This window comes from Stenotrophomonas terrae, from assembly GCF_039674165.1.
In the GTDB taxonomy this organism is placed as follows: domain Bacteria; phylum Pseudomonadota; class Gammaproteobacteria; order Xanthomonadales; family Xanthomonadaceae; genus Stenotrophomonas; species Stenotrophomonas terrae_A.
Genome location: NZ_JBDJMY010000028.1, coordinates 1 through 56273, shown reverse-complemented (window position 1 = coordinate 56273; position 56273 = coordinate 1). Strand labels below are relative to the sequence as shown.

Below are 56273 nucleotides of genomic sequence, written 5' to 3'. Positions count from 1 at the left end.
TCGGCAGAAGCTTTCCCGGTGGTGCCAAAAAGCGCCCCTCACCCCAACCCCTCTCCCGCAAGCGAGAGAGGGGCTGAACCTGCAGTTGCAGGCGGCGCTCGCGCTCGCAGATTTCTGGCCCCTCTACCGCGCGCGGGAGAGGGGTTGGGGTGAGGGCAAGCTCTTGATTTCCCCAAAAAAGAAAACGGGCCCTTTCGGGCCCGTTCTCCAAAACAAAAACCTAACGCTTTAAGCGCCGTGCGCAGCCAACTGGCCCAAACGCTGCACCGCAACCGACACAGTCGGGTAGTCCAGCGTCTTCTGTTCGGCCAACTCGGCCAGCATCGCCAGGGTGAAACGCAGGCCGCTGTCATCACGGCCCAACCACGCAGCCACCTTGGCCTCAGCGGTCGCGCCCTTCATCGCCAGCACCTGGCCAGCCAATGCACGCTGATGTGCAGCCAGCTCGTCGCGCAACACGCCACGGGCAACCGCATGCCAACGGCCGTTGACCTCCAGCGCGTCGATCTGCTCGAACAGCCACGGCATCTGCAGGGCTTCGCCCAGGCGGAAGTGGACCTTGGAGACGTCCACCGGCTTGAGCTTGCGCGGACGCGCCAGTTCAATGATGTCGAACGCCGGTTCCAGGAACTGCAGCTCGGACAACTGCTGTGCCAGCGCCGCCGGCAAGCCCTTCTCCTTCCACGCCACAACGCTGGCCTCGTAGGCCGGGCGCTGCGAATCAGGCAGCACGCCCGATGCAACGCGGATGTCGTTGAACGGACCCTGATAACGGTCCACCGCGGCAGTGATGCCCGGCATCGCGCCCGGACGGGTCAGCAGCCAACGCACGAACGAGCGCTGCAGCTTCCAGATCACTTCCAACGCATCCACCTGCACTGCTTCCGGCAAGGTGCCATCGAGTGCATCGATCTGCGTCCACAGTGCACGCGCATCCAGCGTTTCACGGCTGATGGTGTAGGCCTTGGCAACCTCGGCCACGGTACGGCCGGTGTCTTCCTGCATGCGCATCAGGAAGGTGGCGCCCATGCGATTGATGGTCTGGTTGGTCACGGCCGTGGCGATGATTTCGCGCTTCAGGCGGTGACGGTCCATCGCATCGGCGTACTTCTTCTGCAGCGGCTGCGGGAAGTAACGCAGCAGTTCCTTGGACAGGTACGGGTCTTCCGGGATGTCCGACTCCAGCAGCTGCTGGAAGGCGACGATCTTGGAGTACGACAGCAGTACCGCCAGCTCCGGACGGGTCAGGCCCTGGCCACGCAGCTTGCGCGCCGACAGCTCGGCGTCGGACGGCAGGAACTCGATCTGGCGATCCAGCAGGCCCTGCTTCTCCAGCGTGCGGATGAAGTGCTGCTTGGAGCCCAGACGCTTGCTGCTCATCCGCTCCATCAGGCTCAGCGCCTGGTTCTGACGGTAGTTGTCCATCAGCACCAGCTCGCCGACCTCGTCGGTCATCGAGGCCAGCAGCTTGTTGCGCTGGTCCACTGTGAGCTTCTTGGCGCGGACAACATCGTTGAGCAGGATCTTGATGTTGACTTCGTGGTCGGAGGTATCCACACCGGCCGAGTTGTCGATGAAGTCGGTGTTGAGCAGCACGCCTACCTGCGCGGCCTCGATGCGGCCGAGCTGGGTCATGCCCAGGTTGCCGCCCTCGCCCACGATCTTGCAGCGCAGCTCGCCACCGTTGACGCGCAGGCCGTTGTTGGCGCGGTCGCCGACATCGGCATGGGTCTCGCCCGCCGACTTGACGTAGGTACCGATGCCGCCGTTCCACAGCAGGTCAACCGGTGCCTTCAGCGCGGCATTGATCAGGTCGGTCGGGTTCATCGCCTTGATGCTGGCGTCGATGCCCAGTGCCTCACGCACTTCCGGGGTGATCTCGATCGACTTGAGCGAACGCGGGTAGATGCCGCCGCCCTTGCTGATCAGCTTGCTGTCGTAGTCTGCCCAGCTAGAACGCGGCACCTTGAACATGCGCGCGCGTTCCTTGAACGAGCTGGCAGCGGTCGGGTTCGGGTCGAGGAAGATGTGGCGGTGATCGAATGCGCAGACCAGGCGGATCTTCTCGGACAGCAGCATGCCGTTGCCGAACACGTCGCCGGACATATCGCCAACACCGACCACGGTGAAATCCTGCTTCTGGCAGTCACGGCCCAGCGCACGGAAGTGGCGCTTGACCGACTCCCACGCACCACGCGCGGTGATGCCCATCCCCTTGTGGTCGTAACCGACCGAGCCACCGGAAGCGAACGCATCGTCCAGCCAGAAACCGTGCGCACGGGCGATGCCGTTGGCGGTGTCGGAGAACGTGGCGGTGCCCTTGTCGGCAGCAACGACCAGGTACGGATCGTCCATGTCATGACGCACCACGCCCTGCGGCGGCACGATCTTGTTGTTGACGATGTTGTCGGTGATGTCGAGCAGGCCGTTGATGAAGCGCTTGTAGCAGGCCACGCCCTCGGCGAACCATGCGTCGCGATCCACCGACGGGTCCGGCAGCTGCTTGGCGAAGAAGCCGCCCTTGGAGCCGACCGGCACGATCACGGTGTTCTTCACCATCTGCGCCTTGACCAGGCCCAGCACCTCGGTGCGGAAGTCTTCGCGACGGTCCGACCAGCGCAGGCCACCACGGGCTACCGGGCCGAAGCGCAGGTGGGTACCTTCCACGCGCGGTCCGCACACGAAGATTTCGCGGTACGGGCGCGGCTTGGGCAGGTCCGGCACCTTGGCGGCGTCGAACTTGAAGCTGATGTAGTCGGCCGGGCCGCCATCGGCGCGCACGCCGTCCTTGCGCACCATGTAATAGCTGGTGCGCAGGGTGGCTTCGATCACGCCGATGAAGCTGCGCAGGATGCGGTCTTCGTCCAGGCTGGAAACGCCGTCGAGCAGCTTGACCAGCACTTCGTGCACCAACGCCATGCGCGCGGCACGGTCGCTCTTGCGCGCCTTGACCACGCCGTCGAGCAGCTTGAGGGTGGTGGCATCGTCACCGGCCAGCTGCTTGAACTGGGCCAGCTGTGCATCCAGCACCGCCTTGTCGGCCGACGGGGTCGGCTCGAAGCGGGCTTCGAACAGTTCCACGATCAGGCGCGCCAGCAGCGGGTAACGATTGAAGGTGCCTTCCACATAAGTCTGCGAGAACGGCACGCCGATCTGCAGCAGGTACTTGCAGTAGCCGCGCAGCATCGACACCTGGCGCCAATCCAGACCGGCGCCCAGCACCAGACGGTTGAAGCCATCGTTCTCGGCATCGCCGTGCCAGGTACGAGCGAATGCATCGCTGAAGGCGGCATTGGCGCTGGCCGGGTCGATCGCACCGATGGTGGATTCAACCTCGAAGTCCTGCACGTAGACCGGCGCTTCATCGACCATCAGCTTGTACGGGCGCTCGGCGATTACGCGCAGGCCCATGTTTTCCATCATCGGCAGCACGTCCGACAGTGGAATGTCTTCCAGCTGGCGGTACAGCTTCAGGCGCAGACCATCGACGCCATCGCGACGGATGGCCTGCAGGCTCAGACGCAGATCGTCCGGGCCGGTCAATGCGTCCAGCTGGGCGACGTCGGCCGCAGCGATTTCAGCGCTGGAGTCTTCGATGTAACCGGCCGGCAGGGCCTTGCCGATACGCGAGGCGATGCGCAGGCCTTCGCCTTCGCCATGGCTGTTGACCAGCGCTTCGCGCAGATCGTCCTGCCAGTTGCGCAGCACGTGGGCCAGGCGCTTTTCCATGCCCTCCACGTCCAGCTCCAGGCTCTGCCCGGCCTTGGGGCGCACGATCAGGTGCACCTGGGCCAGCGGCGAGTCGCCCAGCACTACGCTGGAATCGACGTATTCGCCCTGCAGCGCATCCTTCAACATGCTTTCAACGCGCAGACGCACGTCGGTGTTGAAGCGCTCGCGCGGCAGGAACACCAGTGCCGAGATGAAGCGACTGAACTTGTCACGGCGCAGGAACAGGCGGCTGCGCACGCGCTCCTGCAGGCCAAGCACGCCCATGGCGGTGCGGAACAGTTCGTCCTCGCTGGACTGGAACAGTTCTTCGCGCGGCAGCGACTCCAGGATATGACGCAGTGCCTTGCCGCTGTGGCTGGACAGGCTCAGGCCCGAACGTGCCATCACGTTTTCATAGCGCTGGCGCACCAGCGGGATTTCCCACGGGCGGCGGTTGTAAGCGCTGGAGGTGAACAGGCCGAGGAAGCGCTGCTCGCCGATGATCTTGCCCTTGGCGTCGAATTCCAGCACGCCGATGTAGTCCATGTAGCCGCCGCGGTGGATATGCGAGCGGGCATTGGTCTTGGTCAGGATCAGCGCGTCATGCAGGCTGCTGGTGGCGTTCAGGCCTTCGGCGGCGAGCCCCTTGACCGGGCGTGCCACCATCGTGTCCTTGCCGCGCATCAGGCCCAGCCCGGTGCCGTTCTGGGCGACCAGCACTTCTTCCTTGCCCTTCTTCTCTACCTTGTACTCGCGGTAGCCGAAGAAGGTGAAATGGTTGTCGGCGGCCCAGCGCAGGAACTCCTGCGCCTCGGCACGCGATTCCTTGCTGACCGGCAGCGAACGCTTGCCCAGGTCATCGGCCAGTGCCAGCGCCTTGTCGGTCATCGGCTGCCAGTCATTGACGATGGCGCGCACGTCGTCCACCGCAGCGGTGACTCGCTTGGCGATCGCGTCCAGCGCGTCGGCCGGCTGGCGATCAATCTCCAGCAACATCACCGACTCCAGCGCACCATTGCCAACGCCGCTGAGCTTGCCGGCCTTGTCGCGCGCGATATTGATCACCGGGTGGCCCAGCACGTGCACGCCGACGCCCTGCTCGGCCAGTGCCAGTGTCACCGTATCCACCAGGAACGGCATGTCGTCGTTGACGATCTGCAGCACGGTATGTGCCGATTCCCAACCGTCAGTCTTCAGCGTGGGATTGAACACACGCACATTGGCCTTGCCCGGCTTGCGGCTGCGGGCGAACTCGAGCATGCCGGCGGCCAGCACCGCCCAGTCGTCGGCCGAGTGCAGCTTGAACTCGTCGGCTTCCATGCGCTTGTAGAACGCCGTAGCAAATGCCACTGCCTGCGCCTGCGCGGCTGCAGCGGGATAACGCTTCCGCAAGGCTGCAAATACCGGTTCTAGCGAGAGGCCGGCGTCTGCGATGTTCTGCTTTACAGCCGGTTTGGATTTCGTCTTTACGGACTTGGCAGCACTGTTTTGCGATTTCATGGCAGAGCTTTGGGTGTTGCTCGGTTGGAGAAACCGCGATTGTATCGCTGGTAACAAAAAGAACCTTGCTGCAGGGCCGCATTATCTGCAGCGCAATCCGGGCAGAAACGACAGCGACAGCCCCGTATCTGGTGATAGCGATGCCGCAAGAATGTCCGCCACCTGAATCTCGTTTGCTCACCAACAGGAGTGAAAGACGAATTACGTTGCGGTGTTTCTGAACTGGACGGTATAGTCCACCGCTTATGCCAAACCCTTCTACCAGCCCCGCGCCAATCGACGCGCGTGATGAGCGCGTGTTCGAAGCGGTGCGGGAACTCTTGGCCGAACAGGGAATACGCCTGAGTATGGATGCCGTCGCGGCAGCGGCAGGCTGTTCCAAGCAGACGCTCTACAGCCGCTATGGCTGCAAACGCGAGCTGTTGCGCCAGGCCATGCAGCTGCATGTCTCCAACGCCACCGCCGCACTGGTGGTTGACGAAGACAAAGCCCTGCGCCAGGTCCTGCTCGATTTCGCCGTGGGCTATCTCGAAAACCGCAACAAACCCGCTGCCCGCCGCACCGCCCAGCTGATCGGCGCCAGCGCGCATGAGTTCCGCGACGAAGCGCAATATATGTACCTGGGCAGCAGTGAGGCATTGCGCAACCATGTAGCTGAATGGATGCACACCGAAATTCTCCGCGGCCGTTTGGACCATGACGACCCGCATTTCATGGCCGAGCTGTTAATAAGCATGATTGCTGGCCAGGATTTTGAACGACAGCGATTCCACGCCCCCCACCGCGACGACCCACACAACCGTCTCTGCTGGGCCGAATTTGCCGTTGACGGCTTCCTGCGTGCTTTTGCGCCGGCGCACCAAGCCACCACGGCCTCAAATAAAAACAACACCCGGAGTTTCTCCTGATGACCGCCCCACTCCGTCTTCTCGCTCTCACCTGTGCAGCGACATTGAGCCTTGCCGCCTGCAAAAAGCCGCAGGAGCAAGCTGCTCCGCCTCCGCAGGAGGTCGGCGTGGTGGACGCCAAACCGCAGACCCTGCCCTTGCAGCGTGAGCTGGTTGGCCGGCTGTCGCCGTTCCGCTCGGCCGACGTCCGCGCCCGCGTGGCCGGCGTGCTGCAGAAGCGCGTCTACGAAGAAGGCAGCACGGTCAAGGAAGGTCAGGTGCTGTTCCTGATCGACCCGGCGCCGCTGCAGGCCTCGCTGGCGTCTGCCGAAGGTGCGCTGGCAGCGGCCCGCGCCACCTACGTCAACGCCCGCGCCACCGCCACCCGCGCGCGCTCGCTGGCACCGCAGAGCTATGTCTCCAAGTCCGACCTGGACAGCGCCGAAGCCGCCGAACGCTCCTCGGCCGCCGCCGTGCAGCAGGCCGAAGCCGCTGTCACCGCTGCGCGCATCAATCTGGGCTATGCGCGGGTCACCTCGCCCATCGCCGGCCAGGCGGGCAAGCAGCAGGTCACCGAAGGTGCTCTGGTTGGCCAGGGCGATGTGACCCTGCTGACCACGGTTGATCAGATCGATCCGCTGTATGTGAACTTCTCGATGACCGCCGACGAACTGAGCCAGCTGCGTGCAGCCCAGGACAAGGGCGCGGTGGCACTGGCCGGCGACGGCAAGACCACGGTGCAGGTCAACCTGCCCGATGGCAGCGCCTACGGCCACGAAGGCAGCCTGGATTTCTCTTCGACCACGGTGGATCCGGCGACCGGCACGGTATCGCTACGTGCGCAGCTGCCCAACCCGGACCACATCCTTCTGCCGGGCTCGTTCGTCAGCTTCAAGGCCAACCTGGGCGAGCGCCACAACGCCTTCCTGGTGCCGCAGCAGGCCGTGCAGCGTGATACCCAGGGCGGCTACGTGCTGATCGTGGGCAAGGACGGCAAGGTCGCGCGCAAGAACATCAGCCTGGACAACCAGCAGGGTGCCAACTGGCTGGTTTCTTCCGGCCTGGCCGCCGGCGACCAGATCATTGTTTCCGGCATCCAGAAGGTCAAGGAAGGCGCCCCGGCCGTTGCCAAACCCTGGCAGCCCGACGCCGCCAAGCCCGCCGCTGGCGCGCCGGCCGCTGCCCCGGCAAAGAAAGAGTAACGGGACTCCACCATGCCTAAATTTTTCATCGAGCATCCCGTCTTCGCCTGGGTGGTGGCGATCCTGATCTCGCTTGGCGGCGTGATCTCGATCCTCAACCTGGGTATCGAGTCCTATCCGAGCGTGGCGCCACCGCAGGTGACCGTCACCGCCAACTACCCGGGCGCCAGTGCGTCCACCGCGGAAAAATCGGTCACCCAGGTGATCGAGCAGCAGCTGACCGGCATCGACAACCTGATGTATTTCAGCTCGTCGTCGTCATCGAACGGACGGGTCACCATCACCCTGACCTTCGACAGCGGCACCAATGCCGACATCGCCCAGGTGCAGGTGCAGAACAAGGTATCGCTGGCAACCCCGCGACTGCCTTCGGAAGTAACCAAGCAGGGCGTGGTGGTGGCCAAGGCCAACGCCGGCTTCCTGATGGCCGTGGGCGTGCGCTCGGATGACGGCAACGTCGACCGTGACGCGCTCAACGACATTGTCGGTGCGCGCGTGCTGGAGCAGATCTCGCGTGTTCCCGGCGTCGGCAGCACCCAGCAGTTCGGTTCCGAATACGCCATGCGCGTATGGCTGAACCCGGAAAAGCTGCAGGGCTACCACCTGTCGGCAACCGATGTTTACAACGCAATCGGCACCCAGAACCTGCAGTTCGCGGCAGGTTCGGTGGGCGGCGACCCGGCACCCAATGGCCAGGCCTTCACCGCAACCGTTGCCGCCGAAGGGCGCTACAGCAGCCCGGAAGAGTTCGAGAACACCATCCTGCGGGCCAACAGTGACGGCAGCGTGGTCAAGCTCAAGGACGTCGCCAAGGTTTCCTTCGGTGCGACCAACTACGGCTTTGACACCAAGTACAACGGCAAGCCGGTGGCTGTGTTCGCCATCCAGCTGCTGCCCGGCGCCAACGCCCTGGACGTGTCCGAGGCGGTGCGCGCAAAGATGGACGAGCTGGCACCGAGCTTCCCGCCCGGCGTGAGCTGGTTCACCCCCTACGACAGCACCACCTTCGTCACCATCTCGATCGAGGAAGTGATCCACACCCTGGTCGAGGCCATCATCCTGGTGTTCCTGGTGATGTTGATCTTCCTGCAGAACTTCCGCGCGACGATCATCCCCACCCTGGTCATCCCGGTGGCCCTGCTCGGCACCTTCATGGGCATGCTGGCGATCGGCTTCACCATCAACCAGCTGACCCTGTTCGCGATGGTGCTGGCGATCGGCATCGTGGTCGATGACGCCATCGTCGTCATCGAAAACGTCGAACGCATCATGAGCGAGGAGAAGCTCGACCCGAAGCCGGCCACGCAGAAAGCAATGAGCCAGATCACTGGCGCCGTGGTGGCAATCACCGTGGTGCTGGCTGCAGTGTTCATTCCCTCTGCCCTGCAGCCAGGTGCATCCGGCGAGATCTACAAGCAGTTCGCGCTGACCATCGCCATGGCGATGGCGTTCTCGGCCCTGCTGGCGCTGACCTTCACCCCGGCGCTGTGTGCGGCCTTCCTCAAGCCCACCCACAACGAGCATCCGAACTGGGTCTACCGCACCTTCAACAAGTACTACGGCAAGCTGGAAAAGAGCTATGTCGGCACCGTCGGCGGTGTCATCCGGCACGCCCCGCGCTGGTTGATGGTATTCGCGCTGCTGCTGGTGCTGTGTGGCTTCCTGTTCACCCGCTTGCCGGGCAGCTTCCTGCCGGAAGAAGACCAGGGCTATGCGCTGGCCATCGTGCAGTTGCCGCCGGGTGCCACCAAGACCCGCACCACCGCTGTGTTCGACCAGCTGCTCGGCACCTTGCAGCAGGAAGATGCGTTTGAAGGCCTGATGCAGATCACCGGTTTCAGCTTCATCGGTTCCGGTGAAAACGTGGGTATGGCCTTCGTCCGCCTCAAGGATTGGAGCGAACGCAAGGAAACCGCGCCTGAGTTCATCCAGAAAATGAACCAGAAGGCCTACAGCATCAAGGACGCGCAGATCTTCTTCGTCAACCTGCCGACCGTGCAGGGCCTGGGCCAGTTCGGTGGTTTCGACATGTGGCTGCAGGACCGTACCGGCGCCGGCCAGGAGGCGTTGATGAACGCCCGCAACACCCTGCTGGGTGCGGCCGGGCAGGACAAGGCCTTGGTCGGCGTACGCCCCAATACGCTGGAAAACTCGCCGCAGCTGCAGCTCAAGGTGGACCGCGTGCAGGCCCAGGCCATGGGCGTATCGGTCAATGACGTCTATACCGCCATCCAGATGATGCTGGCACCGGTCTACGTCAACGACTTCTTCTATGGTGGCCGCATCAAGCGCGTCAACATGCAGGCCGACGCCGCCTACCGCACCGGTCCGGAATCGCTGAACAGCTATTTTGTGCCGAGCTCGCTGAGCAAGGACGCCACCGGCCAGCCGGCGATGATTCCGCTCAGCTCGGTGGTCAAGTCGGAGTGGATCTATGCCCCGCCGGCACTGAACCGCTACAACGGCTACTCGGCGGTCAACATCGTCGGCGCACCGGCTCCGGGCAGCAGTTCCGGCCAGGCCATGTCGACCATGGAACGACTGGTACGTGACGACCTGCCGGCCGGCTTCGGCTATGACTGGTCGGGCATGTCCTACCAGGAAATCCTGGCCGGCAACGCGGCGACGCTGCTGATGGTGTTGTCGATCGTGGTGGTGTTCCTGTGTCTTGCAGCGCTGTATGAAAGCTGGTCGATCCCGGTCTCGGTGCTGCTGGTGGTGCCGATCGGCATCCTCGGCGCGGTGGTGTTCTCGCTGCTGCGTGGCCTGCCGAACGATCTGTATTTCAAGATCGGCATGGTGACGGTGATTGGTCTGGCGGCGAAGAACGCGATCCTGATCGTGGAGTTCGCGGTCGAGCAGCGTGCAGCCGGCAAGACCCTGCGCGAGGCGACCATCGAAGCGGCACATCTGCGTTTCCGCCCGATCCTGATGACCTCGTTTGCGTTCATCCTCGGCGTGCTGCCGATGGCCATCTCCAGCGGTGCCGGCGCCAATGCACGCCACTCGCTGGGTACCGGCGTGATCGGCGGCATGTTGTTCGCCACCGTGATCGGCGTGCTGCTGATCCCGCTGTTCTTCGTCAGCGTGCGGCGCATGCTCGGTGACAAGCTGGACGAGCAGTCCAAGGAGTACATCGAACAGCACAAGGTACGCGCGGTGCAGGAAGACCGCTGATACGAAAAGCCCCGGCAATGCCGGGGCTTTTTTTTGCACTTGTAGTGCCGCGCCAATCGAGGGAGAAGCGTTACCCGTGGTGCCTCGGGCCATCCAGGCGCGGCACTGCCGTGTGCTTAGCGCACGCCGGTTTCGTTGCGGGCGATGACCAGACGCTGGATCTCCGACGTGCCTTCATAGATCTCGGTGATCTTGGCATCGCGGAAATAACGCTCCAGCGGCATTTCCTTGGAATAGCCCATGCCACCGTGGATCTGCACCGCCTGGTGGGCAATCCACATCGCCGCCTCCGAAGCGGTCAACTTGGCTACCGCTGCCTCGGTGGAGAAGCGCTTGCCCTGCGACTTCAACCAAGCCGCGCGCAAGGTCAGCAGCATGGCTGCGTCCAGCTTGCATTTCATGTCGGCGATCTTGGCCTGGATCATCTGGAAGCTGCCGATCGGCGCACCAAACGATTTGCGGTCCTTCACATAGGCAAGCGAGGCTTCATAGGCGGCACGGGCAATGCCCACCGCCTGCGACGCGATGCCGATGCGGCCCGAATCCAACAGGCTCATCGCGATCTTGAAGCCCTCGCCTTCGTTGCCGATCACGTCTTCGGCAGCGGCAACATAGTCCTGGAACTCGATCTCGCAGGTTGCCGAAGCACGCACGCCGAGCTTGGGCTCAGTCTTGCCGCGGCCGAAGCCCGACTTGTGGGTATCGATCATGAACGCAGTGATGCCGCGCGAGCGCTTGTCCGGGTCGGTCATCGCAAACAACACGATGTAACGCGCCACCGGGCCCGAGGTGATCCAGCTCTTCTGGCCGTTGATCACAAACGAACCATCGGCCTGCTTGACCGCGCGGCAACGCATGGCAGTGGCGTCCGAACCGGACTGCGACTCCGTCAACGCGAACGCACCGATCTCGCTGCCTTCGGCAATCGCACGCACGTAGATCTGCTTCTGCGCCTCGGTGCCATAACCCAGCACCGCGTTGCAGAACAGCGAATTGTTCACCGACATGATGGTGGCATGGGCTGCATCGGCCGCAGAAACCTCGATGATCGCCAGCACGCTGGAGATGGGGTCCATACCCGAGCCGCCGTATTCCACCGGCACTTCGATGCCCATCAGGCCGTTCTCGCCGAGCAGGCGGATGTTCTCCAGCGGGTACTCACCGGTGGCGTCGAAGTGCTCGGCACTGGGGGCGATCTTTTCTTTGGCGATACGGCGTGCGACGTCCTGCAGCATCAGCTGCTCGTCGGAAAAACTGAAGTCCACTACACCCCTCCCAGGGTTTATCAAGTTGCGATTGTAACCATCGCAACCCCGTTCAGCCTATGCATCTTCTTGACCGGAACCGGCAATACAACGAAAATATCTCTATATCGCGATAGGTAGATATTTATGGATCTGGAAGACTGGTCAACCCGTCTGAAAGTGTTCGCCGATGCGACGCGCGTGCGTCTGTTGACGCTGCTTGAGCAGGAAGAACTGACTGTGGCCGAGCTGTCGGCCATCACCACGCTGGCACAGCCACGCGTGTCCACCCATCTGGCCCGGCTCAAGGAAGCCGGCCTGGTGCGCGACCGCCGCGCCGGCGTCTCGGCGTACTACCGCTTTGACGAAGCCGCACTGGATTCGGCGCAGCGCGCATTGTGGCATGCCCTCAGCAGTGGCAGCGACGACCCGCTGCTGCGCCAGGATGCCGAGCGTGTACCGGCGGTGCTGGCCATGCGTGCGGCCGACCAGAACTGGGCGGACAGCGTCGCCGGCGACATGGAGCGCCATTATTCGCCCGGCCGCACCTGGGAAGCGATGGCACGCAGCGCCCTGCCGCTGCTGGAAACCGGTGATGTGCTGGACATCGCCTCCGGCGACGGCGTGTTGGCCGAGCTGCTGGCCCCGCACGCAAAGCGTTATGTCTGCATCGACACCAGTGCCCGCGTCGTCGCCGCCGCCAGCGAGCGCCTGCGCAAGCTGCCCAATGTCGAGGTGCTGGAAGGCGACATGCACAAGCTGCCGTTCGCCGATGGCAGCTTCGACCTGGTGGTGCTGATGCACGCCCTCACCTACTCCAGCCAGCCGGCCAAGGCCGTGGCTGAATGCGCCCGCGTGCTGCGCCCGCAAGGCCGGCTGATGCTGTGCAGCCTGGCCCGCCATGAGCACAAGGCTGCGGTGGAAGCCTACGGCCACGTCAATCTCGGTTTCACCGGCAAGGAGCTGCGCAAGTTCGTGGAAAAGGCCGGGCTGGAAGTATCCAGTCTGGAGACCGTCACCCGCGAAAAGCGCCCGCCGCACTTCGAAGTGATCTCGCTGATCGCGCACCAATCCTGACACGAGCACCCGGCCCGCCCTATGCAAGCCCTCCCCTGGCTCCACCCCGATCGCGTCCACAAACTGCTCGATGCCCTGGCCCAGCGCATCCTGATCATCGATGGTGCGATGGGGACAATGATCCAGCGCCATCGCCTGGAGGAAGGCGACTATCGCGGCGAGCGTTTTGCCGAGGGCTTCGACAGCCAGCATGTCCATGGCGCCGGCTGCGGGCACGACCTGAAGGGCAACAACGATCTATTGCTGCTGACCAAGCCTGACGTGATCGCCGGCATCCATACCGCCTACCTTGAAGCCGGTGCGGATCTGCTGGAAACCAATACCTTCAACGCTACCTCGGTCAGCCAGGCCGACTATCACCTGGAACACCTGGTGTATGAGTTGAACAAGGCTGGTGCCCAGGTTGCGCGCCAGTGCTGTGATGCCATCGAAGCGACCAACCCGGCCAAGCCGCGCTTCGTGATCGGCGTGCTCGGCCCGACCAGCCGCACCGCCTCGATCAGCCCCGACGTCAACGACCCCGGCTTCCGCAACACCAGTTTCGACGCATTGCGCGCGACCTACCGCGAAGCCATCGAAGGCCTGATCGACGGCGGCGCCGACACCCTGATGGTGGAAACCATCTTCGACACGCTCAATGCCAAGGCCGCGCTGTTCGCCATCGAGGAAGTATTCGATGCGCGCGGCGGCCGCCTGCCGATCATGATCTCCGGCACCATCACCGATGCCTCCGGCCGCACCTTGTCCGGGCAGACCGCCGAAGCCTTCTACGCGTCGGTCTCGCACGGCCAGCCGCTGTCGATCGGCTTCAACTGCGCGCTCGGTGCCACCGACATGCGCCCGCATGTGGAAACGCTGGCGCAGATCTCCAGCGGCTATGTCAGCGCGCATCCGAATGCCGGCCTGCCCAATGCCTTCGGCGAGTACGACGAGACGCCCGAGGAAATGGCCACCACGCTCAAGGAGTTCGCCCAGTCCGGCCTGCTGAACCTGGTAGGCGGTTGCTGCGGCACCTCGCCCGACCATATCCGCGCCATCGCCGAGGCTGTCGCCGGGCTGCCGCCGCGCAGGCTGCCGCTGGCTGCAGACAAAGCTGCTTGAGGAACACGCGATGAAGAAGATTCTTCTGGTCGGTGCCAGTGGCACCCTGGGTTCGGCGGTTGCGCAGCATCTGCGGCAACAGCATCAGGTCATCACCGCGTCTCGCTCGGATCCGCTGCACAGCGTTGATCTTGGCAGCGACGACAGCGTGAGCGCGCTGCTGCAGGCCGTCGGCCCGCTCGATGCCATTGTCGCCACCACCGGCAGTGTCCACTTCGGGCCGCTGACGCAGATGAGCCCTGCACAGTTCGCCCAGGGCCTGCAGGACAAACTGCTGGGCCAGGTGCGCTTGGCATTGCTGGGCCAACACCACCTGCGTGACGGCGGCAGCATCACCTTGACCACCGGCATCCTGACGGAGCAGCCGATCGCGCAGGGCGCCAGCGCCAGCAGCGTCAACGCCGCCATCGAAGGTTTCGTACACGCTGCCGCGCTGGAACTGCCGCGCGGCCTGCGCATCAACGCGGTAAGCCCCAGCGTGCTGACTGAAGCGCTGGACGCCTATGGCGACTTCTTCCCCGGCTTTGAACCGGTCTCCGCCGCCCGCGCCGCACTGGCTTACCAGCGCAGCATCGACGGTATCGCCAATGGACAGGTTTTCAAGGTCTGGTAATGAGCAACGACACCGCAACCCACTACACCCGCCTGTCGGGCCTGGAACCACTGGTCATCACCCCTGACCTGTTGTTCATCAATGTTGGTGAGCGCACCAACGTCACCGGCAGCGCGCAGTTCCGCAAACTGGTCAAGGAAGAACGTTACGAAGAAGCGGTGGAAGTCGCCCGCCAGCAGGTTGCCAGCGGTGCACAGATCCTCGACGTCAACATGGACGAGGGCCTGATCGATTCCGAGAAGGCGATGGCGCGGTTCCTCAACCTGATCATGTCCGAGCCGGATATCGCCCGCATTCCGGTGATGGTCGATTCGTCCAAGTGGAGCGTGATCGAAGCCGGCCTGAAATGCCTGCAGGGCAAGAGCGTGGTCAACTCGATCTCGCTGAAGGAAGGCGAAGCCGCGTTCCTGGAACACGCCCGGCTGGTGCGCCGTTATGGTGCCGCGGCGGTGGTGATGGCCTTCGACGAAGTCGGCCAGGCCGATACCTGCGAGCGCAAGGTCGAGATCTGCACGCGCGCCTACCGCATCCTCACCGAGCAGGTGGGCTTCCCGCCGGAAGACATCATCTTCGACCCCAACATCTTTGCCGTGGCCACCGGCATCGAGGAACACGACAACTACGCGGTGGACTTCATTGAAGCCACCCGCATCATCAAGCGCACCCTGCCGCACTGCCATGTGTCCGGCGGCGTATCGAACGTTTCGTTCTCGTTCCGTGGCAACGAAACCGTGCGCCAGGCGATCCACTCGGTGTTCCTGTACCACGCCATCAAGGCCGGCATGGACATGGGCATCGTCAACGCCGGCGCCATGCCGATCTACGACCAGCTCGATCCGGAACTGCGCGAACGCGTGGAAGATGTGATCCTCAACCGCCGCCGCGATGGCACCGAGCGTTTGCTGGAAATCGCCGAGCGCTACAAAGGCAAGAAAGGCGAGAAGAAAGTCGAGGACCTTGCCTGGCGCGAACGTCCGGTACGCGACCGTCTGGCCCACGCGCTGGTGCAAGGGTTGGATGCCTGGGTTGAAGAAGACACCGAAGAAGCGCGGCAGCAGTCCAGCCGCCCGCTGGACGTGATTGAAGGCCCGCTGATGGACGGCATGAACGTGGTCGGCGACCTGTTCGGTGCCGGCAAGATGTTCCTGCCGCAGGTGGTCAAATCCGCCCGCGTGATGAAGAAGGCTGTGGCCTATCTGCTGCCCTTCATCGAAGAAGAAAAGGCGCGCACCGGCGAAGTCGGCAAGACCAACGGCAAGATCATCATGGCCACGGTCAAGGGTGACGTGCATGACATCGGCAAGAACATCGTTGGCGTCGTGCTTGCCTGCAACAACTTCGAAGTAGTCGACCTGGGCGTGATGGTGCCGGCGCAGAAGATCCTCGACGCGGCACGCGCCGAGAACGCCGACATCATCGGTCTGTCCGGGCTGATCACGCCCTCGCTGGAGGAAATGAGCCACGTCGCCAAGGAAATGCAGCGGCAGGGCTTCGAGCTGCCGTTGATGATTGGCGGTGCAACCACCTCGCGCGCGCATACCGCGCTGAAGATCGACCCGTTCTACAGCGCGCCAACGGTGTGGGTGAAAGATGCCTCGCGTGCGGTCGGCGTCGCCCAATCGCTGATCTCGCGCGAACTGCGCGCCAGCTTCGTCGCCGCCAACGATGCCGACTATGCGGATATCCGCCAGCGCCACCGCAACCGCGGCGATGCCAAGCGCCTGGTTTCGCTGGAACATGCGCGCGGCCAGCGCTTCAGCTGCGACTGGAGCCAGTACACGCCGCCGACGCCGAACCAGCCCGGCGTACATGTATTCGACGACTACCCGCTGCAGGACCTGATTCCGGTCATCGACTGGACGCCGTTCTTCCAGGCCTGGGAACTGGCCGGCAAGTACCCGGCCATCCTGACGGACGAAATCGTAGGCCCGCAGGCGAGTGATCTTTTCGCCGATGCGCAGGCGATGCTCAAGCGCATCGTTGACGAGAAGTGGCTGACGGCGCGGGCGGTGTTCGGCTTGTGGCCGGCAAACAGCAGCGGAGACGATGTCGTGCTCTCCCTTCTCCCGCATGCGGGAGACAGTGCTGTTTCCTCCCTTCTGCCGCATGCGGGAGACAGTGCTGTTTCCTCCCTTCTGCCGCATGCGGGAGACAGTGCTGTTTCCTCCCTTCTCCCGCATGCGGGAGAAGGTGCCCGAAGGGCGGATGAGGGCAAGCTTTCTGCTTCTTCGCTTGTGCCAAGCACCCTCACCCCAACCCCTCTCCCGCAGGGAGAGGGGCTAGATCAGCAGCACACCCTGCACTTCCTGCGCCAGCAGGTCGACAAGCCGGCCGAGCGCCCGGACTTCTGCCTGGCCGATTTCATTGCACCGGCCGACAGCGGCAAACAGGACTGGATCGGCGCGTTCGCGGTGACCGCAGGTATCGGCATCGACGCGCACGTCGCCCGTTATGAAGCCGACCACGACGACTACAACGCCATCCTGCTCAAGGCCCTGGCCGACCGCCTGGCCGAAGCCATGGCCGAACGCCTGCACCAGCGCGTGCGTACCGAGTTCTGGGGCTACGCCAGCGGCGAACAGCTCGACAACGAGGCACTGATCGCCGAGAAGTACAGCGGCATCCGCCCAGCCCCGGGCTACCCCGCCTGCCCCGAGCACAGCGAGAAACAGGCGCTATTTGAACTGCTCGGCGCCGAGGGCATCGGCATGTCGCTGACCGAGAGCTTCGCCATGCTGCCTACCGCCGCGGTGTCCGGCTATTACTTCAGCCATCCGCAGAGCCAGTACTTCGTGGTCGGCCGCGTGTCGCGCGAACAGGTCAGCGACTACGCCAAACGCAAAGGCGTGGACCGCGCCCAGGTCGAGCGCTGGTTGGCATCCAACCTCGATTACGATCCGGAATGATCTTGCCCCTGGCAGCGGCGACAAGGCCGCTGCCAGCCACTATCCTGCACGTTGCACTCCTGGGCTCCATTCCATGTCTAGCCGCAACGCCGAGCTGATCCGCAAGCACGCCGCCGCCGGCCGCATCGGCCTATGCGGTACCGACGACTGGGTCGGCAAGGCCATCCGCAAGGCGCAGGCGCCACTGACCCAGGACGGCCATCGCAGCCTGTGGTCGCATGCGTTCCTGTTCAGCGAACAACGCCTGGACGGACACTGGTGGGTGCTGGAATCGGATCTGGACCTGCGCAATCGGCAACTGCGCCTTGGGGCGCAGGAAAACCGCGCCGACCGCTATTTCGACGACGAGGCCTTTCCCAACCTGGCCATCCTCGATTTCGGCCTGGACGCCGCGCAGACCCACAAGGTGCAGATCGCCGCACTGGACCTGCTGTCGGGCCTGTCCAGTTACTCGCTCAGTGAACTGGTCGGCACCCTGTTCGCCATGCACAGCACCCGCCTGCGCCGGCGCAGCAACGTGCTGTCCAAGGAAGGCGCGCTGTATTGCTCGGCGATGGTGCAGCACTGCTATGCGGCCGCCGGCGTAGACCTGATGCCCGGCGTTCACGGCAAGAATGTAGCCCCGCAGGACATCTACAATTCGGCGTTGCCCCACTCCACGCATTCGCTGATCCGTGACCTGGGAATCTCCAGCCTGCGCCGCTTCACCCACAGCGCCAAAGAGCTGTTGGATACGCCGGTTCAAGACCTGTTCTGAGCCACCGCGCTCAGGCCGCTTCCTGCTCGAGCATCTGTATCAGCAGGCAGGCCAGTGCCCTGGCCTGTGGATCCAGCGCGGCACGGTGCAGCAGCGCCAGTTCCACGCCGTCAATCGGCGGCAAGCCGCTTTCCTGCCCCAATACCTTGTGTGCTGCCGTCACCGCCCGTGCCGGCAGCAGACTGATACCCAGGCCATCGGCCACCGCCGACTGGATGCCGCCCAGGCTGGAGCTGGTGAAACTGATCCGCCAGCGTCGCCCCAATGCTTCGACCGCATCGATCATGTCTTCGCGATACATGCCGCGCGGCGGAAACGCCACCAGCGGCACTGGATTGAGCAGCAGCGAGGGCGTGCTGATGCTGTCCACCCAGCACATGGGTTCGGGCCAGCAGGCCACCGCCTCACGACTGCCGCGGCGCTGCTTGACCAGGATCACGTCCAGCTCGCCGCGGTCATACGCCTCGGTCAGGGCCCGGCTCAAGCCGCTGCTGACCTCCAGTTTGACCTGCGGATGGGTGCGGCTGAATTCGGCCAGCATGCCGGTGGTACGCCCGGCCGCGAAGTCCTCCGGCACACCCAGGCGTATCACCGTCGCCACGCCTTCGCCTGACAGCAACTCCCCCAACTGTTCGTTCAACGCCAGCATGCGTCGCGCATAGCCCAGTACGGTTTCACCGATGTCGGTGGGCCGCACATCACGTACGCCGCGGTCGAGCAGGCGATGTCCTGCCAGGTCTTCAAGACGCCGCAGCTTCTGGCTGACCGTGGATTGGGTGGAATGCAGCCGCGCCGCTGCCACGGTGAAACTGCCGCAGTCGGCGACCGTCACCAAGGCCCGCAGCAGGTCCAGCTCGTAGTGCACTCTATTTGTTTTTTCACTGACCCTTACCATTACATTTAATTTTCAGATATCCCGGCGCACTTGTAGCATCGCTGCGGAGATCAGGCCACTGTCGGATTGCCGCCGGCCATCAGTGCGGGCGAGCACCAAGGCATGCAATGAACGTGAACAAGCCGCACACCACTGGAAGCACCATGAACAAAACCCTCTGCCTGCTGTTGTCGGCCATGCTCGCCAGCAGCGCACCGGCGCTTGCCGCCAGCACCCCTGCCAATGCCGACGTATTGATCCGCCACGCCACCGTCATCGATGTGGAACATGGGCGGGCGACATCCGGCCAGGCCGTGGCCATCCGTGGCACCGACATCCTCGCCGTTGGCGACGATGCGCAACTGGCCACGCAATGGAAGGCGGCCCAGACCATCGACGCCAAAGGCCGTTATCTCATCCCCGGGCTTTGGGACATGCATGTGCATTTCGGTGGCGGCCCGGCGCTGATCGAAGAGAACAAGGCGCTGCTGCCGCTGTACGTGGCGCATGGCATCACCACCGTCCGCGACGCCTCCGGCGACCTGGCCGAACAGGTGCTGTCCTGGCGCGGGCAGATCGCCAGTGGCCAATTGTTTGGCCCGCAGCTGTTCACCTCCGGCGCCAAGATCGAAGGCATCGCCCCGGTCTGGAAGGGCACGCTGGAGGCCGGTGACAAGGCCGGCGTGGATGCCGCGCTGGACCGCGAGCAGCGCGACCAGGTCGACTTCGTCAAGATCACCGACAGCACGCTGACCCCGGAGCTGTTTCTCTACGCCCTGCGCCAGGCCAAGCAGCGCGGCCTGCGCACCTCCGGGCACATTCCGATGGCGCTGACGGTGGACCAGGCCGTGGACGCCGGCATCAGCTCGATCGAGCACCTGGACTACGCCTACAAGGCCGGGGTCAAGGACGAAGCCGCTATTGCCGCCGATTTCGCCGCTGGCCGCATCGACCGCGCCGAAGCCAACCGGCGCCTGCGCAGCGGCTTTGACCGCGCAACCGCGATGCAGGCCTATGAACGGTTTGCCAAAGCCGGCGTCGCGGTGACGCCGACCCTGGACGGCGGCCGCATCATCGACTTCCTCGATGTCGAGCCGCGCGACCAGGATCCGTATCTGGCCTACATCGGCCCCGGTCTGCGCGCCACCTATGCTTGGCGTGTGGAGCGCGCCGCCAAAGCCACGCCCGAGCAGATCCAGGCCCGTCACGCCCATTACGCAGAAGTAGCTGCGGTGCTGCCGATGCTGCAGCAGGCCGGCGTGCAGATCATGGCCGGCACCGATGCGGGCTTTCTGAACTCCTACAACTTCCCCGGCATCGGCCTGCACAACGAACTGGCGCTGTATGTGCGTGAAGGGCTTACCCCCGTGCAGGCGCTGCAGTCGGCGACCCGCGCCGGCCCGGCCTGGTTCGGCAAGCTCGACCGTTATGGTGCAGTGACCGCCGGCAAGGCTGCCGATCTGGTATTGCTGGAGCGCAACCCGCTGGAGGACATTGCCGCTACCCGGGCAATCAGCACCGTGGTGATGCGCGGCAAGGTTTACGACCGCGCCGCACTGGACCGGATGCTGTCCGACAGCAAGGCGCAGGTTGCCGAGTGGAATGCGCAGGCAACCCGCTAACGACGCCGCTGATCTGCACCGTAGCCCGGGTAAGCGCAGCGCACCCGGGGCTGTTGGCGCCATGCCGAGACCGTCTGTTGCTTCCCGCTTCCCGGGTGCGCTGCGCTTACCCGGGCTACAGACGCCACATCGACAGCATGCAGAGCGCCTTTCGCATCACTGATCTGCGAACTGCCATCCACGGCCAGCAAAAGGCACAATAGGGGACACGGCGAACACCGTGCCCCTGCCTTCCCAGCGCCCCCAGCGCCCGCCCATGACGCCCCCTGCCCTGCCATCCCGCACCGTGCCCACCGCGCGGCTGTCCAGTTTCTATTTTTTCTACTACGCCGCGCTGGGTGCATTCACTCCGTACTGGAGCCTGTACCTGCAATCGCGTGGCATGACCATCACCGCGATCAGCGTGATGATGAGCCTGTGGTATGCCACCCGCGTGGTTGCACCCAGCACCTGGACCTCGCTGGCGGCAGTATCGCCGCACCCGATCCGCTGGCTGCGCATCGGCTGCGTGCTGACCATTGCCTGCTTTGCGGGCTTCCTGGTGCCTGCACCGCAATGGACGCTGTACGCGGTGATGATCGCGTTCTGCTTCTTCTACAACGCGGTGATGCCGCAGTTCGAGTCGATCACCCTCACCCATCTGGGCACGGACAGTCATCGTTACGGCATGATCCGGGTATGGGGTTCGCTGGGCTTCATCCTCGTGGTCACCCTGTTTGGCTGGCTGATCGAGAAACATGGCGCCAGCAAGTTGCCTTGGTTGATGCTGCCGTTGTTCGTGTTGATGACCGGCTCGGCCTTCCTCAACCGCTATGCGCGCAACATCGGCTCGCACAGCCAGCCCGCTGGCGGCTTCTGGAGCATCGTGCGGCAGAAGCCGGTGATGGCGTTCTTCATTGCCGCCTTCCTAGAACAACTCTCGTTCGGCCCGTACTACACGTTCTTCTCCGTCTATATGGACCAGCACGGCTACAGCACCTCGCTGCTGGGCCTGATGTGGACGGTTGGGGTGGTGTTCGAGGTTGCGGTGTTCTTCCTGATCGCCCGTTTCTTCCGCCGCTGGGACGCCAGCTGGCTGCTGATCATTTCCATGGCCAGTGCGGTGCTGCGCTGGTGGGCAACCGCGCTATGGCCGGACAACCTGCCGGTGATGCTGGTTGCGCAGACCACCCACTGCCTGGGCTTTGCAGCCTTCTTCGCCTCGGCCATGCAGCTGCTGGCAAGGTACTTCCCGGGCAACCTCAACGGTCACGGCCAGGGCCTGTTCTATGGCTTCTCGTCCGGCCTGGGCGGCGTGCTCGGCGCCTTGATCGCCGGCCAGCTATGGCAGTTCGGCAACGGCAAGATCGCCTTCCTGGTCGGCGGCTGCTTTGCCCTGCTCGGCACCCTGATCGCCTGGTACTGGCTGCCACCCCGCGCGCGAGGCCCATTGACAAGCCCAGACGCGCAGGGAGCAAGCTCAGCTACTGCCGGCCGATGAATTCAACATTCGAATCAGGCCATAACCGACGACCTCCGCAAACTGGCAGCTGAGCCCGGCATCAGCTGACTACCGGTGCAGCGCCGCTTGGTGTGCGCGGAAGGATGGCAACAGCACCCGGTTGCCGTGACCACTGAGATGATCTCCGTCGAAGAACAACGGCTTGCCGGCATCGTCAGGGTGGCATTCCTTGCCCGGGCACAGCACAGGCAAGGGGTCCCAGACACTAGCGCCCGGCAAGGCCTGCGCCACCTGCTGCAGGCTGGACAACGCCGGTGCGCGCAGTGTTTCCATCCGTTCGCGCGACACCGTCATTCCGTGCACACAGATCGGATTGTGCCGATTGAATGCATCCGAACAACGGAACGGCGGCGCCCCCAACACTGGCTTGGGCGCCTCCAGCACGATACGCACACCGCGCTCGGCCAGGGGCTTCAACTCAGCGATTGCCGCTTCCACATCAGCCTTCCGCTGCGCGGCAGATGCTTCACTGTTTACCGTGGCAAACGCCTGCTGCTGATCGAACAGACTGTATTGCTCCACCAGCCGCGGCACGCGCAGACCAGGCAGCAACAGCACATCGCCGGCTTGCGCCTGTGCAGTGACATCGTCCAGGGTATTGCGCACGTAAGCATCACAGCCGGGGTCGGCTTGTCGGCGCCCCTGCAGGCCGATAAAGGCGCAGCCTGCGTTGGCATACAGGCGCGCCTGCCCACCGTCGAGCAGGACCAGGCGGCGGAGCATCTCCCCGTAAGCCAGTGCATGCGAATCCCCAGCAACGAACAGGCGCTGAGCGCTCCCCTTGCCGCCTACGCACTGACCTCGTTCGAACTGCTGCACCTGGCCACCGGCTACCGGCAGGCGCGAGAAAACCAGCTCACACTCGGGAAATTCCTTCTTCAAGCCCTTCGCATAGGGATACCACTCCAGCGGGTGCCGGCTGACGGTACTCAGCGAAATGTACTTGGCCGCACGTTCCAGCGGCTTCTGCAGTCCCATGCCCAGCAGCATTACCAGCACGCCGCCGGCCACCCAGCGCAGATCCGAGCCACGCCAGCGACGTCCAAAGCGTGCCGGCTGCTCTACCCAGCGCCAGGACACCCAGGCGAGGACCGCCGTGCAAAGCAATGCCAGTGCACCCCCAAGCAGTGACTCCAAACCTAGCGTCCAGCGGAACAGCACGAACACTGGCCAATGCCAGAGGTACAACGAGTAGGACATGCGCCCGATCACAACCATAGGACGCAGCGACAAGCAGCTACCAATCCAACCTGCGGCAGAACGGTGCAGCAGCGCCAGCAGGCCCAGCGTACCCAGCACCGGCCACAAGCCATCGATCCAGGGCGAATGCCCTGGCCGCGCGGCCCACAGTCCATAGCCCAACAGCGCAGCGCAAGCCACCTGCAACAGCGAATGCCAGATACCCGGTTGTCCATCAACCGCGCCCGCTCGCGCTCGGGTCGACAGCAGCTGGAACAACAACACGCCCGCGCCCAATTGCCAGAACCGCGTGGTCGTCTGATAGAAAGATTGAATCTCGTAGCCGCCCTGCAGCGCGCGAGTGATGGCAAAACCCAGCGAGCCCGCCGTTGCCAAGGCGAACAGCAGCATGGACAGCCCGCGCCCCTTCCCGCCTTTTACCCAGCCCAGGAACAGCAGGGGGAACAACAGATAAAACTGTTCCTCAACGCCCAGCGACCAGGTGTGCGTGTAAGGATTGAATTCGCTACGCGGCGAAAAATAATCATTGCCGGTACTTGCCAGCACCCAGTTGCTCAAGCCGACGAAGGCCATGCGACCGGTTTTGCCACTGGTTTCACTGAGCCAGGACTCGGGAATGAACAGCGTGCTGAGCACGCCAGTCGCCAGCAGGCAGACGAACAGCGCCGGCATGATCCGACGCATGCGTCGTGCGTAGAAGCCCAATACACCTCGCCAACCATTCAGCGCAGAAGAACGCGCTACCGACGCACTGACGACAAAGCCGGAGATGACGAAGAACACGTCCACACCGGTGAAGCCGCCCGGCACCCAAGCTGGATTGAGGTGGTAAAAAATGACGGCAAGCACGGCAACAGCGCGCAAACCGTCAATATGGGGGTAGTAGCCTTCCTGCTTCAGATGTCCCTGCATTGCATCCCCTTTCACGGCAACGGGCGCCACTGGCGCCCGTTGTCTGCATCAAATCGAATCGATTACCAGACCAGATCGTCCGGCACCTGGTATTGCGGATCGGCGTATGGGTCGGCATCGGCCGGCGCATTCGGATCGACCTTCAGCGCTACCGCCTGGGCGAATACCTGTTCGGCCTCGGCCAGCACCTGCGCCGTCACCAACAGGTAGCGGCCGTTCTGCTGCAGCACGCCCAACTCGCCGGCATTGAGCGCCTTGAGCTGTTCGGCATTGACGTAGATGCGCTTGATCTTGCCGCCATACGGGAAGTGACGGGCGATGTCGGCATTGGGGTCGTTCAACCCCTTGTCCTTGATCAGCTCGTCGAGCTTGGCGCGGGCCTCGCGGCGCAGGCGTGCTTCTTCCTGCTTGAGACGCTCCGCTTCCATGCGCTCGTCTTTTTCCTTCTGCGCACGGATGGCATAGGCCTTGGCAAGGTCGATGTCTTCCTGCGAGCGCGGCTTGCGCGTGCCTTGCGCGGGCCGGCCCTGGCCGGGCCTGCCAGCATGCGCGGGCTTGCCGGCGTGGCCAGGCTTGTTGCTGCCTGCATGTGCCGGCTTGTTGTTGCCCGCCTGCGGCCGGCCTTGACCGGGCTTGCCCTGTGGGCGCCCGTCACGGCGCGGCTCAGCCTTGCGCTCCGGCTTGGGAGCAGCTTTGAAACCCAGCCCAAGCAGCTGGTCGCGAATATTGTCACTCATAAGGAAATATCAGTAGTGCGGGGGCGGTGGTTCATCGGCGGCGTCGGCGTACAACGTCGTGCGTACCTTGCCCAGATCGTCAAGGAGATGGCGCAGCAGATCGGCATTGCGCGAGCCCTGCATACGGGCGTCGGCCAATGCCTCGCTCATCTCCGCCAAAGCCTGCTCCTGGAAGGAGACTCGCATCTCCAACTCGACCAGACGTGCTTCCAGCGCCTGTTCGCGCTGGTCGGAAGGTGACTCATGCATGTACGGAACGTCCTCGGCCAATGCCGTAATACGCCAAACCTGCGGCTTCGATTTCTACCGGGTCGTACAGGTTACGGCCATCAAATACCACCGCATCACCCAGCGCCTCGCGCATCCGCGCGAAATCCGGGCTGCGGAACTGCTTCCACTCGGTGATCACCACCAGCGCATCGGCGTCATGCAAGGCTGCAAACGCCGAATCGCAGAAAACCAGATCCTCGCGCTCGCCAAAAATGCGCCGCGCCTCGGCCATGGCTTCCGGATCAAACACCTGCACCTTCGCACCGGCTTCCCACAGCTGCGCCAATACCCGGCGGCTCGGCGCCTCGCGCATGTCGTCGGTGTTGGGCTTGAATGCCAAGCCCCACACAGCGAAAGTCTTGCCACGCACGCCTTCGTCCTCGCCACGGTCATAGTGACGCTGGATCAGCTCGAACAGGTGGCCCTTCTGCGCCGCGTTGACCGCTTCAACCGCATTGAGCAGTTGTGGCTGGTGGCCATGCTGGGCAGCCGTACGCGCCAGGGCCTGCACGTCCTTGGGGAAACAGGAGCCGCCATAACCGGCGCCGGGGTAGATGAAATGCCAGCCAATGCGCGGGTCCGAACCGATGCCTTGGCGCACCTGCTCGATATCGGCGCCCACACGCTCGGCGATATTGGCGATTTCATTCATGAAACTGATCTTGGTCGCCAGCATCGCGTTGGCGGCGTATTTGGTCAGCTCGGCCGAACGCACGTCCATTTCCACAACGCGGTCGCGGTTGCGGTTGAACGGGGCGTACAACCGCCGCAACACCGTCACCGCATGCGCACTGCTGGCGCCAATGACAATACGATCCGGGCGCATGCAGTCAGCGACCGCATCGCCTTCTTTCAGGAATTCGGGGTTGGAAACCACATCGAAGGCGATTTCCTGGCCGCGCGCCGCCAGCTCTTCGGCAATGGCGGTGCGGACCTTGTCGGCGGTACCCACCGGTACCGTCGACTTGTTGACCACCACCGTCGGCCGCGCCAAGTGGCGACCAATGGTGCGGGCCACCGCCAGCACATACTGCAGGTCGGCGCTACCGTCTTCGTCCGGCGGCGTACCTACCGCGATGAAGATGACCTCGCCATGGGCGATGGCTTGTGCGGCGTCGGTGGTGAAGGCCAGCCGCCCGGAGGCGTGATTGGCCTTCACCATCGGTTCCAGGCCGGGCTCGTAGATCGGGATGATGCCCCGCTGCAAGCCGTCGACCTTGGCCTGGTCGATGTCGACGCAGACCACATCGTGCCCTACTTCCGCCAAGCAAGTCCCGGTGACGAGACCCACATAGCCAGTACCGAAAATAGCTACACGCATGGTTGCGCCTACTCCGTACCCAGCCTTACGGCATGATGCCCAGCAACTCGACGTCGAAGGTCAGCGTTGCGTTCGGGCCGATCGGGCCACCCTGGGTGCCGGTTTCGCCATAGGCCAGTTCACCCGGAATCCAGAAGCGGTACTTGGAGCCGACCGGCATCAGTGCCACGCCTTCGGTCCAACCCTTGATGACCTGGTCCAGGCCGAAATCAACCGGCTGGCCGCGGGTGTAGCTGCTGTCGAACACTTCGCCGTTGAGCAGCTTGCCTTCGTAGTTGACGCGCACGCGGCTGCTGGCAACCGGGCGCTCGCCGCTGCCGGCGCGGATCACCTGGTACTGCAGGCCCGACGGGGTGGTCACCACGCCCGGAACGGTCTTGTTCTTGGCGAGGAAGGCATTGCCTTCTTCACGGTTGGTCTGGGCGGCCTTGCCGGCCTCAGCCTTCATTTCCGCTTCCTTGGTGCTGCTGAACGCCTGAAGCACGGCCTGGGCCTGCTCGTGGTTCATCAGTGGGGTGCCCTTGGAGAACACGGTGGTGACGGCCTGGAACACCGAATCCAGATCGATGTCCTTCTGGATGCGCGCCAGCGACGGGCCAACGGCGAAGCTGCCCAGCATCAGGCCAACCTTCTCGCGGTCAACCGACGGCGGCTGGCTGCCCGGCGCCATGCCCGGCACCTGCTGGCCCGAACGGACCATCATCAAGGTGCGCAATGCCTGATCGGTCTTCTGCGCTTCTTCCTGCGACAGCAGCGGCTGGCCGCCAGCGAACGCGTTTTCCACGCCGCGGCGCAATGCAGCCACGTCTACTTCCGAAGCAATCGGCTCAAACGAGCTGGCCACGTCAATGCCGATGGCGTAACCAATCTTTTCACGATCCGAGGTCAAAACAGACTTCTCCTTGGTCGCCGCCGCAGCGGCAGGTTGTTGCGAAAAAACGACCCCTGGGGCCGCCATCGCCAAAATCAGAAGCGACGCAACCGCGCCACGCTTTCCCATCTTCATTCGCTGCATTCCTGGAAGTGAACAAACGCCACCGGCGGCGCGAGGGGCGACATTGTCGCATGCGCACCGCAGATGTCGAGGCGCCTCAGCGCTGTGGTGCCGCTGCGGCCAGCGCGGCTTCGATTGCCGCACGCAGTTCCGCATCATCCGGCTTCACCTTGCTGGGGAACTGTGCCAGCACGCGTCCATCGCGGGATATCAGATATTTGTGGAAATTCCAGCCCGGCGCCACGCCGCTGAGGCGGGTCAGGTCCTGGTACAGCGGGGTCGCTTCCGGCCCCACCACATGCACTTTTTCAAACATGGGGAACTTCACCCCATAAGTAAGCGTGCAGAACTCCTGAATCTGCGCCTCGCTGCCCGGCTCCTGGCCTTTGAAATCATTGGACGGAAAGCCCAACACGGCAAAACCACGCGGTGCCAGTTCCTGTTGCAATGCCTCCAGGCCTTCGTATTGCGGGGTGAAACCGCATTTGGAGGCGGTATTGACCACCAACAACACCTTGCCGCCGTACGCGCGATTCAGGTTTATCTCGTCTTTTCCGGCCAGGGAACGGTAGTTACGGTCCAGCAGCGGGCCGGCCACCGCGTCCAACGCGCCACCTGCAGACGCCACAAAAGCAATTGAAATCAATATATTACGAATGTTCACTGGATTCTCCTGGGCGCTGCAAACAGGGTTGGGGCGGCATAGGCCATCAGTTGGGTCAGAAGCAGTTGCATCCCGGCGTGTCGGTGTTATAGTTGCATACAACACCAGCCACCCTACACAGGGGCCTTCATGAACACCAAGCACGGCAGACACGCTCTCCACGCACTGATGGTCACAGGCACCTTGTTGTTGCTGGGCTGCTCAAGCTCCCTCGGCAACGGCCTTGCCAATGCCAAGGATTATGCAGCCCAGGTGGGCAGTGATGGACAGGATGCCGACGATACCCCCAAAGCGAAACGACCGGCTCGACGGATGCGAACCAGCCTTTCGATGCCTTACTTTTCTTTCGCACAGCTGAATTCGCGGAGCTGACCCATGAGCGATATCCAGTGGAGCGATGGCGCTCCCATTTACCGCCAGCTGAAGGATCGCGTTATCGCGATGATGCTGGACGGAATCCTGAAGCCGGGCGACGCCCTGCCCTCGGTACGCCAGGTTGCGGCCGAGTACCAATTGAATCCGATCACGGTTTCGCGCGCCTACCAGGAGTTGGCCGACGAGAATCTGGTCGAGAAGCGCCGCGGCCTTGGCATGTTCATGACCGAGGAGGCTGCGCAGAAGCTGCGCGGCAACGAGCGCGACCGCTTTCTCAATGACGAATGGCCGGCCGTACTGGAGCGTATCCAGCGCCTGGGCCTGACCATGCAAGATTTGCTGCCACCGGGGACCACTCTATGAACGCCGCCGTCGAAGCCGTCGTTTCCGCCAAGGGCCTGCGCAAGGCTTACAAGCAGAAGCCAGCGCTGGACAACACCAGCTTTTCCATTGAACCGGGCCGCATCGTCGGCCTGATCGGCCCCAACGGCGCCGGCAAGACCACGGCACTGAAGGCCGTGCTCGGCCTGACCTCGTTCGACGGCGACCTGCAGGTGCTGGGCATGGACCCGCGCAGCCAGCGCGACGACCTGATGAATGATGTCTGCTTCATCGCCGACGTGGCGGTGCTGCCGCGCTGGTTGCGGGTAAAGGAAGCCATCGATTTTGTCGCCGGCGTGCACCCGCGCTTTGACCGCGCCCGCTGCGAGCGCTTCCTGGCCAATACCAAGCTCAACCCCAAGCAACGGGTGCGCGAGATGTCCAAGGGCATGGTGGTGCAGCTGCACCTTGCCCTGGTGATGGCCATCGACGCCAAGATCCTGGTGCTGGACGAGCCCACCCTGGGCCTGGACATCATGTACCGCAAGGAGTTCTACCAGCGCCTGCTGGAGGACTACTTCGACGAACAGAAGACCATCATCATCACCACCCACCAGGTGGAAGAGGTCGAGCACATCCTCACCGACGTGCTGTTCATCCGAGATGGCCAGATCGTGCTGTCCTCGGACATGGAAAGCCTGGCTGACCGCTACACCGAACTGCTGACCTCGGCCGACAGCGTGCATGCAGCACGCGCGCTGGCCCCGATCGACGAGCGCGCCCTGCCCTTCGGCAAGACCGTGCTGCTGTTCGATGGCGCCGACCGCAACCAACTCGCCAGCCTGGGCGAAATCCGCACCCCCGGCCTGGCCGACCTGTTCGTGGCCACCATGAAGGGAACCTACGCATGAACGCCGCTCACAACATCACCCCGCTCGGCAAATTCAAGTGGCTGCTCAAACGCGAGTACTGGGAAAACCGGGGCGGCTTCGTCTGGGCCCAAGTCATCACCGGCGGTATTGCCATCCTGTTCGCCATCATCGGCGCGCTGATTGGCGCATTCGCCGCGCGTAATTCCGATGGCATCAACCATATGGGCGATGTCAGCGAATACCTGAAGGTGATGGGGGCATTCGGCGATGGCCTGCTGCTGGCAGGCATCTTCCTGGCCTCGCTGATACTGGCCTTCGTGGTGTTCTTCTACGCGCTGGGCAGCCTGTATGACGACCGCCGCGACCGCAGCGTGCTGTTCTGGAAATCGCTGCCGGTTTCCGACACCCAGACCGTATTGTCCAAGGCCCTGTGGGCACTGGTATTGGCACCGTTGATCGCGATGGCGATCGGTCTGATCGTCGGCCTGGTGTTGTGGGTTGTTGCCATGATCGGCGCGGCCGCCGCCGGCGCCACCAGCCCCTGGGCCATCGCTACCCACTCGCATCCGTTCCGGATCCTGGGCCTGGTTCTGACCACCTTGCCGGTCAGCCTGCTGTGGGCACTGCCGACCGTCGGCTGGCTGATGTTCTGCTCGGCGCTGGTGCGCTCCAAACCCTTCCTGTGGGCAGTGCTGCTGCCGCTGCTGGCCTGCACCATGATCAGCATCCTCGGCGCCATGCCGGGCGTGAAGCTGCCACTGGGCTGGATCTGGTACACCGTTGCCTACCGCGGCCTGCTCAGCGTGTTCCCCTCGTCCTGGTTGCCGCGCGGCCTGACTGACACCAATATCAATGAGAATGACCTACAGACGCCTGCCGATCTGGTGCAGTGGCTGCTGCAACATCACAGCCTCAGCAAGGTATTGTCCAATCCTGACATCTGGATTGGCGCTGTGATCGGTATCGCCCTGATCGTGGCCTCTGTTTACCTGCGCCGCCGTCGCGACGACATCTGACCCTTGATCAGGAGAGTGTTCATGCACAAGACGTTTGTACTGGCCGCATTGCTGGCTGCGCCGGGCGCAGCCTTCGCCACCCAGCCCTGCGCTGTAACCGCCCCGCAGTCGCTGACCCTGGATCTGGCTGGCAGCAAGACCGTGCTCTTCGAGGTCAACAGCCATGACCTGCGCCTGCAGGCCAGCCCCGGCGCCAAGGCCGCCCTCAGCGGACGTGCCTGCGCCTCCAGCCAGGAACTGCTGGACCAGCTTTCGCTGACCCAACGCAAGGACGGCGACAAGCTGGTGGTGACGCTGGAGCGCAAGAACCAGGGGCTGCACTTCAATCTCGGCAACAGCTACGCCTACCTGGACCTGACCGGCAGCCTGCCTGACGACATCCTGGTCCAGCTCAAGGTCGGCTCCGGTGATGCCTCGCTGGCCGGTGCGCAGAGCATGAGCGCCGATGTCGGCTCGGGCGATGTCAGTGCCCGCGACATCAAGGGGCTTGCAACCGCTGCGGTGGGTTCGGGCGATGTCGAATTCAACAACATCGGCTCGCTGTACGTGCTGTCGGTGGGCTCGGGCGACGTCAAGGCCAATGGTGTGCGTGGCAATGCCCGCGTCGGCACCGTCGGCTCCGGCGATGTCGAGCTGCACGGCGTGCAGGGCGCGGTGAGCATCGAGAGCATTGGCTCGGGTGATGTCGACATTCGTGACAGCCGTGGCGCGGTGAGCCTGGGCTCGCTGGGCTCGGGTGATCTGGAGGTGCGTGGCGCCGCCAGTCTCAAGGTGGACAGGCTCGGTAGCGGCTCGGTGAACCATTCGGGCATCACCGGCGCCGTCGACCTGCCGAAAAAACGCTGACTCCTTCTTACTGCAACGGAACGCACACCATGAAGATCCTCAACGCCCCCCTGCTGGCCCTGGCGCTGGCAATCCCGCTGGCTGCGTGCGGTGAAAAGCCAGCAGCCAACGCACCTGACACCGACACCACCATCGGCGCCAAGGTCCGTGAGGCCACCGACAAGGCCCGCAAGGAAATGGCGGAAGGCAACGTCAGCATTGGCAGCGATGGTGCCAACGTCGAGCTCACGCCAACCGGTGACCTGCTGATCAACGGGACCTCCATCCCGCTCAACGACAGCCAACGCGCCATTACCCTGCGCTACCGCACGCAGATGATCGGCGTCGCCGAAGCCGGTATCGAAATTGGCGTGCAGGGCGCGAACCTTGGCGCCAAGGCTGCTGGCGAGGCGATCAAGGGCTTGTTCTCCGGCGATACCGACAAGATCGAGGAACGCGTCAATGCCGAGGCCGAGAAGATCAAGGCCAGCGCGATGAAGCTGTGCGACCAGCTGCCCGCCCTGATGGTCACCCAACAGCAACTGGCTGCAGCGGTGCCGGCCTTCAAGCCCTACGCGAAGATGGACCAGAGTGATATCGACGACTGCCGCGAGGGCAACGGCAACGTCCACGTCCCCTGACCCGGCGCGCACGACGGAGCGGTAGAATCACCGCTCCGTCGTTGTTGCTGCCCTTGCCATGAACAAACTGCTGTTGTTGATCCTCGTCGCCTTCGCCACCCTGGCCACCGGCTGTGATCGCGAAAAGTACGCTGAGCACCGCAGCGAGCGCAGCAAGCCCAAGACCGAAGTCACCCTGGAGCGCATCGCCATCCGCCGCGCGCCCTACCCCAACCTGGACATCCTGCCGGACGGCCGCCTGCGCGTTGATGACATCGTCATCCCCTTGAATGCCAAGCAGCAGGAGTTGCTGCACACCAGCTACGTCAAGCTGCAGATCCTGCGCCAGAACACACTGGTGGATGCCGACCCGGCGCTGGCACAGGAACGCTCGCTGCCGCTGCAGATCCCGGAAGGCCAATCGCCATTCCCGCCGGACCTGGCCCAGCAGATCCCCGAATTCAAGGAATACGACGAAGCCCTGGCCAACCTGCGCGCCCTGCGCTGACCGTAGTGCCGACCCATGGTCGGCAAGGGCCTTACCAAAGATCCCTGTGTAGTGCCGAGCCATGCTCGGCAAGGGCCTTACCAAGAATGCCTGCGCAATGCGCGAACGGCATGCGCCGCGAAGCAAGGCCTAAAAGCCAACCCCTCCCCAACCCTCCCCTGCGCTGCGCGCAAGGGAGGGGGCAGATACGTAGCGCCGAACCTCAATGGTCGTGGATGCCACCCAGGGTCAGCGCTGCCGGGTCCAGCAGGCGCTTCAGTTCGGTCTCGGACAAACCACTGTCCTCCAGCGCCACGTCCAGCACCGGCCGCTGTTCCTTGTAGGCGCGCTTGGCAATTGCCGCCGCCTTTTCGTAACCGATGATCGGGTTCAGCGCGGTCACCAGGATGGGATTGCGCGCCAGCGCCTCACGCACCCGCTCCTGCTTGACCACCAGTCCGGCAAACACCTTGTCCGCCAGCAGGTTCATCACATTGGACAGCAGCTGGATCGAGTCCAACAGATTGGCCGCGATCAGCGGCAGCGCCACATTCAACTGGAAATTGCCGGTCTGCCCGGCCACGGTGATCGCGGTGTGGTGACCGATCACCTGCGCGGCCACCATCACCGTCGCTTCGGGGATCACCGGATTGACCTTGCCCGGCATGATCGAGCTGCCCGGCTGCAAGGCCGGCAACTCCAGTTCACCCAGCCCAGCCAGCGGCCCGGAATTCATCCAGCGCAGATCGTTGGCGATCTTGATCAAGGCCACCGCCAGCGCATTGAGCTGGCCGGACAACTCGACCGCATCGTCCTGCGCGGCCAGGCCTTCAAACTTGTTGGCTGCGCTCTCGAACTTGACCCCGGTGCTGGCCGACAGCGCCCGCGCCACCTTGCCGCCAAAGCGCGGATCGGCATTGATGCCGGTGCCAATGGCGGTGCCGCCCAGCGGCAGCCGGCGCAGGCGTTTGAGCGCATCTTCAATCCGCCCCTCGGCCGAGGCCAGCTGTGCCGACCATGCCCCGAATTCCTGGCCGAAGGTCAGCGGCATCGCATCCATCAGATGGGTGCGCCCGGTCTTGACGATCTTGCCCAGGTTGCGGGCACGCTTGTCGATGGTCTTGCGCAGGTGCTTGAGGGCGGGCAGCAGTGATTCCACCACCTCCAACTGGGCCGAGACGCGGATCGCAGTCGGGATCACGTCATTGGAGCTCTGCCCCAGATTGACGTGATCGTTGGGGTGCACGGCGGTCTTGCCGGCCTTGCCTGCGAGGTTGGCCAGGGTGGCAATGACCTCGTTGGCATTCATGTTGGACGAAGTACCCGAGCCGGTCTGGTACACATCAATCGGGAACTGGCTGTCATGAGCGCCGATCGCCACTTCGGTGGCCGCCGACTGGATCGCCTTGCCCACGCCCTTGGGCAGCAGGCCCAGGCCGGTATTGACCTCGGCGGCGGCGCCCTTGATCAGGCCCAGCGCTCGGATGAAAGCACGCGGCATGCGCTGCCCCGATACCGGGAAATTCTCCACCGCACGCTGGGTCTGCGCGCCCCACAGGGCCTCGGCGGGCACCTGCAGTTCGCCCATGCTGTCGTGTTCGGTCCGGAAACCACTCTTGGAAACCTTGCTCATCATCAACTCCGCACAATCTCATTGTTGGGGAAGGGAAAGCTGCGGCTGGCGGTGGGCAGACGTCCCGGCTGGCGGCTAAGGACACCATACCCGGCCGTCCCGGCAAAGACATCCGCGGCCGATGGGATACAAAGGCCCAGCAACGGCAAGGCCCCCGGCAGCGTAGAATATGCGCCCCCGCCACTGCCCAACTGCCTGCCGCCATGACGGATACATCCCGCCAAGAAGCCGCCCTGCTCGCCCTGTCCCCGCTTGATGGCCGTTATGCCGGCAAGGTCGACGCATTGCGCCCGATCTTCTCCGAATATGGCCTGATCAAGGCCCGCGTGAAGGTCGAGATCGAATGGCTGCTGGCACTGGGCGCCGAGCCGGGCATCACCGAGCTGGCCGACTTCTCGGCCACTGGTAAGAGCAAGCTGCGCGCGCTGGCAGACGGCTTCTCGGTCGCCAACGCCGCCCGCGTCAAGGAAATCGAGCGCACCACCAACCATGACGTCAAGGCGGTGGAGTACTTCATCAAGGAACAGCTCAAGGACGACGCCGAGCTGGCGCCGGCGCTGGAGTTCGTGCATTTCGCCTGCACCAGCGAGGACATCAACAACCTGTCCTATGGCCTGATGCTGGCCGAAGCGCGTGAAAAGGTGATCCTGCCGGGCTATGCCGGCATTGCCGCCTCGCTGCGTACGCTGGCCCACGCCCAGGCCGCGCAGCCTATGCTGTCGCGCACCCACGGCCAGACCGCCTCGCCGACCACTCTTGGCAAGGAAATCGCCAATGTCGTGGCCCGCCTGGAACGCCAGATCCGCCAGATCGGCGCGGTCGAGCTGACCGGCAAGATCAACGGCGCCGTCGGCAACTACAACGCCCACGTCGTGTCCTACCCGGACGTGGACTGGCCGGCCTTCGCCGAGCGCTTCGTCACCTCGCTGGGCCTGGTGTTCAACCCCTACACCACCCAGATCGAGCCGCACGACAACGTTGCCGAAATCGGCGATGCCGCCCGCCGCGCCAACACCATCCTGATCGATCTGGCCCGCGACATCTGGGGCTATATCTCGCTGGGCTACTTCAAGCAGAAGCTCAAGGAAGGCGAAGTCGGTTCCTCGACCATGCCGCACAAGGTCAACCCGATCGATTTCGAGAATGCCGAAGGCAATTTCGGCATCGCCAACGCCTTGTTCGAGCACTTCAGCGCCAAGCTGCCGATCAGCCGCTGGCAGCGCGACCTGACCGACTCCACCGTGCTGCGCGCCGTGGGCACTGCTTTCGGCCACAGCCAGGTCGGCCTGGAATCGCTGGCCAAGGGCCTGGGCAAGCTGACCGTGAACCCGGAGCGCCTGGACGCGGATCTGGATGCCGCCTGGGAAGTGCTGGCCGAAGCCGTACAGACGGTGATGCGCCGCCATGGCCTGCCCAATCCGTACGAGCAGCTCAAGGCGCTGACCCGTGGTCACGGCATCACTGCCGATTCGATGCGCGCCTTCATTGAAACCCTGGAATTGCCGGCCGATGCCAAGCAGCGCCTGCGCGAGCTGACCCCGGGCGGTTATGCCGGCCTGGCAGCTGATCTGGCCAAGGCGATCTGAGCGCCAAAGCCCAGGAATCCGCGAGCCCCTCTCCCGCCTGCGGGAGAGGGGTTGGGGTGAGGGCAGTCGTGTGGATGTAGTGCCGAGCCCATCGAGGCCCGGGCGTTAGAGGCAAGGACCAAGCCAGGAGCTTTACCGGCAAGGCCACTGCCGAGCGTGGCTCGGTACTACATTTGCATTGCTTGTACGGCCTCTGCCGAGCGTGGCTCGGCACTACATGTGCATTGCTTGTACGGCCCCTCGCCGAGCATGGCTCGGCACTACATTTGCATTGCTTGTACGGCCCCCTTGCCGAGCGTGGCTCGGCGCTTCATTTGATTCAGATCAGCCGCATGCCGTGCGCATTGTCGCCAACAAGGGGACAATGGCGGCCTGCGCGCATCGCGCGCCCCTGTTCGACCTCCGTTGCAAAGGATTTCCCCCATGGCTGCACGCAAGCAAAAGACCTATCCGATCGAAGTACAGGCCCGCGCCGGCCTGCCGCTGGGCATGGCCCCAGCCACCTTCCTGCGCGACTACTGGCAGAAGCGTCCGCTGCTGATCCGCGCCGCCTTCCCGGATTTTGAAACCCCGGTGATGCCCGAAGACCTGGCCGGCCTGGCCTGTGAAGAAGGTGCGCTGGCTCGCATCGTCAGCCACGACCGCGCCACCGACGGCTGGGAACTGCGTACCGGCCCGTTCCAGGAAGAAGACTTCCCCGGCATGCCCGACCACGACTGGACCCTGCTGGTGCAGGACGTGGACAAGTGGGACCCGGAAGTGCGCGCCCTGACCTCGTACTTCAACTTCCTGCCGCGCTGGCGCATGGACGACGTGATGATCAGCTTTGCCGCTACCGGCGGTTCGGTTGGCGCCCATGTCGACCAGTACGACGTATTCCTGCTGCAGGCCCACGGCCAGCGCCGCTGGCAGATCGACGCCAGCGAGTCGACCAAGGGCAAGCGCCCATCGCTTGAGTTCCGCCCCGACGTGGAACTGAAGCTGCTGAAGAAGTTCAAGGCCACCCACGATTGGGTGCTGGGCCCGGGCGACATGCTGTACCTGCCGCCGAACGTGCCGCACAACGGCGTTGCCGTGAACCCCTGCCTGACCTTCTCGTTCGGCATGCGTGCACCGTCCTCGGCCGAGCTGATCAGCGACTATCTGGACGATCTGGTCGCCGATGCCGACGAATCCATCCGCTTCCAGGACCCGGACCTGAAGCTGCCGGAAGACCCGAATGAGATCGATGCCGCCGCGATGAAGCGTGTGGTCGCCGCACTCAATGCGCTGCGCATGAACGACCCGGATCGCCTCGGCAACTGGTTCGGCCGCTTCATCACCACCTACCGCGCCGCGGGTGACATCCTGCCCTCCCAGGCACCGCCGTCGCCGGAAGAAGTGACCGCTGAACTGGAAAATGGCGGCGTGCTTGAGCGTCACCCGTGGGCCCGTCTGGCCTGGCGCCGCGCCACCCGTGGTGCTTCGCTGTACTGCTCCGGCCTGGCCTTCCAGCTGTCGATCAAGGACGCGCAGACCCTGGCCGGCACCGAGCAGATCGATATCGCCCTGTTCAACAAGCTCGGCAACAAGGGCCGTGATGCGCTGATGGAACTGATCGTCGGCGGCCACTACCAGCTGCTCGACGTGGAAACCATCGCCGCCATGCTGGCCGAGCAGGACGCGTTGGAAGCCATGGAAGACGTGGCCGAAGAGGACTTCGAAGAAGAAGACTTCGACGACGAGGCCGATGCCCCGGAAGTGGAGATCGAAGTCATCGAGTACTCCGAAGCCGGTGAAGGCGAGCCCTCCAGCGCCAGCATCGAGACCGTCCTGGTCAGCGAAGAAGGCGTCGAGGTCGTGGTGATCTGCGACGACGGCGAGGAAGAAGACGAAGACGACGCGGAAAACCCGTCGGCATGAGTCAAACCGCGATCTTTCACGTAGAGATCGCCGACTACGCCGTGCAGCAGACACTGCTGCACGGCGTGCGTCATACGGTGTTTGTCACCGAGCAGAACGTTCCAGCCGAGCTTGAGATCGATGCCCTGGACCCGCTCAGCGACCACGCCCTGGCGCTGGACGCAGACGGCAAGGCCATCGGCGCCGCCCGCCTCACCCCGGATCAGCGCATCGGCCGCATGGCCGTACTTGCCGCCTGGCGCGGCAAAGGTGTTGGCCAAGCCCTGCTGAATGCGCTATTGGCCGCTGCCCGCAAACGCGGCTGGGGCGAAGTCAGCTTGCATGCACAGCTGCATGCCCGTGACTTCTACGCCTGCAACGGCTTTCTGCCGGAAGGCGTTGAATTTGAAGAGGCCGGCATCGGCCACCAGAGCATGCGCCGACGGCTGGACGGTGCCATGCGCGTGCAGGACCCGGAACAGGCCCGTGCGGCAACCGCAGCGGTAATCCATGCCGCGCGCCGCCGCCTTCAGCTGCAGCTACGCGGCAACGACGCCCTGCTCGGCCAACCACTGATCGTGGACGCGTTGCGCCGCTTCGCCACCGCCCGCCATGACAAACAGGTGCAGGTGCTGCTGCACGAAGCCGACCTGCCTGCCCTGCCCGCGGCCTTCATCGCCCTGGCTCAGCGCCTGCCCAGCGTGTTCCAGCTAAGTGAGCCGGTGGACCCGGCGGACTGCCAGGTCCCCTCGGCGGCGGTCAGCAATGATCACGGCGACTGCTACTTTCGTCCAATAGGCGCCCGCGTCGAAGGCGAGCTGTGGCTGGATGCGCCGGCCCGTGCGCATCAGCAGGAAGCGTTGTTCAAGCGTATCTGGGAGCGTTCACGCGATTGCAACGGGCTGCGCGTACTGGGTGTCTGAGCGCTGACCGGGACAGGACAAGCCGCAGTCAGGTATTAATGCGCGGGACAGAGTGCATGCCCCTTCCTGTCCAGTGAGGGGTATAATTCAGTGGTTAGAACACGCCCGCGCGCGACGCTGCAGCAAGGTCCGCCGGTTCCCAGAACTACCCCACAAGTGAATCCGACTCTCCATCGTGGACAATCTACTGAAGCAGTTTGCGCAATCATCGCAGCTCGCCGGCGGCAACGCCTCCTATGTCGAGGACCTGTACGAACAGTACCTCGTCTCCCCGGACAGTGTGGACCCCAAGTGGAAGTCCTACTTTGACGGCTTCAAAGGCCGCGAAGCGGGCGATGTGCCGCACTCTGCCGCCATCGCACACATCACCGAAGCCGCAAAAAACGCTGGCAAAGTCGGCGGCAACGCCGGTTCCGGCGACGAGCGCGAGCGCAACGTCGGCCGTCTGATCACCGCCTACCGTTCGCGCGGCCACCTCGGCGCCAATCTTGATCCGCTCGGCCTGACCCCCCCGGTCAACCCGCCGGATCTGAGCCTGCCCTTCCACCACCTCAGCGATGCCGACCTCAACGACGAGTTCAGCACCGGCGGTGTGGGCGGCCAGCCGCGGATGAAGCTGCGTGATCTGCTTGCGCGCCTGAAGGCGACCTATGCCGGCTCGATCGGCGCAGAATTCATGTATATCGCCGAAGTCGAGCAGCGCCAGTGGCTCTACCAGCGCCTCGAAACCGCCGGTGGCAACTACAACCTGGATGCCGACACCAAGCGCCGCACCCTGGAGCGCCTGACCGCTGCCGAAGGCCTTGAGCGTTACCTGCACACCAAGTACGTCGGCCAGAAGCGCTTCTCGCTGGAAGGCGGCGACTCGCTGATCCCGATGATGGACACCATCATCCGCGACGCCGGCAAGGAAGGCGTCAAGGACGTGATCATCGGCATGGCCCACCGTGGCCGCCTGAACGTGCTGGTCAACACCCTCGGCAAGAACCCGCGCAAGCTGTTCGACGAATTCGAAGGCAAGTTCGAGCACGACGACCGCGCCGTGGCCGGTGACGTGAAGTACCACATGGGCTTCTCGGCCGACGTCGCCAGCGATGGCGGCCCGGTGCACCTGGCCCTGGCCTTCAACCCGTCCCACCTCGAAATCGCTGATCCGGTGGTTGTCGGCTCGGTGCGCTCGCGCCAGGAACGCCGCAACGACACCGCGCGCAAGCAGGTGATGCCGGTCCTGATCCACGGCGACGCTGCATTCGCCGGCCAGGGCGTGGTGATGGAACTGTTCCAGATGTCGCAGGCCCGCGGTTTCGCGGTCGGCGGCACCGTGCACATCGTCATCAACAACCAGGTGGGCTTCACCACCTCCAACCGCGACGACTCGCGTTCGACCCTGTACTGCACCGACATCGCCAAGATGGTTGCTGCCCCGGTCCTGCACGTGAACGGCGACGATCCCGAAGCCGTGGTGTTCGCGGCCAAGCTGGCTTATGACTTCCGCCAGCAGTTCAACAAGGACGTCGTGATCGACCTGGTCTGCTACCGCCGCTGGGGTCACAACGAAGCCGATGAACCGGCGATCACCCAGCCGCTGATGTACCAGGTGATCCGCAAGCACAAGACCACCCGCGAGCTCTACGCAGAGCAGCTGGAAGCCGCAGGCGTCATTGCTGCCGGCGCCGGCAAGGACATGGTCGACGCTTACCGCAACAAGCTGGACTCCGGTGAAGTCACCACCGAACTGGCCAAGGTCGAAAAGACCCCGGCTACCAGCAAGATGTACGTGGATTGGTCGAAGTACCTGTCGGGCAAGCTGTCCGATCCGGTCAGCACCAAGGTCGACATGGGCAAGCTGACCCAGCTGGCCACCATGATCAACACCATTCCGGAAGGCGTGGAAGTGCATTCGCGCGTTGCCAAGGTGTACGACGACCGTCGCAAGATGGCCGCCGGCGAAGTACTGGGCGACTGGGGCTTTGCTGAAAACCTGGCCTACGCAACGCTGCTGGACGAAGGCAACGCTCTGCGCCTGGTTGGTCAGGACGTGGGCCGTGGCACCTTCACCCACCGCCACGCGATCCTGCACGATCAGAAGACCGACAACTACTACCTGCCGCTGCGTCAGCTGGTCGAGTCGCCGGAGCAGGCCACCATCATCGATTCGCTGCTCAGCGAAGAAGCCGTGATGGCGTTCGAATACGGCTTCTCCACCACCGATCCGAACACCTTGTGCATCTGGGAAGGCCAGTTCGGCGACTTCGCCAACGGCGCCCAGGTGGTGATCGATCAGTTCATCGCCTCCGGCGAAGCAAAGTGGGGCCGCATCTCCGGCCTGACCCTGCTGCTGCCGCACGGCTATGAAGGTCAGGGTCCGGAACACAGCTCGGCGCGCCTTGAGCGCTTCCTGCAGCTGTGCGCGCTGGAGAACATGCTGGTCTGCGTGCCGTCGACCCCGGCGCAGGCATTCCACATGCTGCGTCGCCAGATGCGCATGGCTACCCGCAAGCCGCTGGTGGTGATGTCGCCCAAGTCGCTGCTGCGTCACAAGCTGGCCGTGTCCAGCATGGACGAAATGGCCAATGGCGAGTTCCAGCACCTGATTGGCGACGCCACTGCCGATGCCAAGAAGGTCAAGCGTGTCGTCGTGTGTTCGGGCAAGGTCTACTACGACCTGCTGGAAGACGTGACCAAGCGTGGCCAGGAAGACGTCGCCCTGGTGCGCGTCGAGCAGCTCTATCCGTTCCCGCGCCCGGCGCTGGCGGCCGAGCTGAAGAAGTACGGCAAGGCCACCGACGTCGTGTGGTGCCAGGAAGAGCCGATGAACCAGGGTGCGTGGTACCAGATCAAGCACCACCTGCAAGCATGCGTGGCCGATGGCCAGGCGCTGCACTATGCCGGTCGTCCGCGTTCTCCGTCGCCTGCTGTTGGCCACATGTCCGATCACCTGCGCGAACTCGCACAGCTGCTCGCCGACGCGCTGGTCAACAAGATCGACGACAACTACGCCGAATAAGCCCCCTTTTCCACAAGAAAACGAAACCAGGAAATCAGCCAAATGGCCACCGAAGTCAAAGTACCGGTACTGCCCGAATCCGTCTCCGACGCCACCATCGCCACCTGGCACAAGAAGGTGGGTGATGCCGTCAAGCGTGATGAGAACCTGCTCGACCTGGAAACCGACAAGGTCGTGTTGGAAGTACCGGCGCCGGTTGATGGCGTGCTGAAGGAAATCAAGTTCCAGGAAGGCGACACCGTCACCTCGAGCCAGCTGCTGGCCATCATCGAGGAAGGCGCGGTTGCCGCTGCCGCTCCGGCCACTGCTGCTGAAGCGCCGAAGGCTGCTGCCCCGGCCGCCGCCGCTCCGGCTGCTGCCGCTGCACCGGCCCCGGCTGCCAAGTCGGCTGCCGACACCCTGCCCCCGGGCGCCCGCTTCTCGGCCATCACCGAAGGCGTGAACCCGGCTGACGTGTCCGGCACCGGCCGCCACGGCGCGGTCACCAAGGAAGACATCGTCAACTTCGCCCGCAACGGCGGCGTCGGCAAGGCCGGCGGTGCACGTCCGGAAGAACGCGTACCGATGACCCGCATGCGCAAGCGCATTGCCGAGCGTCTGATGCAGTCGAAGAACTCGACCGCGATGCTGACCACCTTCAACGAAGTCAACCTGTCCAAGGTGTCGGCTGCGCGCAAGGAACTGCAGGAAGAGTTCGTCAAGGCCCACGGCATCAAGCTCGGTTTCATGAGCTTCTTCGTCAAGGCTGCCGCCAACGCACTGCAGCGCTTCCCGCTGGTCAATGCCTCGATCGATGGTGACGACATCATCTATCACGGCTACTCGGACATCTCGATCGCCGTGTCCACCGAAAAGGGTCTGGTGACCCCGGTGCTGCGCAACGTCGAGCGCATGTCGTTCGCCGACATCGAGCGCACCATCGCCGACTACGCCAAGAAGGCCCGTGACGGCAAGCTGTCGCTGGAAGAACTGCAGGGCGGCACCTTCACCGTGACCAACGGCGGCACCTTCGGCTCGCTGCTGTCGACCCCGATCATCAACCCGCCGCAGAGCGCCATCCTCGGCATGCACGCCATCAAGGACCGTCCGATCGCCGAGAACGGCCAGGTCGTGATCGCCCCGATGATGTACCTGGCCATGTCCTATGACCACCGCATCATTGACGGCAAGGATTCGGTGCAGTTCCTGGTGGACATCAAGAACCAGCTGGAAAACCCGGGCCGCATGCTGTTCGGTCTGTAAGAGCTCTGAGCCCCTCTCCCGCCTGCGGGAGAGGGGTTGGGGTGAGGGCAGCCTCACCCGCACCCTCATCCGGCGCTATGCGCCACCTTCTCCCGGCGGGAGAAGGAACAGGCAACAAGGAATCTCAAATGGCTGAACAATTCGACGTCGTCGTCATCGGTGCTGGCCCGGCCGGCTACCACGCTGCCATCCGCGCCGCACAGCTGGGCCTGAAGACCGCCTGCATCGATGCAGCGCTGGGCAAGGACGGCAAGCCGGCACTGGGCGGCACCTGCCTGCGCGTGGGCTGCATCCCGTCCAAGGCGCTGCTGGACTCCTCGCGCCAGTATTGGAACATGGGCCACATCTTCGATCAGCACGGCATCAGCTTCAACGACGCCAAGATCGACGTGAGCAAGATGGTCGGCCGCAAGGACGCCATCGTGAAGCAGTTCACCGGCGGCATCGCCCAGCTGTTCAAGGCCAACAAGGTTGCCACCTATTACGGGTTCGGCCAGCTGCAGGCTGGCAACGTGGTCAAGGTCAAGCAGCACGACGGTTCGGAAGTCGAGCTCAAGGGCACCAACGTCATCATCGCCGCCGGCTCGGATTCGATCGAGCTGCCGTTCGCCAAGTTTGACGGCAACCTCATCGTCGACAACGTCGGCGCGCTGGACTTCACCGAAGTGCCCAAGCGCCTGGCCGTCATCGGCGCTGGCGTGATCGGCCTGGAACTGGGCAGCGTGTGGAAGCGCCTGGGTTCGGAAGTGGTGATTCTGGAAGCACTGCCGGAGTTCCTGGCCGTAGCCGATGCCGAAGTGGCCAAGGTTGCCGCCAAGGAATTCAAGAAGCAGGGCTTGGACATCCGCCTCAACGCCAAAGTTTCCAAGACCGAGATCAAGGGCAACGAAGTCATCGTCAGCTACACCGATGCCGAGGGCGACAAGACCCTGACCGTCGACAAGCTGCTGGTCGCCGTTGGCCGCCGCGCTGCCAGCAAGGGCCTGCTGGCCGAAGGTACCGGCGTACAGCTCAATGAGCGTGGCCAGATCGTGGTCGACGACCATTGCCACACCGGCGTCGATGGCGTCTGGGCGGTGGGTGACTGCGTGCGCGGCCCGATGCTGGCCCACAAGGGCTTTGAAGAAGGCGTCGCCGTGGCCGAACTGATTGCTGGCCTGCCGGGCCACGTCAACTTCGACACCATCCCGTGGGTGATCTACACCGAGCCGGAACTGGCATGGGTCGGCAAGACCGAAGCCCAGCTCAAGGCCGAGGGCATCCCGTACAAGGCTGGCAGCTTCCCGTTCGCCGCCAACGGCCGCGCGGTTGCCATGGTGGAGCCGGCTGGCTTCGTCAAGGTGCTGGCACATGCCGAAACCGACCGCGTGCTGGGTATGCACCTGGTTGGCGCCAATGTCTCCGAGCTGGTGCACGAAGGTGTGCTGACCATGGAGTTCAGCGGCTCGTCCGATGACCTGGCACGCATCTGCCACGCCCATCCGTCGCTGTCCGAAGCAGTACATGACGCGGCCATGGCGGTCAGCAAGCGCGCCATCCACAAGGCCAACTAAGCTCCACGGCCTGTGACCTGAAGGCTCCGCTCCGGCGGAGCCTTCTTGCTTTTGTATTCCCCGGTCTGCGCGCCTGTTCAGCGGCCACAGAGCGACCACCTCTTCCCATTCACCAGGAACAACACATGAAGTCCATCTGCGTCTATTGCGGCTCCAACCCCGGCGCCAAGCCCATCTATGTCGAACGCGCCACCGAACTGGGCAAGCGCATCGCCAACGAAGGCCTGCGCCTGGTCTACGGCGGCGGCCGTACCGGCCTGATGGGCGCGGTGGCCGATGGCGTGCTGGCCGCAGGCGGCGAAGTCACCGGCGTGATCCCGCAGCACCTGGTGGACATGGAAGTGGCGCACAAGGGCGTGACCTCGCTGGAGATCGTCGGCTCGATGCATGAGCGCAAGTCGCGCATGTTCGACCTGTCCGATGCCTTCGTCGCCCTGCCCGGCGGCTTCGGCACCGCCGAAGAGATCTTCGAGATGCTGACCTGGCGCCAGCTCGGCATCGGCCACAAGCCTTGCGCATTCCTCGACATCGATGGCTTCTACCAGCCGCTGATCAACATGATCGACACCATGGTCAGCGAGCGCTTCCTGCACCCGGAACAGCGCGATGACCTGTGGTACGGCGAAGACGCCACGCAGATGCTGGAGTGGATGCGCAACTACTCGCCGGCCCAGGCCGACAAGTGGTTCGACGAGAAGAAGCGCAACGCGCTGCGTTGAGGTACTCCCGGCTTCGCGGCTTATCGCCCTAGGCCACCCAGCGCCGCTTCCACAACATTCCCGACGGGTCGTTTGTAGGAGCGGCATAAGCCGCGAAACTCGTACATCGCACAGATCGCCAGTCTTCCGCGCGAGCAACAGCAAATGCGCATCTCGTGCAATTGCGGACGGTGCGCGACGGATGCATTGGTGGCTTCGCGGCTTACGCCGTTCCTACAACATTCCCGACGGGTGGTTTGTGGGAGCGGTGTAAGCCGCGAAGCTCATAGCCCGTACAGATTACTGGTCTTCCCAGTGAGAAACAGCCACTGCGCATCGTGCAATTGCAGCCGGTGCGCGGCGTATACCTTGTCAGCTTCGCGGCTTACGCCGCTCCTACAAAAACCCAGCACTTATGCGCGCTGCAGGGTTTCCTCGCGCGGGGCTGGATAGCCGAGCAGGTAACCCTGGCCGAAATTGCAGCCCAGGTCCTTCAAGGTCTGCAGCTGCCGCTCATCCTCGATGCCCTCGCCTATCGTTTCGATGCCAAGCGTGCGCGCAAGCGACAGCACACCCTGCACCAGCGCGAACGTACTGCTGCTGCCTTCATCATGCAGCCCGGCCACAAAACTGCGATCCACTTTCAGTGCGCTGATCGGGAAGCGATGCAGGTACGACAACGCCGAATAGCCGGTACCAAAATCATCCAACTGCACCACCACGCCGCGCTCACGCAGTTGATGCAGCGTGCGCAGGGTCCGTGGCTCATCATCCAGCAACGCCATTTCGGTGATCTCAACACGCAGACGCTCGGGATCAGCACCCGCCGCGTCCAGCATGCCCAGCAATCGTGGCGCAAACTCGGCGGAGCGGAAATGTCGTGGCGACACATTCACTGAGATATAGCCGGCCGTGCAGCTCGCCATATCGGTGACCACCTGCTCGTAGATCTGCCAGTCCACCTGCTCGATCAGGCCGCTCTCCTCGCCCAGCGACAGGAACTGCCCCGGCAGCAGTACGCCGCGTCGCTCGTGCCGCCAACGCAGCAGTGCTTCATGGCCAACCACTTCACCATCCAGCAGCGACACGATGGGCTGGTAATACGGCAGGAAGTCGCGCTTCTTGATCGCCCGGCGCAGGTCCGCTTCCAGCTCCAGACTGCGCATGGCCTCGTCGTGCATCGCGCCATCGAACATCACGCAGCGGTCCTGGCCCTTGAGCTTGGCCCTATACATGGCCGCGTCGGCGTCGCGCAACAGATCCGCACCGGAGGTATAGCGTGCATCCCAGACGGCAATACCGATGCTCCCCGAAGGGAACAGCTCGCGCCCGTCCACCCACATCGGGGCTTCCAGGGCCTTGAGCAGGCGCCGCCCCAACTCCATCGCCGCATTGGAGCCGCGCTCGCAGGGCACCAGCAATGCGAATTCGTCACCGCCCAAGCGCGCCACCACATCCTCGCCGCGCACCAGGCCCACCAGGCGGCGCGCCACTTCAACCAGCATCTGGTCACCGGCAGCGTGGCCGATACTGTCGTTGACCCACTTGAAACGATCCAGATCGAGGAACAGCAGCGCGAAGTGCGGGGCGATACCCAGTTCCGCATTCTCGATCGCCCGCTCCAGACGGTCCTGCAGGTGCAGGCGATTGGGCAGGCCGGTCAGCACATCGTGCATGGCCAGATGGGTCAGGCGTTGCTCGGCGCGCATGCGCTCGCCAATCTGCCCCAACAACTTCTGATTGACCTCGCCCAACTCGCGGGTACGTTCAGTCACGCGCAACTCAAGTTCCGCATGCGCCTGCAACAGGCGCTGCTGGTCGCGCTGGCGGGCAAGGCTGTTGCCGATGGTGCGGGCGACAAAAACCAACAAGCGCTGGTCATCGGCAGTGAACGCCACCTCGGGGTTGTAGCTCTGTACGGCGATGACGCCAACCACTTCGTCATCGCTGAACAGCGGCACCCCCAACCAACATTGCGACTTGGCACCAAACTCCTTCAAGGTGCCCGCCGCGATCAATTGGTCGATATCCGCACGCGCCAGCAGCACGGGCTCGCGCCGTTGCAGTGCGTACTCAGTCAAACCAGCGCTGAAAACCCGGGTTGCACGCTCGCGATTGAAGCGGTCTACCGAATAGACGAACTCGATGCCTGCCGCATCTGCGGTCACCATCGCCACGTAGAAATTACTGGCATCAAGCAGGCGACCGATGATCCCGTGCACCTGCGCGTAGAACTCACCGGTGGCTTTGCCACTCATCCCAAGTTCGGAGATGTTGAACAGCGCCGCCTGCAACAACTCCGCGCGCCGCCGCTCGATGATTTCGCCCTGCAGGTGGCCGTTGATGTGCTCCAGGTCCTGGGTGCGTTGCCAGACACGCTGTTCCAGCTGCGCATGTGCCTGATGGCGGTCCATCGCGGTAAGGATGTGCTTGGCGACGAAGTTCAGCAGTGCACGCTCTTCCTCGCCATAGCAGGCATCGGCAACGTAACTCTGCACCACGATCGCGCCGCATACGCGGTTGTCGCGCCACATCGGCACACCCAGCCAATCGGTGCTCTCGACGCCTTCCGACACCTCGTATTGCTGCTCCAGGAACTTCGCCAACTCACGCGAGGGCCCACTCAATGCCCTGCCGTTGCGCAGCACCGCAAAGGTCAGGCTGGCCGGCATCTCCTCATAGCGGTAGCGACGCCCCGGCTCTGGCAGGTAGCTGTCGTGGGTATCGACGAAATACAGAAATTCCAGGCTCTGCTGGTACTCATCGCACTCGACGATGTAGCAGTTCTCGGCGTACATCAACGAGCCAAGGATGCGGTGGAAATGCGCCATCATCTCGGTCATCGCCAGGTCGGCGCCGGCCAGGTCGGCAATCTCGAACAGCGCCTTCTGCAACTGCTTGGAGCGCTGCAGCTCTTCAATCTGCAGGCGCTGGCGCATCAACTCCATGGCCGAGCCGATCAGCACCCGCGCAGTACCCTCCCAGGCTTCGCGGCGCACCATGGACATCACTTCATCGGTATCGATCAGCACCACGCAATCGGTGCCCAGCTCATGCCGCCAGGCCAGTTCGAAGACGCTGCCCGGCAGGTCCACGCCGGTCCCGGCCAGACGCTCACGCGCCAAGCGGCAAAGCCCCTCGGCGGGCTCCGGGAAACTGCAGTTGCCTTCACCCAGCACCGCATCACGCCACGCCAGCGCAACATTGCTGGCGCGGGGCAACAAGCCCTGCAATGTCGCCACCACTTTGGTAACCGGCGAAAAAGTATCGGCGCGCGTGGATTCGGCCCGCGCGTCAAGCTCGCTATACGACATCTATCCGTTCTCTCTGGGTTCCGGTCTCCCGGAACTCCCCCCTGATTCCGCAGCATACCTTTCGCAGCGGTCAAGAGCAGTGGGTCTCAGAAAAAAGATTATCTTTCACAAGTCTGAATAAGCATCGCCCGACTGCCTTGTCGAGCTAGGCAGAACCCGAGCCAACCACTACGCTTGGCAGGTGGATACCGCTGTCCAGACCCCTACCGATGAAGTGTTGATGTTGGCCTATGCCGACGGCGACAGCGATGCGTTTTCCGAGCTCTACGCCCGGCACCGTGCGCGCCTGTTTCATTACCTGTTGGGCCAGCTGCGCGACCGGCCCTTGGCCGAAGAGCTGTTCCAGGACGTCTGGCAGAAGATGATCCATGCCCGGGCCGGCTGGAAGCCCGATGCCGCCTTCTCCACCTGGCTGTTCCGCATCGCCCACAACCGGCTCAATGATCATTGGCGGGCAGCGCGTCATCGGCCCGTCGCACCGGCCGATGCCGACGAACGCACCGCGAGCCTGGCCGATACCTGCACCCCTGAATTACTGGCAGACGAACAAGCCCAACGCCTACAACTGCGTCAGGCCTTGGCTGAGCTGCCAGCCGAACAACAGGAAGTCGTGATCCTGCGACTGGAACAGGAACTCAGCCTGGAGGAGATCGGGCAGATCACCGGCGTTGGCCGGGAAACCGTCAAGTCGCGGCTGCGCTATGCGATGGACAAGCTGCGCGCGAGGTTGAGCGAATGAAGACCGCAGACATGCTTACCCCCGAAGAGCGCGAGCTGGCCCGGCTGCTCGGCCGGCCTGGCCGGAGCGCAGCTACGCCCAGCGCGCAACTCGATGCGCGGATCATCGCCATGGCCAACGCAGCGCAGGCACCGGCCGCCGTCGATACCGAGAATCCAGCCCCGGAGCAGACCCAGGCCACCGCACCGACTCCCTTGCCATCGGCTGCGCGTCGCAGCAGCGGCTGGGGCCGTCGTCGCGGGCTGGTGTCCTCGCTGGCGGTGGCCGCATCGCTGGTGTTGGTGGTTGGCCTGGCCTGGCAGCTGCGGCCGCTGGATGCGCCACCTGCCATGCCAGCGCAAGCTGAAGCAAACGTGGCAGTTGCAGCGGCTGAATCCGCTGCCGATTCCGCTGCGGCAGCCGCGCAGGAGCCAAGCGCGGCACCGCCAGCAGCTCCCATGATGGATCAGCTTCCGGTCGACGTGGCCGCCGCGCCCGCTGCCGCTTCGCCGCCAGCAGAAGCCGCTGCAAAAGAACACAAAGCAGCCGCGCCCAAGCCCGCGCCAGCAGACGGCTCCCGCAAGGACGAAACCACCGTCGCCGAGCCCGCCAGCGGCGCTATAGCCGAGCGCGCGCCACGCGCGTTCTCGCCGGCTCCGGTCATTGCCCCGCCAGCGCCGCCGGCGCCACCAGCGCCCATGGTCATGCCGGCACCTGTGCAAGCCCCGGTCTACACCGAGCAGGCCGGTAACGCCGATGCTCCGCAGAACGACCTCTATCGCACCCAAAGCGCACCGGCACGCACGGCGCCACCGCGCCCTGCGCTTACTGGCCCGGCACCGATTCCGCATGCCGGCACCAAGGCGGTTACAAAAGCGGCGGAGGCGCGCCGACAGCGTGCGGCCGCCATCGCCGCCGACAGCACCCCGGACATCGAAGCCGATGCCACGTTGTCGCGTCACCAATGGATCAAGCGTATCCGCGAACGCCTTGAAGCCGGCGACCTGGATGGCGCAAAGGCAAGCCTGCGTCGTTTCGCCCACGATTACCCGGAAGCGCGCATTCCGCGCGACCTGCGGCCGCTGCTCGAGGATTGAGCTGCACCCGCTACCGCTTTGCGGTGCTGCCACTAGAATGACGGCAATGCTCGACACACTTGCCGCTTCCGCCAGCCATGAGCTGGAAATCAAACACAGCCGCTTCCTCGCCCAGGCAGCGCCGATCAGCGATGCCGCTGCGGCACTGGTGTTCATCCAATCCGTCTCGGATGTCGACGCCACCCACAACTGCTGGGCCTATCGCTACGGCAACGAATACCGCTCCAGCGACGATGGCGAACCCGCTGGCACCGCTGGCCGTCCGATCCTGGCCGCCATCGACGGTCAGGGCTATGACCGCATCGCGGTGGTAGTGACACGCTGGTACGGTGGCATCAAGCTGGGCGCCGGCGGGCTGGTCCGCGCCTATGGCGGCACCGCCGCCGAATGCCTGCGACTGGCACAGCGCAGCCCCTTGGTGCCGATGACCGAGCGCATCCTGCAATGCGGCTTCGAAGACATGGGCATCGTGCACACCCTGCTGGGCAGCGCCGGCGCCGAGAAGCTTGAAGAACACTTCCTGCCCGAAGGCCTGCGCCTGCACGTGCGCCTGCCGGCAGACCAGATCGATGCGCTGGCACTACGCCTGCGCGACGCCACCCGCGACCGCCTACGCCTGAGCGAACCTGTCGACCATGACTGAAACCCCCACCGCCCCCTCACCGCGCAAGCTGCAGAAACTCGGCAGCCTGAAAACCCTGTGGCCATTCGTGCGCCGCCATGCCGGACTGTTCAGCGCATGGCTGGTCGCCCTGGCGATATCGTCCACAGCGACGCTGAGCCTGCCGATGGCGGTCAAGCAGATGATCGACCACGGCTTCTCCGGCGGCGGCGAGATCAACCGCGCTTTCATGCTGCTGTTCATCGTCGCCGTTGTGTTGGCATTGGCCACGGCCGCGCGCTTCTTCTTCGTCTCCCTCCTGGGCGAAAAAGTCGTCGCCGACCTGCGTGCCAAGCTCTATGCGCACCTGATCGGCCTGGACGCCGGCTTCCACGACCGCACCCGCAGCGGCGAGCTGGTCTCGCGGCTCACTGCCGACAGCGAGCTGCTGCGCAGCGTGATCGGCTCAACCATGTCGGTGGCACTGCGCAGCAGCGTCACCGTGGTCGGCGCGATGGTGATGCTGTTCGTCACCAGCCCGCGTTTGGCGGTGTACTCGCTGATCGGCATTCCGCTGGCGGTGCTGCCGATCGTGCTTGGCGCACGCCAGTTGCAGAAGATCTCGCGCGCCAGCCAGGACCGCGTCGCCGATGCCAATGCCTTGGCTGCGGAAACCCTGGGCGCGGTGCGCACGGTCCAGGCGCATGCGCGCGAGCCTTATGAGCGTGGTCGCTTCGAGGCTGCTTTGGATGTTTCCGTGGCGACTGCAAAACGCCGCATCCGTACCCAGTCCTTTGTTACCGCCATCGCCATGATGCTGGTGTTCGGGGCAATCGTTGCGGTCTTATGGTCCGGTGCGCACGATGTGGTTGATCACCGAATGAGTGCCGGTACGCTTGGGCAATTCCTGCTGTACGCCTTGATCGGCGGCGGCTCGGTCGGTGCCTTGGCCGAAGTCTGGAACGAACTGCAGCGTGCCTCCGGCGGCATGGGTCGCATTGGCGAACTGCTTGCCGAAACCCCGCAGATCAATTCGCCTGCCCAGCCGCATCCCTTGCCTACACCGGTACGCGGCGAGATCCGCTTCGAGCATGTGTCCTTCCACTACCCGCAGCGCCCCGATCACCCGGCGCTGGATGATTTCAGCCTGACCGTGGCACCGGGCGAAACCGTAGCCTTGGTCGGGCCTTCCGGCGCGGGCAAGAGCACCGTGTTGTCGTTATTGTTGCGCTTCCATGATCCGGACAGCGGCTGCCTGCGACTGGACGGTATTGATCTGCGCGAACTGGACCCGGCGCAGCTGCGTCAAAGCATCGCCTTGGTGCCGCAGCAGCCGGCCCTGTTCGCCGCCAGCGCCGCCGACAACATCCGTTATGGCCGTCTGGAAGCCAGCGACGAGGAGGTCCGCGCCGCAGCCCGTTCCGCCGAGGCCGATGACTTCCTGATGCAGTTGCCAGAAGGTTATGCCAGCGACCTGGGCGAGCGCGGTGCGCGCCTGTCCGGCGGCCAGCAACAACGGGTAGCCATTGCCCGCGCATTGCTCAAGGATGCGCCGGTACTGCTGCTGGACGAAGCCACCAGCGCGCTCGATGCGCAGAGCGAGCGAGCCGTGCAGCAGGCGCTGGAGCGATTGATGGCCGGCCGCACTACCCTGGTCATCGCGCATCGCCTGGCCACCGTGCTCAAGGCCGACCGCATCGTGGTGATGGACCACGGCCGCATCGTCGCCCAAGGCACCCATGCCGAGCTGCTCGCGCAGGATGGCTTGTACGCGGAATTGGCGCGACTGCAGTTCATTGATTGATGAGGCTTGAATCAAGCCGACCCCGTTCTATGGGGCGGCTTGATTGAATGCCTTTGTTGTTTGCATTCAAGAATTGCGGTTGCGGCGCAACTTCTGCACGCAATCATTCTGCCGACGGGAGGGTGGCAGCTGACTTCCACGGCCGCGCAAAACGCGCGTTCTGATAACTGCTGCACCTTCTCGCACATGCCTAACACCGCGCTAACGCATGGCTAACACCGCCAGCGGCAAGCTCAAGGTGTGGTCGCAGCGGATGCACGGCGATCACCTTTCCAGCACTGGAGTCGAGCTATGGCGTTCCGACAATTTCCGGCAACCACCCGCGATGGCGAAAGCTGCATCGTCATCGAGTTCCTTGATGAGCCAAGCAGCATCCAAGCCAGCAATACGCCCCATCCGCCCCGTTATGAACTTGCCGATGGCCGCCCCTTGCTGCGCCGTGGCAGCAACCTGTTCAGTGCCGATGGCGAAGTCAGCCTTTCGATGAACCAGCCCTACCGGGCCTGATGGCCCTTCAGCAGCGCGCCATGGTCATTGCCGGCGCGCCTTCCGGCGCTGGTGCTGCAGGTTGATCCGGTAATTCTGAATACGCTTTGCCGATTCGGCCTGCGACTGCTCATTTTTTCACCAACCATCTTGACAGCCTTGTGCCCCAAGGGTTGTCAGAGATTATCCACATGCTTGCGCACACTCCGCTGTGGATTAAGTCGCAGCCCGTGAGACGCAGATGGGGTTGAGCCCCTCCCTCTAAACAGCAAAGGGAAGGCTTGGAAGGGGCACTGGCTACCCTGGCTTTTGTGGGAGCGGCATAAGCCGCGAAGTCGATGATCCCCAACGATTCCAGGACCTGGGCAATTGCAATGCGCTATCGGTTTCGGCTGGCGTTGTCAGCTTCGCGGCTTACGCCGCTCCCACGAGCACCCGAGATCTTGTAGGAGCGGCCTAAGCCGCGAAGTCGATGATCCCCAACGATTCCAGGGCCTGGGCAACTGCAATGCGCTATTGGCTTCGGCTGACTTTGTCAGCTTCGCGGCTCACGCCGCTCCCACGAGCGCCGGAAATCTTGTAGGAGAGGCGTAAGCCGCGAAGTCGGTGACCCCCGACGATTCCAGGGCCTGAGCAACTGCAATGCGCCATTGGCTTCGGCTGGCGTTGTCAGCTTCGCGGCTTACGCCGCTCCTACAAACGCTGCAGGCTCATCGATCCAGCACGCGCCCAATACCGCTGCGGTTGATCTCCTCGGCCGCCGCTTGCAGCACGTCGGCAGCATAGGCCTGCACGAAACCCATGCGGAAATGCACCTCGCCACTGGGCGTGCGCGAGGAATGGATCGAGGCCAAGCTGATGCCATGGCGTTCGAACACATGCAGCAACTCACGCAGGGAACCCGCGCGATCTTCCGGGAGGTGCACGCTCATCGCGCGCGCGTCGGTCAGGTCCGCCAACAGGTAGCCGACGCGCTCGAAGCTGTAATTGCCATCGCGCAGGGTCTGCTCATCCACGGCCGCCTTGTTGTCGGCCAGGTACTGCTTGCGGAATACCGCACGCGCCGCGTCATCACCCTGCCCCACCAGGCCACGCAGCTGCTGCAGCTGCTGCAACAGATGATCCAGCACTTCGCCAGCGTGCGGATTGCCGAACTGAATGTCTTCGTAGATGGCCGGGTTCAACGACAGGATGCGTGAGATCACCGCCGCATCCAGCTCGAAGGCGGCCGAACGGTAGGGCATCAACTCAGCCAGCGAGCCCAGCATCGGCGCGTACTGGCGCAGCACGCCGGCCTGGGCCAGATGGGTGGCGTGCACCATCGCCTGCACCAGCGCCATCACCCGGTCGTGGTGTCCGGCAGTCCCGCGCACGCATTCGGCCTGCAGGGCGCTGCACAGTTCGTCCAGCCATGCCTGCCAGTGCGCATCCAGGCGCGCCTCGCAGACCACCATCACCCTGCCCTTCAAGGTCGGCGCCTTGGGCGGTGCCGTCATCGGGTGCAGCCCGGCAACCGAGGCCTGCGATTCCAGCATCGCAGTCACCGGCTCGGCCTTGATCGAGGTGACGTCCAGCCACAGCTTGCCGCGCTCACGCCCACCCGATTGCCGGATGTACTCGCGGATCAATGCAGGCGTATGCCGGATTGGCGCTGAGAACAGCAACACATCGGCCTGTTCCAGCAACTGCTCCGGTGTCTGCGAGCCCGCATCGATCGGATCATGGCCGATCACCTGCAAGCCCATCCGCGCCTCGAAAAAGCCGCGCAGCCAACGCCCGAAGGCACCGCCGCTGCCGACGATGCCGATCACCGGGCGCAGACTCACGCCAGACGCTCGGCGCGGAACCGGTAAGGCGTACCCAAGGCGGCCGGTGCGGCCGCCAGCACGTCGAACTCTTCGACGCCGGTGGCCAAGGTCGCTTCCAGTGCCGCATGCACACCGGCGATGGCGCGGCTTACCGCGTCCTCGAAGCTGTGGCCTTTCAGCAGGAACGCGACCAGCAGCGACATCAGCACGTCACCGGTGCCAGCAACGTCCACCGGCAGATGCGGTGAGGTCCAGCGCCAGATCTGCTCGCGGCCGATGGCCAGGGTCACCAGCTCGCCGGGGTCGCCGGAGACCGAATGCGCGATCACCCATTCCGGGCCGCGCTCCAGCAGCTTGCGCGAGGCGGCGATGGCGTCATCCTGCTCCAAGGCCGGCATGCCGGTAAGGCGGCCCAGCTCGAAGGCATTGGGCGTCACCAGCCAGGCGTGCGGCAGCAGCCGCTCGATGAAGATCTTTTCCAGCCCGGGCTCGACATAGGGCCCGGTATGGGTATCGCCGATCACCGGATCCAGGCAGTAACGCAACTGCGGCGATTGCGGCAGTACTTCGTCCAGCCAATCGGCAAAGGCCGCACCATTGGCGACACTGCCGAAGTAACCGGACACCAGCGCGCCGGCGCGTTGCGGCAGGCCTCGTTCGGTGGCGCCCTGCAGCAGTTCGGCAAACCAATCGGCAGGCAGCACACGGCCACGCAGTGTCGCGTAGAACGGCGCATTGCTGAGCAGCGTAGTGGGAATTTCGGCGACGCGCAGCCCCAACGCACGCAGCGGCGGCACTGCCGCGCTGTTGCCGGCATGGCCGTAGACCAGCTGGGACTGCACGGAAATCACGTCCACCGGCGACGGCCCATCCGGGCGTTGCCGACGACCGTGCACGAGATGGCTGTGGTCGACTTCGTTCATCGCCCTATTCTACGACTGCAGGGCGAACGGCGGCTGCATACGCTTGCGCGCGCAACCAATAAACAGCAAAAGCCGCGGCAGGCCGCGGCTTTTGAATCATGTAGTGCCGCGCCATGCTCGGCAGAGGCGTTACACGCACCCCGGTAGTGCCGAGCCATGCTCGGCAGAGGCGTTACAAGCAAGCCCGTAGTGCCGAGCCATGCTCGGCAGAGG

Annotated in this window: 42 protein-coding genes and 1 pseudogene; 30 read left to right on the top strand and 13 right to left on the bottom strand. The window is 64.0% G+C overall.

The window, feature by feature from the left end; genetic code table 11:
- Positions 1–228: 228 nt before the first annotated feature.
- Positions 229–5211, bottom strand: a complete 4983-nt coding sequence (locus ABE493_RS12965; RefSeq protein WP_430980774.1) for an NAD-glutamate dehydrogenase — start codon at positions 5209–5211, stop codon at positions 229–231.
- Here ABE493_RS12965 and ABE493_RS12960 point away from each other — a divergent pair.
- The 4 genes and pseudogenes from ABE493_RS12960 to ABE493_RS12945 all read left to right on the top strand — a co-directional run bounded on the left by ABE493_RS12960 (position 5144) and on the right by ABE493_RS12945 (position 10477).
- Positions 5144–5377 carry a hypothetical protein gene (locus ABE493_RS12960; protein WP_346499334.1) on the top strand — a complete coding sequence of 78 codons (234 nt, stop codon included), beginning with the start codon at positions 5144–5146 and terminating at the stop codon, positions 5375–5377. The genes ABE493_RS12965 and ABE493_RS12960 overlap by 68 nt on opposite strands.
- Before the next feature lie 79 nt (positions 5378–5456).
- Positions 5457–6119 carry a TetR/AcrR family transcriptional regulator gene (locus tag ABE493_RS12955; protein ID WP_346499331.1) on the top strand — a complete coding sequence of 221 codons (663 nt, stop codon included), beginning with the start codon at positions 5457–5459 and terminating at the stop codon, positions 6117–6119.
- Positions 6119–7288 (top strand): annotated as a pseudogene (locus ABE493_RS12950) (efflux RND transporter periplasmic adaptor subunit); the annotation flags it as partial. The gene ABE493_RS12955 and the pseudogene ABE493_RS12950, both read left to right, overlap by 1 nt.
- Before the next feature lie 24 nt (positions 7289–7312).
- Entirely contained in the window at positions 7313–10477 is a 3165-nt protein-coding gene (locus tag ABE493_RS12945; protein ID WP_346499330.1) for an efflux RND transporter permease subunit, read from the top strand.
- Positions 10478–10593: 116 nt separating this feature from the next.
- Here the strand turns inward: ABE493_RS12945 and ABE493_RS12940 are convergent, their stop codons facing one another.
- Positions 10594–11766, bottom strand: coding sequence for an acyl-CoA dehydrogenase family protein (locus tag ABE493_RS12940; protein ID WP_430980773.1), 1173 nt, complete (start codon positions 11764–11766; stop codon positions 10594–10596).
- A gap of 102 nt (positions 11767–11868) precedes the next feature.
- Here ABE493_RS12940 and ABE493_RS12935 point away from each other — a divergent pair, with 102 nt between their 5' ends.
- The 5 genes from ABE493_RS12935 (at position 11869) to ABE493_RS12915 (ending at position 18175) form a co-directional block, all read left to right on the top strand.
- Positions 11869–12798, top strand: coding sequence for an ArsR/SmtB family transcription factor (locus ABE493_RS12935; protein ID WP_346499328.1), 930 nt, complete (start codon positions 11869–11871; stop codon positions 12796–12798).
- A gap of 21 nt (positions 12799–12819) precedes the next feature.
- Complete coding sequence (locus ABE493_RS12930; RefSeq protein ID WP_346499327.1) at positions 12820–13899, top strand: homocysteine S-methyltransferase family protein; 1080 nt, start codon at positions 12820–12822, stop codon at positions 13897–13899.
- Between the two features lie 10 nt (positions 13900–13909).
- The gene (locus ABE493_RS12925) at positions 13910–14512 is read left to right on the top strand and encodes a short chain dehydrogenase (protein ID WP_346499326.1); all 603 of its coding nucleotides are present in this window, start codon (positions 13910–13912) and stop codon (positions 14510–14512) included.
- A complete protein-coding gene (gene metH / locus ABE493_RS12920) occupies positions 14512–17418 on the top strand; it encodes a methionine synthase (protein ID WP_346499325.1) in 2907 nt (968 codons plus the stop codon). The genes ABE493_RS12925 and metH overlap by 1 nt, the downstream gene beginning before the upstream one ends.
- A 73-nt stretch (positions 17419–17491) precedes the next feature.
- On the top strand, positions 17492–18175 hold the full coding sequence (locus ABE493_RS12915) for a hypothetical protein (RefSeq protein ID WP_346499324.1): 684 nt from the start codon (positions 17492–17494) through the stop codon (positions 18173–18175).
- Between the two features lie 10 nt (positions 18176–18185).
- On the opposite strand, the gene ABE493_RS12910 is transcribed toward ABE493_RS12915, so the two are convergent.
- On the bottom strand, positions 18186–19040 hold the full coding sequence (locus tag ABE493_RS12910) for a LysR substrate-binding domain-containing protein (RefSeq protein WP_346499323.1): 855 nt from the start codon (positions 19038–19040) through the stop codon (positions 18186–18188).
- Positions 19041–19213: 173 nt separating this feature from the next.
- Here ABE493_RS12910 and ABE493_RS12905 point away from each other — a divergent pair, with 173 nt between their 5' ends.
- Complete coding sequence (locus ABE493_RS12905) at positions 19214–20671, top strand: amidohydrolase family protein (protein ID WP_346499322.1); 1458 nt, start codon at positions 19214–19216, stop codon at positions 20669–20671.
- Between the two features lie 256 nt (positions 20672–20927).
- Positions 20928–22151: an MFS transporter gene (locus ABE493_RS12900; RefSeq protein ID WP_346499321.1), complete on the top strand. Its 1224-nt coding sequence runs from the start codon at positions 20928–20930 to the stop codon at positions 22149–22151.
- A 69-nt stretch (positions 22152–22220) separates the two neighbouring features.
- Here the strand turns inward: ABE493_RS12900 and ABE493_RS12895 are convergent, their stop codons facing one another.
- From ABE493_RS12895 to ABE493_RS12870, 6 genes are all read right to left on the bottom strand, one after another.
- On the bottom strand, positions 22221–24284 hold the full coding sequence (locus ABE493_RS12895) for an acyltransferase family protein (RefSeq protein WP_346499320.1): 2064 nt from the start codon (positions 24282–24284) through the stop codon (positions 22221–22223).
- 62 nt (positions 24285–24346) lie between these two features.
- Positions 24347–25021, bottom strand: a complete 675-nt coding sequence (locus ABE493_RS12890; RefSeq protein WP_346499319.1) for a DUF2058 domain-containing protein — start codon at positions 25019–25021, stop codon at positions 24347–24349.
- 9 nt (positions 25022–25030) lie between these two features.
- Positions 25031–25270, bottom strand: a complete 240-nt coding sequence (locus ABE493_RS12885) for a SlyX family protein (protein WP_057628566.1) — start codon at positions 25268–25270, stop codon at positions 25031–25033.
- Positions 25263–26612 carry a UDP-glucose dehydrogenase family protein gene (locus ABE493_RS12880; RefSeq protein WP_346499318.1) on the bottom strand — a complete coding sequence of 450 codons (1350 nt, stop codon included), beginning with the start codon at positions 26610–26612 and terminating at the stop codon, positions 25263–25265. Before ABE493_RS12880 ends, ABE493_RS12885 begins: the two co-directional genes overlap by 8 nt.
- Before the next feature lie 25 nt (positions 26613–26637).
- Positions 26638–27618 (bottom strand): FKBP-type peptidyl-prolyl cis-trans isomerase, encoded by a 981-nt coding sequence (locus ABE493_RS12875; protein ID WP_346499317.1) that lies wholly within the window; start codon positions 27616–27618, stop codon positions 26638–26640.
- An 85-nt stretch (positions 27619–27703) separates the two neighbouring features.
- Positions 27704–28255, bottom strand: a complete 552-nt coding sequence (locus tag ABE493_RS12870) for a glutathione peroxidase (RefSeq protein ID WP_430980776.1) — start codon at positions 28253–28255, stop codon at positions 27704–27706.
- A gap of 144 nt (positions 28256–28399) precedes the next feature.
- Between ABE493_RS12870 and ABE493_RS12865 the strand changes: the two genes are divergently transcribed.
- From ABE493_RS12865 to ABE493_RS12835, 7 genes are read left to right on the top strand one after another with little or no spacing between them, the layout of a single operon-like run.
- A complete protein-coding gene (locus ABE493_RS12865) occupies positions 28400–28642 on the top strand; it encodes a hypothetical protein (RefSeq protein ID WP_346499316.1) in 243 nt (80 codons plus the stop codon).
- A gap of 3 nt (positions 28643–28645) precedes the next feature.
- Positions 28646–29008 carry a GntR family transcriptional regulator gene (locus ABE493_RS12860; RefSeq protein WP_346499314.1) on the top strand — a complete coding sequence of 121 codons (363 nt, stop codon included), beginning with the start codon at positions 28646–28648 and terminating at the stop codon, positions 29006–29008.
- Entirely contained in the window at positions 29005–29877 is an 873-nt protein-coding gene (locus ABE493_RS12855) for an ABC transporter ATP-binding protein (protein ID WP_346499313.1), read from the top strand. The genes ABE493_RS12860 and ABE493_RS12855 overlap by 4 nt, the downstream gene beginning before the upstream one ends.
- Positions 29874–30854, top strand: a complete 981-nt coding sequence (locus ABE493_RS12850) for an ABC transporter permease (protein ID WP_346499312.1) — start codon at positions 29874–29876, stop codon at positions 30852–30854. The genes ABE493_RS12855 and ABE493_RS12850 overlap by 4 nt, the downstream gene beginning before the upstream one ends.
- A 21-nt stretch (positions 30855–30875) precedes the next feature.
- The gene (locus tag ABE493_RS12845) at positions 30876–31700 is read left to right on the top strand and encodes a DUF4097 family beta strand repeat-containing protein (protein ID WP_346499311.1); all 825 of its coding nucleotides are present in this window, start codon (positions 30876–30878) and stop codon (positions 31698–31700) included.
- A gap of 29 nt (positions 31701–31729) precedes the next feature.
- Entirely contained in the window at positions 31730–32320 is a 591-nt protein-coding gene (locus ABE493_RS12840; protein ID WP_346499310.1) for a hypothetical protein, read from the top strand.
- A 58-nt stretch (positions 32321–32378) separates the two neighbouring features.
- Positions 32379–32807: a hypothetical protein gene (locus tag ABE493_RS12835; protein WP_346499309.1), complete on the top strand. Its 429-nt coding sequence runs from the start codon at positions 32379–32381 to the stop codon at positions 32805–32807.
- A 202-nt stretch (positions 32808–33009) separates the two neighbouring features.
- Here ABE493_RS12835 and ABE493_RS12830 read toward each other — a convergent pair whose 3' ends face one another.
- Positions 33010–34419 (bottom strand): class II fumarate hydratase, encoded by a 1410-nt coding sequence (locus ABE493_RS12830; protein WP_346499308.1) that lies wholly within the window; start codon positions 34417–34419, stop codon positions 33010–33012.
- Between the two features lie 203 nt (positions 34420–34622).
- Between ABE493_RS12830 and purB the strand changes: the two genes are divergently transcribed.
- The 7 genes from purB (at position 34623) to ABE493_RS12795 (ending at position 45330) form a co-directional block, all read left to right on the top strand.
- Entirely contained in the window at positions 34623–36005 is a 1383-nt protein-coding gene (purB, locus tag ABE493_RS12825) for an adenylosuccinate lyase (RefSeq protein ID WP_346499306.1), read from the top strand.
- Positions 36006–36428: 423 nt separating this feature from the next.
- Positions 36429–37907 (top strand): cupin domain-containing protein, encoded by a 1479-nt coding sequence (locus tag ABE493_RS12820; protein WP_346499305.1) that lies wholly within the window; start codon positions 36429–36431, stop codon positions 37905–37907.
- An 11-nt stretch (positions 37908–37918) separates the two neighbouring features.
- Complete coding sequence (locus ABE493_RS12815; protein ID WP_430980775.1) at positions 37919–38809, top strand: GNAT family N-acetyltransferase; 891 nt, start codon at positions 37919–37921, stop codon at positions 38807–38809.
- A 175-nt stretch (positions 38810–38984) separates the two neighbouring features.
- Positions 38985–41816 (top strand): 2-oxoglutarate dehydrogenase E1 component, encoded by a 2832-nt coding sequence (locus tag ABE493_RS12810; protein ID WP_346499303.1) that lies wholly within the window; start codon positions 38985–38987, stop codon positions 41814–41816.
- A 42-nt stretch (positions 41817–41858) separates the two neighbouring features.
- Complete coding sequence (gene sucB, locus ABE493_RS12805) at positions 41859–43058, top strand: dihydrolipoyllysine-residue succinyltransferase (RefSeq protein ID WP_346499302.1); 1200 nt, start codon at positions 41859–41861, stop codon at positions 43056–43058.
- A 128-nt stretch (positions 43059–43186) separates the two neighbouring features.
- Complete coding sequence (gene lpdA, locus ABE493_RS12800; RefSeq protein WP_346499301.1) at positions 43187–44611, top strand: dihydrolipoyl dehydrogenase; 1425 nt, start codon at positions 43187–43189, stop codon at positions 44609–44611.
- Between the two features lie 125 nt (positions 44612–44736).
- Positions 44737–45330 carry a TIGR00730 family Rossman fold protein gene (locus ABE493_RS12795; RefSeq protein WP_346499300.1) on the top strand — a complete coding sequence of 198 codons (594 nt, stop codon included), beginning with the start codon at positions 44737–44739 and terminating at the stop codon, positions 45328–45330.
- A 392-nt stretch (positions 45331–45722) separates the two neighbouring features.
- Here ABE493_RS12795 and ABE493_RS12790 read toward each other — a convergent pair whose 3' ends face one another.
- Positions 45723–48623, bottom strand: a complete 2901-nt coding sequence (locus tag ABE493_RS12790) for a bifunctional diguanylate cyclase/phosphodiesterase (protein WP_346499299.1) — start codon at positions 48621–48623, stop codon at positions 45723–45725.
- 181 nt (positions 48624–48804) lie between these two features.
- On the opposite strand from ABE493_RS12790, the gene ABE493_RS12785 reads away from it, so the two are divergent.
- The 5 genes from ABE493_RS12785 to ABE493_RS12765 all read left to right on the top strand — a co-directional run bounded on the left by ABE493_RS12785 (position 48805) and on the right by ABE493_RS12765 (position 53350).
- The gene (locus ABE493_RS12785) at positions 48805–49362 is read left to right on the top strand and encodes an RNA polymerase sigma factor (protein ID WP_346499298.1); all 558 of its coding nucleotides are present in this window, start codon (positions 48805–48807) and stop codon (positions 49360–49362) included.
- Positions 49359–50438: a hypothetical protein gene (locus ABE493_RS12780; protein WP_346499297.1), complete on the top strand. Its 1080-nt coding sequence runs from the start codon at positions 49359–49361 to the stop codon at positions 50436–50438. Before ABE493_RS12785 ends, ABE493_RS12780 begins: the two co-directional genes overlap by 4 nt.
- 46 nt (positions 50439–50484) lie before the next feature.
- Positions 50485–51081, top strand: a complete 597-nt coding sequence (locus ABE493_RS12775) for an IMPACT family protein (RefSeq protein ID WP_346499296.1) — start codon at positions 50485–50487, stop codon at positions 51079–51081.
- A complete protein-coding gene (locus tag ABE493_RS12770) occupies positions 51074–52843 on the top strand; it encodes an ABC transporter transmembrane domain-containing protein (protein WP_346499295.1) in 1770 nt (589 codons plus the stop codon). Before ABE493_RS12775 ends, ABE493_RS12770 begins: the two co-directional genes overlap by 8 nt.
- 291 nt (positions 52844–53134) lie before the next feature.
- Positions 53135–53350: a hypothetical protein gene (locus tag ABE493_RS12765; RefSeq protein WP_346499294.1), complete on the top strand. Its 216-nt coding sequence runs from the start codon at positions 53135–53137 to the stop codon at positions 53348–53350.
- Positions 53351–54039: 689 nt separating this feature from the next.
- On the opposite strand, the gene ABE493_RS12760 is transcribed toward ABE493_RS12765, so the two are convergent.
- Entirely contained in the window at positions 54040–55155 is a 1116-nt protein-coding gene (locus ABE493_RS12760) for a prephenate dehydrogenase (protein WP_346499293.1), read from the bottom strand.
- The gene (gene pdxY / locus ABE493_RS12755) at positions 55152–56060 is read right to left on the bottom strand and encodes a pyridoxal kinase (RefSeq protein WP_062166180.1); all 909 of its coding nucleotides are present in this window, start codon (positions 56058–56060) and stop codon (positions 55152–55154) included. Before pdxY ends, ABE493_RS12760 begins: the two co-directional genes overlap by 4 nt.
- Between the last annotated feature and the right edge of the window lie 213 nt (positions 56061–56273).

Excerpts from the sequence above, each read along its gene's own strand:
- ABE493_RS12935 (WP_346499328.1), top strand. The coding sequence starts at position 11,869 with ATGGATCTGGAAGACTGGTCAACCCGTCTGAAAGTGTTCGCCGATGCG.
- ABE493_RS12770 (WP_346499295.1), top strand. The coding sequence starts at position 51,074 with ATGACTGAAACCCCCACCGCCCCCTCACCGCGCAAGCTGCAGAAACTC.
- ABE493_RS12795 (WP_346499300.1), top strand. The coding sequence starts at position 44,737 with ATGAAGTCCATCTGCGTCTATTGCGGCTCCAACCCCGGCGCCAAGCCC.
- ABE493_RS12860 (WP_346499314.1), top strand. The coding sequence starts at position 28,646 with ATGAGCGATATCCAGTGGAGCGATGGCGCTCCCATTTACCGCCAGCTG.
- sucB (WP_346499302.1), top strand. The coding sequence starts at position 41,859 with ATGGCCACCGAAGTCAAAGTACCGGTACTGCCCGAATCCGTCTCCGAC.
- ABE493_RS12840 (WP_346499310.1), top strand. The coding sequence starts at position 31,730 with ATGAAGATCCTCAACGCCCCCCTGCTGGCCCTGGCGCTGGCAATCCCG.
- ABE493_RS12930 (WP_346499327.1), top strand. The coding sequence starts at position 12,820 with ATGCAAGCCCTCCCCTGGCTCCACCCCGATCGCGTCCACAAACTGCTC.
- ABE493_RS12875 (WP_346499317.1), bottom strand. The coding sequence starts at position 27,618 with ATGAAGATGGGAAAGCGTGGCGCGGTTGCGTCGCTTCTGATTTTGGCG.
- metH (WP_346499325.1), top strand. The coding sequence starts at position 14,512 with ATGAGCAACGACACCGCAACCCACTACACCCGCCTGTCGGGCCTGGAA.
- ABE493_RS12820 (WP_346499305.1), top strand. The coding sequence starts at position 36,429 with ATGGCTGCACGCAAGCAAAAGACCTATCCGATCGAAGTACAGGCCCGC.
- ABE493_RS12865 (WP_346499316.1), top strand. The coding sequence starts at position 28,400 with ATGAACACCAAGCACGGCAGACACGCTCTCCACGCACTGATGGTCACA.
- purB (WP_346499306.1), top strand. The coding sequence starts at position 34,623 with ATGACGGATACATCCCGCCAAGAAGCCGCCCTGCTCGCCCTGTCCCCG.
- ABE493_RS12830 (WP_346499308.1), bottom strand. The coding sequence starts at position 34,419 with ATGAGCAAGGTTTCCAAGAGTGGTTTCCGGACCGAACACGACAGCATG.
- ABE493_RS12915 (WP_346499324.1), top strand. The coding sequence starts at position 17,492 with ATGTCTAGCCGCAACGCCGAGCTGATCCGCAAGCACGCCGCCGCCGGC.
- ABE493_RS12955 (WP_346499331.1), top strand. The coding sequence starts at position 5,457 with ATGCCAAACCCTTCTACCAGCCCCGCGCCAATCGACGCGCGTGATGAG.
- ABE493_RS12835 (WP_346499309.1), top strand. The coding sequence starts at position 32,379 with ATGAACAAACTGCTGTTGTTGATCCTCGTCGCCTTCGCCACCCTGGCC.
- ABE493_RS12925 (WP_346499326.1), top strand. The coding sequence starts at position 13,910 with ATGAAGAAGATTCTTCTGGTCGGTGCCAGTGGCACCCTGGGTTCGGCG.
- ABE493_RS12890 (WP_346499319.1), bottom strand. The coding sequence starts at position 25,021 with ATGAGTGACAATATTCGCGACCAGCTGCTTGGGCTGGGTTTCAAAGCT.
- ABE493_RS12905 (WP_346499322.1), top strand. The coding sequence starts at position 19,214 with ATGAACAAAACCCTCTGCCTGCTGTTGTCGGCCATGCTCGCCAGCAGC.
- ABE493_RS12765 (WP_346499294.1), top strand. The coding sequence starts at position 53,135 with ATGGCGTTCCGACAATTTCCGGCAACCACCCGCGATGGCGAAAGCTGC.
- ABE493_RS12895 (WP_346499320.1), bottom strand. The coding sequence starts at position 24,284 with ATGCAGGGACATCTGAAGCAGGAAGGCTACTACCCCCATATTGACGGT.
- ABE493_RS12965 (WP_430980774.1), bottom strand. The coding sequence starts at position 5,211 with ATGAAATCGCAAAACAGTGCTGCCAAGTCCGTAAAGACGAAATCCAAA.
- ABE493_RS12790 (WP_346499299.1), bottom strand. The coding sequence starts at position 48,623 with ATGTCGTATAGCGAGCTTGACGCGCGGGCCGAATCCACGCGCGCCGAT.
- ABE493_RS12945 (WP_346499330.1), top strand. The coding sequence starts at position 7,313 with ATGCCTAAATTTTTCATCGAGCATCCCGTCTTCGCCTGGGTGGTGGCG.
- ABE493_RS12885 (WP_057628566.1), bottom strand. The coding sequence starts at position 25,270 with ATGCATGAGTCACCTTCCGACCAGCGCGAACAGGCGCTGGAAGCACGT.
- ABE493_RS12850 (WP_346499312.1), top strand. The coding sequence starts at position 29,874 with ATGAACGCCGCTCACAACATCACCCCGCTCGGCAAATTCAAGTGGCTG.
- ABE493_RS12845 (WP_346499311.1), top strand. The coding sequence starts at position 30,876 with ATGCACAAGACGTTTGTACTGGCCGCATTGCTGGCTGCGCCGGGCGCA.
- ABE493_RS12900 (WP_346499321.1), top strand. The coding sequence starts at position 20,928 with ATGACGCCCCCTGCCCTGCCATCCCGCACCGTGCCCACCGCGCGGCTG.
- ABE493_RS12960 (WP_346499334.1), top strand. The coding sequence starts at position 5,144 with ATGTTCTGCTTTACAGCCGGTTTGGATTTCGTCTTTACGGACTTGGCA.
- pdxY (WP_062166180.1), bottom strand. The coding sequence starts at position 56,060 with ATGAACGAAGTCGACCACAGCCATCTCGTGCACGGTCGTCGGCAACGC.
- ABE493_RS12880 (WP_346499318.1), bottom strand. The coding sequence starts at position 26,612 with ATGCGTGTAGCTATTTTCGGTACTGGCTATGTGGGTCTCGTCACCGGG.
- ABE493_RS12855 (WP_346499313.1), top strand. The coding sequence starts at position 29,005 with ATGAACGCCGCCGTCGAAGCCGTCGTTTCCGCCAAGGGCCTGCGCAAG.
- ABE493_RS12775 (WP_346499296.1), top strand. The coding sequence starts at position 50,485 with ATGCTCGACACACTTGCCGCTTCCGCCAGCCATGAGCTGGAAATCAAA.
- ABE493_RS12780 (WP_346499297.1), top strand. The coding sequence starts at position 49,359 with ATGAAGACCGCAGACATGCTTACCCCCGAAGAGCGCGAGCTGGCCCGG.
- lpdA (WP_346499301.1), top strand. The coding sequence starts at position 43,187 with ATGGCTGAACAATTCGACGTCGTCGTCATCGGTGCTGGCCCGGCCGGC.